General features: G+C 67.2%; 52 protein-coding genes, 1 tRNA gene and 1 other RNA gene. 26 read left to right on the top strand and 28 right to left on the bottom strand.

What is annotated here, in order from left to right; translation table 11 throughout:
• Window positions 1–42 precede the first annotated feature (42 nt).
• From AADH62_RS13895 to AADH62_RS13850, 10 genes are read left to right on the top strand one after another with little or no spacing between them, the layout of a single operon-like run.
• Window positions 43–1,347 carry an ABC transporter substrate-binding protein gene (locus AADH62_RS13895; protein ID WP_341580015.1) on the top strand — a complete coding sequence of 435 codons (1,305 nt, stop codon included), beginning with the start codon at window positions 43–45 and terminating at the stop codon, window positions 1,345–1,347.
• On the top strand, window positions 1,332–2,243 hold the full coding sequence (locus AADH62_RS13890) for a sugar ABC transporter permease (protein ID WP_341580014.1): 912 nt from the start codon (window positions 1,332–1,334) through the stop codon (window positions 2,241–2,243). The genes AADH62_RS13895 and AADH62_RS13890 overlap by 16 nt, the downstream gene beginning before the upstream one ends.
• 2 nt (window positions 2,244–2,245) lie before the next feature.
• Window positions 2,246–3,100 (top strand): carbohydrate ABC transporter permease, encoded by an 855-nt coding sequence (locus AADH62_RS13885; protein ID WP_341580013.1) that lies wholly within the window; start codon window positions 2,246–2,248, stop codon window positions 3,098–3,100.
• A gap of 43 nt (window positions 3,101–3,143) precedes the next feature.
• Complete coding sequence (locus tag AADH62_RS13880) at window positions 3,144–4,292, top strand: CocE/NonD family hydrolase (RefSeq protein ID WP_341580012.1); 1,149 nt, start codon at window positions 3,144–3,146, stop codon at window positions 4,290–4,292.
• Entirely contained in the window at window positions 4,228–4,749 is a 522-nt protein-coding gene (locus AADH62_RS13875; RefSeq protein ID WP_341580010.1) for a CocE/NonD family hydrolase C-terminal non-catalytic domain-containing protein, read from the top strand. The genes AADH62_RS13880 and AADH62_RS13875 overlap by 65 nt, the downstream gene beginning before the upstream one ends.
• A complete protein-coding gene (locus AADH62_RS13870) occupies window positions 4,749–5,864 on the top strand; it encodes a serine hydrolase domain-containing protein (protein WP_341580009.1) in 1,116 nt (371 codons plus the stop codon). The genes AADH62_RS13875 and AADH62_RS13870 overlap by 1 nt, the downstream gene beginning before the upstream one ends.
• Before the next feature lie 52 nt (window positions 5,865–5,916).
• Window positions 5,917–6,960 carry a zinc-dependent alcohol dehydrogenase family protein gene (locus tag AADH62_RS13865; RefSeq protein WP_341580008.1) on the top strand — a complete coding sequence of 348 codons (1,044 nt, stop codon included), beginning with the start codon at window positions 5,917–5,919 and terminating at the stop codon, window positions 6,958–6,960.
• A complete protein-coding gene (locus tag AADH62_RS13860; RefSeq protein WP_341580007.1) occupies window positions 6,957–8,726 on the top strand; it encodes a dihydroxyacetone kinase family protein in 1,770 nt (589 codons plus the stop codon). The genes AADH62_RS13865 and AADH62_RS13860 overlap by 4 nt, the downstream gene beginning before the upstream one ends.
• Complete coding sequence (locus tag AADH62_RS13855; RefSeq protein ID WP_341580006.1) at window positions 8,714–9,175, top strand: ribose-5-phosphate isomerase; 462 nt, start codon at window positions 8,714–8,716, stop codon at window positions 9,173–9,175. Before AADH62_RS13860 ends, AADH62_RS13855 begins: the two co-directional genes overlap by 13 nt.
• A 1-nt stretch (window position 9,176) precedes the next feature.
• Window positions 9,177–9,944: a triose-phosphate isomerase family protein gene (locus AADH62_RS13850; protein ID WP_341580005.1), complete on the top strand. Its 768-nt coding sequence runs from the start codon at window positions 9,177–9,179 to the stop codon at window positions 9,942–9,944.
• Between the two features lie 70 nt (window positions 9,945–10,014).
• Here AADH62_RS13850 and AADH62_RS13845 read toward each other — a convergent pair whose 3' ends face one another.
• The 5 genes from AADH62_RS13845 to ffs all read right to left on the bottom strand — a co-directional run bounded on the left by AADH62_RS13845 (window position 10,015) and on the right by ffs (window position 17,029).
• Complete coding sequence (locus AADH62_RS13845) at window positions 10,015–12,558, bottom strand: glycoside hydrolase family 65 protein (RefSeq protein WP_341580004.1); 2,544 nt, start codon at window positions 12,556–12,558, stop codon at window positions 10,015–10,017.
• Window positions 12,555–13,340 (bottom strand): HAD-IA family hydrolase, encoded by a 786-nt coding sequence (locus tag AADH62_RS13840; protein ID WP_341580003.1) that lies wholly within the window; start codon window positions 13,338–13,340, stop codon window positions 12,555–12,557. Before AADH62_RS13840 ends, AADH62_RS13845 begins: the two co-directional genes overlap by 4 nt.
• Window positions 13,341–13,467: 127 nt before the next feature.
• On the bottom strand, window positions 13,468–14,700 hold the full coding sequence (locus AADH62_RS13835) for an acetate kinase (protein WP_341580001.1): 1,233 nt from the start codon (window positions 14,698–14,700) through the stop codon (window positions 13,468–13,470).
• Entirely contained in the window at window positions 14,697–16,880 is a 2,184-nt protein-coding gene (gene pta, locus AADH62_RS13830; protein WP_341580000.1) for a phosphate acetyltransferase, read from the bottom strand. Before pta ends, AADH62_RS13835 begins: the two co-directional genes overlap by 4 nt.
• A gap of 52 nt (window positions 16,881–16,932) precedes the next feature.
• Window positions 16,933–17,029: signal recognition particle sRNA small type (gene ffs, locus AADH62_RS13825), an RNA gene on the bottom strand.
• 141 nt (window positions 17,030–17,170) lie between these two features.
• Here ffs and AADH62_RS13820 point away from each other — a divergent pair.
• Genes AADH62_RS13820 through AADH62_RS13810 form a run of 3 tightly spaced genes read left to right on the top strand, consistent with a single transcriptional unit; the run spans window position 17,171 to window position 21,691 of the window.
• Window positions 17,171–18,184 (top strand): MoxR family ATPase, encoded by a 1,014-nt coding sequence (locus AADH62_RS13820; protein ID WP_341579998.1) that lies wholly within the window; start codon window positions 17,171–17,173, stop codon window positions 18,182–18,184.
• Window position 18,185: 1 nt separating this feature from the next.
• A complete protein-coding gene (locus AADH62_RS13815; protein WP_341579997.1) occupies window positions 18,186–19,406 on the top strand; it encodes a DUF58 domain-containing protein in 1,221 nt (406 codons plus the stop codon).
• Window positions 19,403–21,691, top strand: a complete 2,289-nt coding sequence (locus AADH62_RS13810) for a DUF3488 and transglutaminase-like domain-containing protein (protein WP_341579996.1) — start codon at window positions 19,403–19,405, stop codon at window positions 21,689–21,691. The genes AADH62_RS13815 and AADH62_RS13810 overlap by 4 nt, the downstream gene beginning before the upstream one ends.
• Window positions 21,692–21,747: 56 nt before the next feature.
• Here AADH62_RS13810 and AADH62_RS13805 read toward each other — a convergent pair.
• The 6 genes from AADH62_RS13805 to AADH62_RS13780 all read right to left on the bottom strand — a co-directional run bounded on the left by AADH62_RS13805 (window position 21,748) and on the right by AADH62_RS13780 (window position 25,590).
• A tRNA-Ser gene (locus AADH62_RS13805) sits at window positions 21,748–21,837 on the bottom strand.
• Window positions 21,838–21,895: 58 nt separating this feature from the next.
• A complete protein-coding gene (locus tag AADH62_RS13800; RefSeq protein ID WP_341579995.1) occupies window positions 21,896–23,227 on the bottom strand; it encodes an HNH endonuclease signature motif containing protein in 1,332 nt (443 codons plus the stop codon).
• A gap of 178 nt (window positions 23,228–23,405) precedes the next feature.
• Window positions 23,406–23,510, bottom strand: coding sequence for a PLDc N-terminal domain-containing protein (locus AADH62_RS13795; protein WP_341579994.1), 105 nt, complete (start codon window positions 23,508–23,510; stop codon window positions 23,406–23,408).
• A gap of 210 nt (window positions 23,511–23,720) precedes the next feature.
• On the bottom strand, window positions 23,721–24,128 hold the full coding sequence (locus tag AADH62_RS13790) for a VOC family protein (RefSeq protein ID WP_341580027.1): 408 nt from the start codon (window positions 24,126–24,128) through the stop codon (window positions 23,721–23,723).
• 2 nt (window positions 24,129–24,130) lie between these two features.
• The gene (locus tag AADH62_RS13785; RefSeq protein ID WP_341579993.1) at window positions 24,131–24,478 is read right to left on the bottom strand and encodes a DUF2200 domain-containing protein; all 348 of its coding nucleotides are present in this window, start codon (window positions 24,476–24,478) and stop codon (window positions 24,131–24,133) included.
• Between the two features lie 23 nt (window positions 24,479–24,501).
• Window positions 24,502–25,590: a DNA glycosylase AlkZ-like family protein gene (locus AADH62_RS13780; RefSeq protein ID WP_341579992.1), complete on the bottom strand. Its 1,089-nt coding sequence runs from the start codon at window positions 25,588–25,590 to the stop codon at window positions 24,502–24,504.
• A 485-nt stretch (window positions 25,591–26,075) separates the two neighbouring features.
• On the opposite strand from AADH62_RS13780, the gene AADH62_RS13775 reads away from it, so the two are divergent.
• Both AADH62_RS13775 and AADH62_RS13770 read left to right on the top strand, forming a co-directional pair.
• On the top strand, window positions 26,076–26,993 hold the full coding sequence (locus tag AADH62_RS13775) for a UvrD-helicase domain-containing protein (RefSeq protein WP_341579991.1): 918 nt from the start codon (window positions 26,076–26,078) through the stop codon (window positions 26,991–26,993).
• Complete coding sequence (locus AADH62_RS13770) at window positions 26,945–27,709, top strand: hypothetical protein (RefSeq protein WP_341579990.1); 765 nt, start codon at window positions 26,945–26,947, stop codon at window positions 27,707–27,709. The genes AADH62_RS13775 and AADH62_RS13770 overlap by 49 nt, the downstream gene beginning before the upstream one ends.
• Before the next feature lie 126 nt (window positions 27,710–27,835).
• On the opposite strand, the gene AADH62_RS13765 is transcribed toward AADH62_RS13770, so the two are convergent.
• The 5 genes from AADH62_RS13765 to AADH62_RS13745 form a co-directional block, all read right to left on the bottom strand.
• Window positions 27,836–28,735: a multidrug DMT transporter permease gene (locus AADH62_RS13765; RefSeq protein ID WP_341579988.1), complete on the bottom strand. Its 900-nt coding sequence runs from the start codon at window positions 28,733–28,735 to the stop codon at window positions 27,836–27,838.
• A 74-nt stretch (window positions 28,736–28,809) separates the two neighbouring features.
• A complete protein-coding gene (locus tag AADH62_RS13760) occupies window positions 28,810–29,532 on the bottom strand; it encodes an ABC transporter ATP-binding protein (protein WP_341579987.1) in 723 nt (240 codons plus the stop codon).
• Window positions 29,525–30,463 (bottom strand): ABC transporter ATP-binding protein, encoded by a 939-nt coding sequence (locus tag AADH62_RS13755; RefSeq protein ID WP_341579986.1) that lies wholly within the window; start codon window positions 30,461–30,463, stop codon window positions 29,525–29,527. The genes AADH62_RS13760 and AADH62_RS13755 overlap by 8 nt, the downstream gene beginning before the upstream one ends.
• A gap of 1 nt (window position 30,464) precedes the next feature.
• Window positions 30,465–33,095, bottom strand: coding sequence for an FtsX-like permease family protein (locus AADH62_RS13750; protein ID WP_341579984.1), 2,631 nt, complete (start codon window positions 33,093–33,095; stop codon window positions 30,465–30,467).
• Between the two features lie 3 nt (window positions 33,096–33,098).
• The gene (locus AADH62_RS13745) at window positions 33,099–34,961 is read right to left on the bottom strand and encodes a hypothetical protein (protein WP_341579983.1); all 1,863 of its coding nucleotides are present in this window, start codon (window positions 34,959–34,961) and stop codon (window positions 33,099–33,101) included.
• Between the two features lie 129 nt (window positions 34,962–35,090).
• On the opposite strand from AADH62_RS13745, the gene AADH62_RS13740 reads away from it, so the two are divergent.
• From AADH62_RS13740 to AADH62_RS13720, 5 genes are all read left to right on the top strand, one after another.
• Window positions 35,091–35,708: a hypothetical protein gene (locus AADH62_RS13740; RefSeq protein ID WP_341579982.1), complete on the top strand. Its 618-nt coding sequence runs from the start codon at window positions 35,091–35,093 to the stop codon at window positions 35,706–35,708.
• A 94-nt stretch (window positions 35,709–35,802) separates the two neighbouring features.
• A complete protein-coding gene (locus tag AADH62_RS13735; protein ID WP_341579981.1) occupies window positions 35,803–38,562 on the top strand; it encodes an MMPL family transporter in 2,760 nt (919 codons plus the stop codon).
• A complete protein-coding gene (locus AADH62_RS13730; RefSeq protein ID WP_341579980.1) occupies window positions 38,559–40,466 on the top strand; it encodes a YhgE/Pip family protein in 1,908 nt (635 codons plus the stop codon). The genes AADH62_RS13735 and AADH62_RS13730 overlap by 4 nt, the downstream gene beginning before the upstream one ends.
• Before the next feature lie 4 nt (window positions 40,467–40,470).
• Window positions 40,471–41,166: a response regulator transcription factor gene (locus tag AADH62_RS13725; protein ID WP_341579979.1), complete on the top strand. Its 696-nt coding sequence runs from the start codon at window positions 40,471–40,473 to the stop codon at window positions 41,164–41,166.
• A 1-nt stretch (window position 41,167) separates the two neighbouring features.
• Window positions 41,168–42,544 (top strand): HAMP domain-containing sensor histidine kinase, encoded by a 1,377-nt coding sequence (locus tag AADH62_RS13720; RefSeq protein ID WP_341579977.1) that lies wholly within the window; start codon window positions 41,168–41,170, stop codon window positions 42,542–42,544.
• On the opposite strand, the gene gnd is transcribed toward AADH62_RS13720, so the two are convergent.
• Together gnd and AADH62_RS13710 are read right to left on the bottom strand one after the other, a co-directional pair.
• The gene (gene gnd / locus AADH62_RS13715) at window positions 42,532–43,590 is read right to left on the bottom strand and encodes a phosphogluconate dehydrogenase (NAD(+)-dependent, decarboxylating) (RefSeq protein ID WP_341579976.1); all 1,059 of its coding nucleotides are present in this window, start codon (window positions 43,588–43,590) and stop codon (window positions 42,532–42,534) included. The genes AADH62_RS13720 and gnd overlap by 13 nt on opposite strands.
• Window positions 43,591–43,679: 89 nt before the next feature.
• Window positions 43,680–43,802 (bottom strand): hypothetical protein, encoded by a 123-nt coding sequence (locus AADH62_RS13710; protein ID WP_341579974.1) that lies wholly within the window; start codon window positions 43,800–43,802, stop codon window positions 43,680–43,682.
• Here AADH62_RS13710 and AADH62_RS13705 point away from each other — a divergent pair.
• Window positions 43,795–43,986 carry a hypothetical protein gene (locus tag AADH62_RS13705; protein ID WP_341579973.1) on the top strand — a complete coding sequence of 64 codons (192 nt, stop codon included), beginning with the start codon at window positions 43,795–43,797 and terminating at the stop codon, window positions 43,984–43,986. The two genes, AADH62_RS13710 and AADH62_RS13705, sit on opposite strands and share 8 nt — an antisense overlap.
• An 82-nt stretch (window positions 43,987–44,068) precedes the next feature.
• On the opposite strand, the gene AADH62_RS13700 is transcribed toward AADH62_RS13705, so the two are convergent.
• The 6 genes from AADH62_RS13700 to AADH62_RS13675 form a co-directional block, all read right to left on the bottom strand.
• A complete protein-coding gene (locus AADH62_RS13700) occupies window positions 44,069–44,395 on the bottom strand; it encodes a DUF389 domain-containing protein (protein WP_341579972.1) in 327 nt (108 codons plus the stop codon).
• Between the two features lie 7 nt (window positions 44,396–44,402).
• Window positions 44,403–44,753 carry a hypothetical protein gene (locus AADH62_RS13695; RefSeq protein WP_341579971.1) on the bottom strand — a complete coding sequence of 117 codons (351 nt, stop codon included), beginning with the start codon at window positions 44,751–44,753 and terminating at the stop codon, window positions 44,403–44,405.
• A 71-nt stretch (window positions 44,754–44,824) separates the two neighbouring features.
• Window positions 44,825–46,054, bottom strand: coding sequence for a Dyp-type peroxidase (locus AADH62_RS13690; protein WP_341579970.1), 1,230 nt, complete (start codon window positions 46,052–46,054; stop codon window positions 44,825–44,827).
• A gap of 2 nt (window positions 46,055–46,056) precedes the next feature.
• A complete protein-coding gene (locus AADH62_RS13685; protein WP_341579969.1) occupies window positions 46,057–46,608 on the bottom strand; it encodes a copper chaperone PCu(A)C in 552 nt (183 codons plus the stop codon).
• Window positions 46,605–47,276, bottom strand: a complete 672-nt coding sequence (locus AADH62_RS13680; RefSeq protein ID WP_341579968.1) for a copper resistance CopC family protein — start codon at window positions 47,274–47,276, stop codon at window positions 46,605–46,607. The genes AADH62_RS13685 and AADH62_RS13680 overlap by 4 nt, the downstream gene beginning before the upstream one ends.
• 78 nt (window positions 47,277–47,354) lie before the next feature.
• Window positions 47,355–47,963 (bottom strand): hypothetical protein, encoded by a 609-nt coding sequence (locus tag AADH62_RS13675; protein WP_341579967.1) that lies wholly within the window; start codon window positions 47,961–47,963, stop codon window positions 47,355–47,357.
• 90 nt (window positions 47,964–48,053) lie between these two features.
• Here AADH62_RS13675 and AADH62_RS13670 point away from each other — a divergent pair, with 90 nt between their 5' ends.
• From AADH62_RS13670 to cydB, 3 genes are all read left to right on the top strand, one after another.
• A complete protein-coding gene (locus AADH62_RS13670) occupies window positions 48,054–48,698 on the top strand; it encodes a helix-turn-helix transcriptional regulator (RefSeq protein ID WP_341579966.1) in 645 nt (214 codons plus the stop codon).
• A 153-nt stretch (window positions 48,699–48,851) separates the two neighbouring features.
• A complete protein-coding gene (locus AADH62_RS13665) occupies window positions 48,852–50,294 on the top strand; it encodes a cytochrome ubiquinol oxidase subunit I (RefSeq protein WP_341579965.1) in 1,443 nt (480 codons plus the stop codon).
• Between the two features lie 12 nt (window positions 50,295–50,306).
• The gene (cydB, locus tag AADH62_RS13660; RefSeq protein ID WP_341579964.1) at window positions 50,307–51,338 is read left to right on the top strand and encodes a cytochrome d ubiquinol oxidase subunit II; all 1,032 of its coding nucleotides are present in this window, start codon (window positions 50,307–50,309) and stop codon (window positions 51,336–51,338) included.
• Between the two features lie 76 nt (window positions 51,339–51,414).
• On the opposite strand, the gene AADH62_RS13655 is transcribed toward cydB, so the two are convergent.
• Genes AADH62_RS13655 through AADH62_RS13640 form a run of 4 tightly spaced genes read right to left on the bottom strand, consistent with a single transcriptional unit; the run spans window position 51,415 to window position 54,178 of the window.
• On the bottom strand, window positions 51,415–52,185 hold the full coding sequence (locus AADH62_RS13655; protein WP_341579963.1) for an ABC transporter ATP-binding protein: 771 nt from the start codon (window positions 52,183–52,185) through the stop codon (window positions 51,415–51,417).
• Complete coding sequence (locus tag AADH62_RS13650) at window positions 52,182–53,000, bottom strand: ABC transporter permease (protein WP_341579962.1); 819 nt, start codon at window positions 52,998–53,000, stop codon at window positions 52,182–52,184. Before AADH62_RS13650 ends, AADH62_RS13655 begins: the two co-directional genes overlap by 4 nt.
• On the bottom strand, window positions 52,997–53,782 hold the full coding sequence (gene modA / locus AADH62_RS13645; RefSeq protein WP_341579961.1) for a molybdate ABC transporter substrate-binding protein: 786 nt from the start codon (window positions 53,780–53,782) through the stop codon (window positions 52,997–52,999). Before modA ends, AADH62_RS13650 begins: the two co-directional genes overlap by 4 nt.
• 3 nt (window positions 53,783–53,785) lie before the next feature.
• A complete protein-coding gene (locus AADH62_RS13640) occupies window positions 53,786–54,178 on the bottom strand; it encodes a TOBE domain-containing protein (protein WP_341579960.1) in 393 nt (130 codons plus the stop codon).
• A gap of 172 nt (window positions 54,179–54,350) precedes the next feature.
• Between AADH62_RS13640 and cydD the strand changes: the two genes are divergently transcribed.
• Window positions 54,351–56,012, top strand: a complete 1,662-nt coding sequence (cydD, locus tag AADH62_RS13635) for a thiol reductant ABC exporter subunit CydD (RefSeq protein WP_341579959.1) — start codon at window positions 54,351–54,353, stop codon at window positions 56,010–56,012.
• Entirely contained in the window at window positions 56,009–57,670 is a 1,662-nt protein-coding gene (gene cydC, locus AADH62_RS13630) for a thiol reductant ABC exporter subunit CydC (RefSeq protein WP_341579958.1), read from the top strand. Before cydD ends, cydC begins: the two co-directional genes overlap by 4 nt.
• Window position 57,671: the final 1 nt, after the last annotated feature.

Genomic DNA, 57,671 nt, shown 5'->3' with positions numbered 1-57,671 from the left:
CCTCCCAATCCGCTACTCGAAGATGAGAAAGGCAACACAACAATGACCGCTTCACACACCCGACGGATGCGTCGGAGCGCCCTCGCGGCAGGTACCGTTCTAGCTCTCACGCTCGCAGCGACTGCTTGCTCCACGGACGGCTCCGGCACGACGAACGAGGGCGGCACCATCACGACCCTCAGCCTCTACTCGGCCGATAGCCCGGCGGGCGAATGGCTCAACAAGATGGGCGCGGAGTTCAAGGAACAGACGGGCATTTCCGTCACTAACGAATTCGTCGTGCAGACGGACCTGCCTACAACGTATGGCAAGTCGGTAATAGCGGGCACTGAGCCAGACCTCGTTATGACGAATCTGGTCGGCGACCCAACTACGTGGCTCGCGAACGGAGCGACAGTCGACGTATCGTCCTATCTCGATGAGTGGGGCTTGGAGGATGTCTTCTCCGAGAACGCCCTCGCGGACTGGACCAACAGCGACGGCCAGCTACAAGCATTCCCCCTCGAGGGCTACAACTGGCCGATGTGGTACAACATGGACTTGCTCGCGCAGGCCGGTGTGAGTGCTCCGCCCACGACCTGGGACGAGCTCATTCAAGCCTCCGCAGCACTCCGGGCGATCGGCGTGCAGCCTTTCGTCGTGGGAGGTGCCGACTACCCGGCCCCGGCTGTCGTGACGCTCGTCGGCCTGTCCCTCGTAAGCGAAGAAGACCTGAGCGCACTGTATGAGTCTGGCGACTGGGCCGACGAGACGGGTCAGAAGGTCATCAACGGAATCCTCGAGCTGCAGCAAGCGGGCGTGTTTGCGGACGACTCGGCTGGACTGTCGTACCCCGATCAAGTGGCCGCGTTCGGCGCAGGCAAGGCTGCCATGCTGTTCGACGGATCATGGGGTTACGCGAACGCGCAGAGCACGTTCCCCGACCTCAACATCCAGCTGGGCGGCTTCCCCCTCGCGCCGTCGGCGCCGACGGAAAAGCCGGTCAGTTTCGCCGGCCAGTCGACGGGCGTCTGGGTGTCACCCAATGGTGCAGACAACATCGACGCCGTTCAGCAGTTCGTGTCGTTCCTCTACCAGCCTGAGAACCTCGCTCAGTTCGCGAACATCGGGTTCATCTCACCCGCGCAGCCCGGCTACCTCACGCTCGACGCGGCCGTACTCCCGCCCCTGAACATCGCATCGCAGGAGCAACTCCCCGAGACGACCACCGTCTACCGCCCGACGTACAACTCGCTTTCGCCCACCGTCACCAGCGCGTTCTTCCGGGCGAGCACACAGGCCTTTGTGCCCGGAACAACGGCAGAGCAGCTGACCCAGAGCATGGAGCAGGCGTGGCAAGCACAGTAACCAACGTCTCCCCGCGGCGCGTACGTCCGCGCCGCGGGGGGACGCCCGGCCAGGTGGCGGAGGTCGCTCCGGCGCTGGTCTGGTACGGGATGTTCATGGTGGTGCCGCTCATCGCCATGATCGTCCTCAGCTTCACCAGTTGGAACAGCTTGGTGGGCTCCCCCCGCCCCAACGGGCTGGAGAACTACGCCTACCTCTTCGAGGACCAGATCCTGCGGGTCGCGGTCGTCAACACGATCCTCTACGTCGGCATCGGGCTGTTGCTCATCATCCCCCTGGGGTTCCTGCTCGGGTTTTTCCTGTCGCGCAGACCGCGCGGTCACGCAGTGCTGGCGATCATCTTCTTCACCCCGTGGATCGTGTCCGCGTCAGCGCGGGCCATGATGTTCACGGGTCTTTATCAGCCGAACGGCGCGATCAACAGCATTCTCGATGCCATCGGACTGAGCGAACTCGGCCGGGTATGGCTCGCGGATCCGGCGACAGCGTTGGGCGCGGTCATCGCCACAGAGGCTTGGGCGGGCATCGGAGCCACCGGCGTCATCTTCGCCTCAGCCCTGGGGCGGATCCCGGACGAGGTCTTCGAGGCGGCACGACTCGATGGCGCCGGTATCTGGCGCGAGATCGTTGCGATCGCGGCGCCGCTATCGAAGGACTTCATCGGTCTGATGACCATGCTGCAGTTCCTCTGGCTCTTTCTCGGTTCGGCAGGAACCGTGCTTCTGCTCACGCGCGGGGGGCCGGGATCGACCACCATGACGCTCTCGTTCTACCTCTATGACCAGGCATTCGTCTCAGGTCGCCTCGGCTACAGCCAAGCGATCGGCGTTGTCGGCCTGTTGGTCGGCCTGATCGGTATGGGCATCATCCGCTACGCGTTCCGCTCGAAGGACTAAACATGCGATCGCTTCGTCTCCGCTCGGCCGCCGCAACGACCGCCGCCTATATTCCGATCCTGTTGTACGCGGCCGCGATCCTCGTTCCTCTCTATTACATCTTCGTCAGCGCATTCAAGACGAATGCCGAGATCTCGCTGAATCCCCTCGGGCTCCCGGCGGACTGGAGCTTCGCGAAGTTCCTCGACGCGAACAACGCCGTGAACCTCATCGCGGCCGAGGGCAACTCCCTGGTGGTGGCGGCCGGGTCCGTCGTTCTGACAATCCTGTTCGCCGCCCCCGCCGCCCACGGCATCGCGCGGCGCCTCAACGCGTTCTCCACAGGAGCGCAGGTCGCCTTCGGCCTCGCATTTCTCATTCCGCAGTTCGCGGTTCTCGTGCCCGTGTACCTCATCGCGGTGCGGTCGGGTCTCATCCAGGTTCCGCTGATCTTCCTGATCCTCTTCTACGCGGCGATGAACATCCCCCTCGCTGTGCTGCTTCTCGTACCGTTCTTCCGTGCGATCCCCAAAGAGATCGAAGAATCAGCTGAGCTGGACGGGGCGGGGGTCGTGTCGCGATTGCGGCATGTGCTCCTGCCGATTGTCGTGCCCGGATTGACGACGGTCGCGATCTTGTGTTTCCTCGCGGCATGGAACGAATACATCTTCGCCCAGGTCATCACGAACAGCTCCTCCTACACCGTCCAGGTCGCCCTGCCGCTGCTGCGCAGCGAGGGCGCTTTCCAGGGCGCGGATGTCGACCTGGGTCGTTTGGCGGCCGGTGTTGTCATCAGCGTGGTGCCGGTATTCATCGTCTACGCGATCTTGCGTCGCCGGCTGATCGACGCCTTCGCAGCCGGCGCGGTCAAGGGCTGATCGACGTGCTGATCCGCTGGCGTGACCGAGGGGGGAGGGACAGATGACTCTGCGAACTGCGCTGATCGCCGCGCTCGCGAAGCTGCCTCGTCGCGTCGCTCCTGCGCGAGTTGAGCGTGCGATCCCCCTGACCATGCGCGACGGGGCCGTCCTCGTGGGCGACCTGTGGCAACCGTCGCCCGATGACGGATCGAGCGCGATGATCGTCATCCGGACCCCGTACGAGCGCACCGGCCTGGATCTGCTCGCCCGATTGTTCGCCGAGCGCGGTCATCCCGTCTTCGTACAGAGCTGCCGCGGGACGTTCGGATCCGCGGGGACGTTCCGTCCCTTCGCCGACGAGGCCTATGACGGTGAGGACACTCTCGCTGCGCTCACGACGCATCCCTGGGCGGACCGACCGCTCGCCCTGATCGGCGCCAGTTATCTCGGATACACGGCCTACAGCCTTCTCCGCGCCGACCCCGAGCGGATCGTCGGAATGGGCATGGCCGTCACCGCCGCAGATTTCCATTCGGCGGTGCTGTATCCGCGGGGGCGGTTCTCCGCCGAAACGGCGCTGATGTGGATCGGTGGGCTGCTCACGCAGGAACTGCCGGTGCGGGCGCGACGTCACGCCGAGCGCGGGATCAAACGAAGGATGCGCGAAGCTCTGTTGACGACGCCGGACAGGGCCGATGAGGTGTTGCTCGGTTCCCCGTACCCGCCCTATCAAGAGTGGGTGTCGCATGACTCCAGCGACGACCCCTGGTGGGAGCGGATCGATCGCACACCCCAGCTCGCTCAGACTCCACCGTCGGTGCACGTCGCAGGCTGGTTCGATCCGTTCCTGATCGGCCAGCTTGCCGATCACGAAGCTCTCATTCGTCAGGGGAGAAGCACACGTCTGGTGGTTGGCTCGTGGAAACATGCGTCTCCGGGGATCGTCGGAGCGCTGGTGCGCGAGACGCTCAGGGTGGTGGATCACCCCGCAGAATCGCGCGGTGTCAGCGTTCACGATGGCGGTACGGGCGCCTGGATCGAACTACAGCAGTGGCCTCCGACGACGAGTGCGCTCGAATTGTTCCTGACGCGAGGCCGGCGACTCCTTGGATCGCCCTGGAGCATCGCTGGAGTGCGAATGGAGGGTGGATCCCGCCGATCCGCCGCCGCCGGCCGGGGGTCGGGGTCTGAACCCCGCCCATGCCGGTAGAGAGCGTCAGCGCGCGCGGGAGCGGCACCCGGGTGTGTTCAGCGTCACGTCCGGGTCGCTGGGACGACCCGTGACCCTCGCGGGCGCTGCACATGTGCGGCTGAACGTGGCGACCAGCGCCGAGGCGCAGGAGTGGTCTGTGCGGCTCTGCGATGTCGATCGTTTCGGCATCTCTCGAAATGTCAGCGACGGTTACCTCTGCGTTCCGGGCTCGCCGGCCGGTCCGAGCGAGCAGTCCGTGACAATCGAGCTCAACCCGATGGCCCACACTTTCCGCGCCGGACACCGCCTACGTCTGCAGATCTCGGGATCGGGATACCCGCGGCATCCGATGCCGCTCAACGCGTCTCGATCGCGGCGAGTGATATCCCGCCGCGACGCACCAAGCAGCATCGTTCTTCCCATCGTTCCGGGCGGGTGGCCCATCACCGGGACCGATACCGCGGCGGTGGGCTGATGTCGCCGTCGCCGACAGGAACGTGCGAGCCGCGATTCGCGGCCGTCGCCAGGGCGTTCGAGGACTTTCTTGCTGAGGATCCCGCTTTCAGCGCCCAGCTGTGCGCCTACGTGGGCGACACCTGTGTCGTGGACCTGACCGGCGGCAGCGGATTGGGTCCCGACGAGATCACCGGCGTGTTCTCGGTGACGAAGGGCGTCGCCGCGCTGACTCTCGCGACCATCGTTGATGACGGACTGCTCGATTTCGACGAGACCGTCGCGACGTACTGGCCCGACTTCGCTGAGAACGAGAAGGCGTCGATCACCGTCCGACAGCTCCTGTCGCACCAGGCCGGACTTCCGACGGCAGAGGGCGGCGTCACCGCGCAGGACGTCCTCGACTCGCGGCTCGGCGCAAGCCGTCTGGCCGTGCAGCGCCCGCTCTGGCGCCCGGGTTCGCTGTTCGGCTACCACGGCCTGACCATCGGCATCCTGATGGAGGAGCTCGCGCGCCGCACACGCGGGCGTGAGCTGCAAGACATCTACGAGCACACCATCCGTCGTGTGTACGACATCGACTTCTATCTCGGACTACCCGCGGAGCAGGATGCTCGTTATCACCCACTGGTGTCCCCGCCGGCCCCCGCGGCAACGGGGATGATGCCGGACACCCTTGGCGATGCGGCCTTCGGACGGCTCCGCGCGCCGGTTGATCACGCGCTGACAGCGTTTGGCCCGAACGCCCCCGATGTGCGACGCGGAGGACCTGTCGCGGCTGGCGGCACGGGATCCGCCCGCGGGCTCGCGCTGCTGTACGCCGCGGCGCTCGGAAACCTGGGCCAATCGTTCGTTCGACGAGACACCCTCGAGCGGATGTCTCAGCTGCAGGTAAGCGGTCACGATGTCGTGGTCAACGACGAGATGAGTTTCGGGCTGATCTTCATGAAACCTCAGCCGAGGATGCCCTTCGGTAGCTATCAGGCCTTCGGTCACGACGGCGCGGGCGGTGCGCTCGCGTTTGCCGACCCACTATACGACCTCGCCTTCGCATACATCCCCTCTCCGATGACGAGCCCGGGTGGAGCCGACTACCGGGCCGTCCACCTGTCCCAGATCCTGCGTGGCTGCCTGTAGCAGCCAGCGCCCCACCCCAGATGCAGATGGAACCACAGAAAGAAGGATGTTCGTGCGCGCAATAGTCTTCGACAAAGCCGGATCGGTATCGCACACCGACCTGCCCGATCCGACGCCCGGCCCCAAAGATGTGATCGTAGAGGTCGCCGCGGTCGGGATCTGCGGCACCGACACGCACGTACACGACGGCGAGTTCGAAGGCACCAACTATCCCCTTGTCCCGGGGCACGAAGCAAGCGGACGTGTTGTCGGTGTGGGCGCCGAGGTAGAGGATCTGCGTGTCGGCGATCCGGTGGTCATCAACCCCAGCACGACCTGCGGCGAGTGCGAATACTGCCGCGCCGGACGGACCAATCTCTGCCGGAACTGGAACGGGCTGGGTGTGGTCGCGAGCGATGGCGCCTGTGCCCGTTACCTGAAGGCCCCGGTAGCGAACGTCTATCGTCTGAAGGAAACGACAGATCTATATCAGGCGGCGCTGATCGAACCGCTGGCGTGCGCGCTGCGCGGGTACGACCTGCTACCGCGCACGCTCGGCACCCACTACCTGATCTACGGATCCGGCACGATGGGTCTGCTGATGGCGCAACTCGCCCCGCGCGCGGGCGCCGCGAGCGTCACGATCGTCGACACGAACCCGAATCGCCTCGAGGCGGCGCGGGAGTTGGGCTTCGAGCACGCGCTCACCTCCGCGGATGAGGCGCATCGCGCTACCTGGGATGTCGTCATCGACTGCACCGGGAATGTCCGCGCGATCGAGGACGGCCTGCGGCGCGTTAAGCCGGGCGGGCACTTTCAGCACTTCGGCGTCGCGCCGACCGAGGCGCGGGCCGAGTACTCGCCGTTCCGTGTTTATCGCGACGAGATCACCATCGTCGGAACCATGGCCGTGCTCAACACGTTCGAGCGTGCTGTCGAACTCTTCGAGGCAGGAGCAATCAACCCCGGGCCGATGATCAGCCATTCGTTCTCTCTCGGAGACTACGAGGAGGCGCTGCAGATGTTCCGGGATGGGACGGGCCGAAAGCTGCAGATCCGTCCGGGGGACGCAGAGTCCCGCACGCTGCTGCCACACGCGGAGCGCCCGATCGCATGACCTATCTGCTCAATGCGCCCGAGAACTTCCGCAGCGACATGATCACCGGCTTCGTCCGTGCGCATGCGAGCAGTGTGCGGGCGGTTTCCGGAGGAGTCGTTCGGGCTCAGGCGCCATCGACGGCCAAGGTTTCGGTTGTCATCGGCGGCGGCTCGGGACACTACCCCGCTTTCGCGGGTCTTGTCGGCGAGGGCCTTGCCGACGGTGCGGCGATGGGAGAGGTATTCGCCTCACCGTCCGCCGCTCAGATCGTGGATGTGGCGCGCGCGACCTCGCACGGCCGGGGCGTCCTGTTCTGCTACGGCAACTACACCGGCGACGTGCTTAATTTCTCTCTGGCCGAGCAGCGTCTCCGGCACGAGGGAATCGCGTGCACGAGCGTACGCGTGACGGATGACGTGATGAGCGGCGATGCGACCGAGAAGCACCGACGGCGGGGCGTCGCGGGGGACCTGGTCGTTGCGAAGATCGCGGGGGCCGCCGCCGAGCGCGGCGACGATCTCGCGACCGTGGCGACGGTGGCCGATCGCGCGAACGCGCGCACCGTGACTGTTGGCTTCGGATTCTCCGGATGCACGTTGCCGGGGGCCGCCGCGCCACTGTTCTCGATCCCACCCGGCCGGATGGCGGTCGGCATGGGCATCCACGGGGAGCCAGGGCTGGGTGAGGCTGATCTCGTCAGCGCTGATCGGCTCGCTCAGCTCATGGTCGAACGGTTGGCGCAGGAGGCGGACACACTCAAGGGAGCCCGCCTCGCCGTTGTCGTCAACGGTCTTGGATCCGTCAGCTTGGAGGAGCTCTTCGTCCTCTTCGGAGGCGTCGCTCGGCTGCTGGACGAAGCCGGGGCGATCATCGTCGCCCCCGAGGTGGGCGAGTTCGTCACCAGCTTCGAGATGGCGGGCGCATCGCTCACCCTCACCTGGCTGGATGACGAGCTCGAGGCTCTCTGGCGAGCACGCGTCATCTCCCCGGCGTTCACGCGTGCAGAGGACCGCTCGGATCGGTATTCGGAGAGTACGAACCCCGTTCCGGCCATGCGGGGTGAATCGCGGCTCAGAGAAACAGCGGAGCCCGCCCTCTCCGGTGAGCCTGGCCTGGTCACCATCATCCTCGAGGCGGTGCAGCGCGCGATCGATGTGAATGCGGAAGACCTCGGACGCCTCGACTCGGTCGCAGGCGATGGCGACCATGGAATCGGCATGCAGCGGGGAATCGCGGCGGCGGTCAGCGCAACGCAGAACGTCACCTCCGTGCGGACGGCACTCGGTCTCGCCTCCGAGGCGTGGTCCGACCGAGCCGGGGGGACCTCCGGCGCACTGTGGGGTCTGATCCTCGGGTCGCTCGCGAACGCGATGCCCGAGACCGGCGAACCCCCGACCCTTCGCGAGCTCGCGGACGGCTGGTCGGAGGCCGCTGCGGCCGTCGCCCGAGCGGGTGGCGCCGAACGGGGCGACAAGACCCTGTTGGACGCGCTCGGACCCTTCGCCGATCAGCTCGCGGCCGAGCTGTCCATCGAACCGGAACGATCTCTCGAATTGGCGTGGACGGACGCGGTCGAGGCAGCACACCGCGGCGCACAAATGACCTCTCGTCTTGCCGCGAGGCGAGGAAGAGCCCGCACTCACGGTGCCGCCGGGCTCGGGTCGCCCGATCCCGGTGCCGTGTCGTTTGCGCTCGTGGTCGCGGCGGTGACGCCTTACCTGTCTTCCGGTGACGGCGAGGGTGGCATCGGCGTATCGGAAGGAGCCCCCTCGTGCGGCCGTTGAGAGTAGTCGTCGGCTCGGATGACGCGGGCTTCCGGTACAAGTCTGTCCTCCGGGAGGACCTCGAAGCATCCGAGCTCGTCGAGTCAGTGCTGGATGTCGGAGTAGACGCGGATGGACACACCCCGTATCCCCGGGTGGCCATTGCCGCTGCCCGCGAGATCTCCGAAGGGCGTGCCGACCGCGCTCTTCTCATCTGCGGCACGGGCCTCGGTGTCGCCATCGCCGCGAACAAGGTAGAGGGTATCCGGGCTGTGACCGCGCACGACAGTTACTCGGTGGAGCGAGCGATCCTGAGCAACAATGCCCAGATCCTCACCATGGGAGAGAGGGTGGTTGGGCTCGAACTGGCCCGACGACTCGTGGGTGAGTGGCTGATGTATCGATTCGACGAGTCATCGGCGTCGGCAGCGAAGGTACAAGAGATCTCGGATTACGAAGCGGGGCGATGAGGTGTCGACGAAACTCGTCGCCGTCAGTCTCAAGATGTACTTCGACCACGTCAGAACGCTCGAATGGGCTCGTGAGGTGCGCACTCGCGCGGCATCCCATCCGAAATTGTCCGATGGCCTCATCGACCTGGTCCTTCTGCCTGATCACGCATCCCTTGCCGGGGTTATCCAGATATTCGAGGGCACGCCGGTGCGGGTAGGTGCACAAGATCTCTCCTGGGCAGACTCCGGTGCCTACACGGGGGACGTTAGCGGTGTAACGCTCCGGCAGGTCGGCTGCACGCTGGCCGAGATCGGCCACGCCGAGCGGGCTCTGCACCACGGCGAGGATTCCGTTGTGGCTGGCGCGAAACTCCACGCCGCACTGAGAAATGGCTTGCAGCCGCTAGTCTGCGTGGGGGAAGCCGAACAGGGCAATCCCGTCGATGCCGCTGACCAGTGTCTCTCACAATGGGACGCCATGTGGGAGCGAGTGCCCGAAGCCGAGCGGACTTCCCGTCCGGAAGCGGATCCCGTCCTCGCGTATGAGCCGGTATGGTCGATCGGTGCTGACGCTCCAGCACCCGCCGGGCACATCATCGGCGTCGTGAACTCCTTGCGATCGTCCGGGCGTCTCCAACCCGGAACTCGCATCATCTATGGCGGAAGCGCCGGGCCCAAGCTCGTCCCCAGCCTGGCCTCCGCGGTGGATGGCTTCTTCCTGGGCCGCCGCGCCCACGACCCGGATGCCCTGCTTGCCGTCGTCGACGCGTTATCGTCGTCCTCCTAACCGGTGCCGCGCGAGCTCGTTGCTGGGTCCGTCGCCCGACCGTTGACAACCACCCGCCTCTAGGGCGTGGTCACGACATCGGGTCAGCGGCCTGCGGCAGCTGATCCGGCACGCTCTCGAACGTCTCCGGCGACCCCACGATCGGGATCGAGGTCGTGACGACCGGCACGGATGCCGACAGCAGCGACCCGTCGTCGCGGGTGACATCCGCGAACTGACGAATCGAGGGTCGGCCGGGAATCACCGGACCCTGATCGGCAAGCGGAATCATCAGCTCTTGCTCGGGGTCGATGACGTACTGAGCGCCCCGCACCGAGAACGAGACGCTCTGCCCCGGCCCCGCCGCGAACCACATCCGGTCGCGGGCGATCGTCACCTGCAGCCGCGTGCCCTGCCAGTGCAGTGTGAACGAGAGCTCGGGCCAGTCGGCAGGCAGCCGCGGATCGAAGCTCAACTCCCCGAAGTGGTCGCGCATACCTCCGAATCCACTGACCAGCGCGGTCCAGACGCCACCGGCCGAGGCGACGTGCACGCCATCCGCGGCATTGTGATGCAGGTCGCCGAGATCGACATAGATCGAGTCGAGGAAGTACCTCAGGGCGAGCTCCTGGTAGCCGACCTCGGCAGCGAGGATCGCCTGCACGACTGCCGACAGCGTCGAGTCCCCCGTCGTCAGGGGGTCGTAGTACTCGAAGTCGGCCAGCTTCTCTTCGGCGGTGAAGTGGTTGCCCTGCAAGAACAGCGCCAGCACCACGTCGGCTTGCTTGAGCACCTGGTACCGGTAGATCACCAGCGGGTGGAAGTGCAGCAGCAGCGGCCGCTGGTCGGGCGATGTGTTCTCGAGGTCCCAGACTTCCTTTTCGAGGAAAACGGCGTCCTGGGGGTGGATGCCGAAGGCATCGCTGAACGGGATGTTCATCGCCTCAGCCGCGGCCTCCCACGCCTCGACCTCGTACTCCCCCAGGCCCAGGCGATCCACCATGAGGCGGTAATCCTCGGGAGCGTCCAGGGCCATGTCGCGCAACGTGTGGGCAGCGAAACGCAGGTTGAAGCGAGCCATGACGTTCGTGAAGAGGTTGTCGTTGACGACTGTCGTGTACTCGTCGGGCCCCGTCACACCGTGGATGTGGAACGACCGCTCGGAGTCGAGTTCCGTCTCACGCCAGAACCCGAGGCTCGCCCACATCCGGGCGGTCTCGACGGCGATATCGACGCCTTCGCGATAGAGGAACTCGGTGTCGCCCGTCGCCCGCACATACTTCGCGAGGGCAAAACTCACGTCGGCATTGATGTGGTACTGAGCGGTGCCAGCGGCGTAATAGGCCGAGGCCTCCTCACCGTTGATCGTGCGCCACGGGAAGAGCACCCCGGCCTCGTTGAGTTGACGCGCGCGCCGACGCGCGGCGGGAAGCATGAGGTACCGCATCCGCAGTGCGTTTCGCGCCCACTGCGGGGTCGTATAAGCCAAGAACGGCAGCACGTAGATCTCGGTGTCCCAAAAGTAGTGACCCGAGTAGCCCGACCCCGAGACACCCTTCGCGGGGACGCCGAGCCCATCGGCCCGCGCGGCAGCCTGGGCGAGCTGGAAGAGGCACCAGCGGGTCGCCTGCTGCAGATCGTCATGGCCGCCGATCCGAACGTCCGAACGCTCCCAGAACGCATCCAGCCATTCGCGCTGGCGCGTGAAGAACGTATCGACGCCCTCGGCCTCCGCGCGGTCAAGGGTCCTGCGGCACCGATCGACCAGTTCTCGCGCGGGGACACCGCGCGAGGTGTGATAGCTCACGAGTTTGGTGACGGTGACCGGCACACCGGCCTTCGCTCGCACCCGGAACACGTTCTTGGCGATGTCGGGTTCGATCAGGCGCCGCGGATCGTGCTCGTTGTCGGTGGTGATGATGTGGTCGGCGACGACCGCGATCGTCATCTCCGATTCGGTGGCCTTGTAAGCGAGGGCCGATCGCGCGCCGTCCTGCCAGTACTCCTGTGGTTGGAGTACGCGCTGGTGGATTCGCTCGGCCCGGCGAGGATCGAAGCCCGCCTTCTTGGGCGCGACGGGAGTGCCGCCGTAGACATCCTCGCCGTCTTGCCGGTTGATGATCTGACAGCTGATCGTGACCGGAGCATCGGCGTTCAGCACCGTGACGGTCTGCCGCAGGATCGCGAGGTGCTTCTCCTCGAACGACACCAGCCGTTCGTCCTCGATCAGGACCTCTTTACCCGACGGTGTCACCCAGAGAATCCGGCGACGCATGACGCCGTCACGCATGTCGAGAACGCGCTCATACTCGCGCACATCGGCGATGTCGAGCGACAGCGGCTCATCATCGACGTAGACCCGCATGATCTTGGCATCGGGGGCGTTGATGATCGTCTGGCCGACCTCGGCGAACCCGTACGCCTGCTCGGCGTGCCGGATCGGGAACACTTCGTGGAAGCCGTTGATGAAGGTGCCGTGCTCGTGTGCGAAGCGACCCTCCGGACTGTTGCCGCGCAAGCCCAGGTAGCCGTTGCCGACGGCGAACAGCGTCTCGGATACCCCGACCTCGTCATGCGAATAGCTCGTCTCGATGAGCCGCCATGGGTCGATGGGATAGCGATCACGATCGATCACGCGGACTCCTCCGGTTCGGGTGCGAGAGCAGCAGTCGGGATGCCGGCACCGTTGCCGTCGAGAAACTCGGCCAGGTCGGAGACCACCACGTGTGCGCCAGCGTCGCGCAGAACCTCGGCTCCGACGCCACGGTCGACGCCGACCACGAGCGCGAATCCGCCAGCAGCCGCGGAGCGGACACCTGACAGGGCGTCTTCGACAGCCGCGCTGGATGCCGGCTCGACGCCGAGCATGGCAGCTGCCTCGACGAACACGTCGGGGGCTGGCTTGGAGGCCAGCCCGTCCCGTTCGGCGATGACGCCGTCCATGATCACCTCGAAGCGATCGATGATCCCGGCGGCTGTGAGCACTTCCCGGGCGTTCTTGGAACTCGAGACCACCGCGATCCGGGTACCGGCATCCCGCAGCACCTCCAGTAGCGCGAGCGAGCCCGGATACGGCGCGATTCCTTCGCTTCGCAGCACGCTCTCGAAGACGGCGTTCTTGCGGTTGCCGATGCCGCAGACGGTGTCGAGCTCAGGGGAATCGCTCGGGTCGCCCCAGGGCACTTCGACATCACGGCTCCACAGGAGACTCGCGACTCCGTCGTAGCGCTTCTTGCCGTCGAGGTGCTCGAAGTAGTCGCGCTCGGTGTACTCGGGCGTGATGTTCCACGCCGCGAAGAGCTCCTGGAACATCGACTGCCACGCGTGCATGTGCACCTCGGCGGTCGGTGTCAGTACCCCGTCCAGATCGAAGAGCACCGCGTCGTAGGCGGTGAGATCGGGAAGAGCGTCGGCCACAGGAATCCTCCCGGCGGGTGGCGATGTCGAAAGCGTTGGCGCGAGCCATGGCAACAGGTCGGGTACGGCTGACGCCGTGGTGCAAGCGTAGTAGTTCGACCCTGCCGCAATGCTGGTTTGCGGGCGCTCAGCCCTGCGCGACGCCGAGAGTTTGCCGAGCGATCTCGAGTTCTTCATTGGTCGGTACGACCAGGACGCTCACCGCCGAGGCGTCGGTCGAGATACGACGGATGCCGCGCTCCCGCCGCTCGTTGCGCTCGGGGTCGATCTCCACTCCCGCAAAGCCGAGGGTTTCGAGGGCCGCCGCACGGATGATGGGCGAGTTCTCGCCGACGCCGGCGGTGAAGGAGATGACGTCCACGCCGCCCAGCTGCGCGAGATACGCGCCGGCGTAGGTGCGCAGGCGATGGATGTAGACGTCGAAGGCGAGAGTCGCCGCCTCATCGCCGTCCTCGCGTCGCTGTTCGATGTCGCGCATGTCGGAGGCCCCCGCCAGGCCGAGCAGTCCCGAGCGCTTGTTGAGCAGATCGTCGAGGTCGTCGATCGAGAGCCCCGCGCGTCGCGCAAGCTGGAACACGATGGCCGGGTCGACGTCGCCCGAACGGGTGCCCATGACAAGTCCCTCCAGCGGTGTGAGCCCCATGGACGTGTCGACCGAACGACCACCGTCGATCGCGGTGACCGAGGCTCCGTTTCCGAGGTGGAACACGATCTGCTTCAGGTCTCCCAGCGGCCGGTCGAGGAACGCCGCTGCGGCTTCGCTGACGAACTTGTGTGAGGTGCCGTGGAAGCCATACCGGCGCAGGCGGTGCTCCTGCGCGAGTTCGGTGTCGATCGCATACGTGTAGGCGGCGGGGGCGAGCGTCTGATGGAACGCGGTGTCGAAGACCGCGACGTGAGGAATCGTGTCGAACGCTTCCTGTGCGGCACGGATGCCCTGCACGGCCCCTGGGTTGTGGAGGGGCGCGAGTACCGACAGGTCTTCGATGTTGATGAGCACCAGCGGAGTCACCAGCGTCGGCTCGAAAAAGCGCGCCCCACCGTGCACGACGCGGTGACCAACGGCGACGGGCGGATTCGCCTGCAGTGAGGGGCCGTGCGCAGCGAAGGCATCGAGCATCACCTGGAAGCCTGCGGTGTGGTCGGGAATCGGCAGGTCTCGCTCGGAGGTCGCGCTCACGAATGTCGGTGCCGGCTCATCCGGGGCGAACTCCGCCGCGGTGACGGTGTGACGCGCGTGACCGTTCTCTTGCCCGATCCGTTCCACGAGGCCCGAGGCGAGCACCGCTTCGTTGTCCATGTCGATCAGCTGGTACTTGAATGACGACGAACCGCTGTTGACGACGAGGACGACACTCATGCGGTGGTCCCTTCCTTCTCGCTGGATGCCGGGGCCGCTGCGTCGGCGTCGGCCTGGGCCTGAATCGCGGTGATCGCGATGGTGTTCACGATGTCGTCGACGAGGGCACCGCGCGACAGATCGTTGATGGGCTTGTTGAGACCCTGCAGTACGGGCCCGATCGCGACGGCACCCGCCGAGCGCTGAACCGCCTTATAGGTGTTGTTTCCCGTATTGAGGTCGGGGAAGACGAACACCGTGGCTCGACCGGCGACTTGGGACCCGGGCATCTTCGCTGCGGCGACTGCCGCGTCAGCTGCCGCATCGTACTGAATGGGACCCTCCACCAGCAGCTCCGGCGCCCGGTCGCGGACGTAGGCGGTTGCTTCGCGCACCTTCTCGACATCAGCCCCCGAGCCCGACTCCCCCGTCGAGTACGACAACATGGCGACGCGGGGGTCGATCCCGAACTGCGCGGCGGTCGCTGCAGACGAGATCGCGATGTCGGCGAGTTGCTCGGCCGTGGGATCGGGAATCACGGCGCAGTCGCCGTAGACGAGCACCCTGTCAGCCAGAGCCATGAGGAAGACGCTCGAGACGACAGACACACCCGGCTTGGTCTTGATGATCTCGAACGCCGGACGGATCGTGTGCGCCGTCGTGTGCGCGGCCCCCGAGACCATGCCATCGGCCAGCCCCAGGTGGACCATCAGCGTCCCGAAGTAGGACACGTCGGTGACGGTGTCGGCTGCCTGATCGAGCGAGATCCCCTTGTGAGCCCGCAGGCGCGCGTACTCCTGCGCGAACTGCTCGACGTAGTGGGGATCGAAGGGGCTGATGATCTGCGCAGCTGAGAGGTCTACGCCGAGCTCCGCAGCCCGCGTGCGGATCTCGCCCTCGTCACCGAGGATGACGAGATCGGCGATCCCGCGCGCGAGGACTGTCGCGGCGGCACGGATGACGCGGTCGTCGCTTCCCTCGGGCAGCACGATCCGGCGCCGATCCGAGCGGGACCGCTCCACCAGCTGGTACTCGAACATGAGGGGTGTGACCACTGTCGAGCGGGCAAGACCCAGCGATCTGCTCAGAACCGCGGTGTCGACGTGCTGCTCGAACATCGACAGTGCCGTGTCATAGCGCCGCTGGGATGCCGCCGCGAAACGCCCGCGCGTGTTGATGACCTTGACGGCGGTCTCGAACGTGCCCTCGTCCGTTGCGATGACCGGGAGGTTCGAGGCGACGCCATCCATCAGCCTGTCGATCTGCTCCGGCAGGGGGAAGGGTCCGTTGAGCAGGATGCCTGAGATCGAGGGGAACGTGCCCGAGGAGTGAGCAAGCAGCGTCGCCAGCAGTACTTCGGTGCGGTCGGCCGGGATCATGACGATGGAGCTTTCACTCAGCCGCGGAAGCACATTGACCATCGACATCCCCGCGATCACGACACCGAGGACCTCGCGTGAGAGAAGTTCCGCGTCGCCCTTGATCAGGGTTCCATCGATCGCCGCCATGACTTCGCGCATCGTGGGGGCCACGAGGAACGTGTCCTCGGGGATCGCCCACACCGGCACGACACCGTCGGATGCCACGTGCTCGGGCTCGCGCGCGTGATCGACGAGCTCGCGCACCGCCCCGACGACATCGTCGATGCGATCCGGTTCGGCACGGTTGACGACCACCGCGAGCAGCCCTGCCCGGCCATGCGCGAGCTCCGCCAACGCGAGGGCGGTGATCTGCCCGATCTCCTCAGGAGTGCGCGCGGGCGACGACCCGAGCTTTTCCGCTTCGCCGGTCCGACCACTCATGACGAGCAGAACCGGCGCGCCGAGGTTCGCCGCGATGCGGGCGTTGTAGCCGAGCTCCGCGGGGGATCCGACATCCGTATAGTCGCTCCCCACGATCACGACAGCGTCACACTGCGCCTCGACTGCCTTGTAGCGCTCCACGATCTTGCCGAGGGCGGCGTCGGGGTCCGCGCGCACCTCGTCGTATGTCACCCCGATGCAGTCGTCGTAGGGAAGGTCGACACCGTCGTGGGCGAGAAGCATCTCGAGCACGTAGTCGGGTTCGACAGTCGACCGAGCGATGGCTCGGAACACACCAACGCGCGGTGTGGCATGACTCAGTGCATCGAGTACGCCCAGGGCGATGGTGGACTTTCCGGAGTGACCTTCTGCCGAGGTGATGAAGATGCTCTGCGCCACGTGTTCAGCCTAGGCGCGAGCCCGGGAACGGCGCAGGCGAGGTGCCGGATAAAAGTAAGACTCTCCGCGCACCCGGCAGAGCCTGGTTACCCTTGCTACGTTTCCGTCCTGGGGGAGTTGGCCTGGATGCCGCCGCGCGGAGAGCTTCCCCTAGTCTAACCATTCGCCCTGGCCGGGATTCGCGGCGTCCTCCCAGAGCCGCGCCCACCGGCCAAGGTTACGATTGTGCAACGACCGACGAGGCGCCGCGTATCCGACGAGGCGGCGCGCCCACAGGCGGAGGGGGCGGTATGACCGAGAGCGTCATCGGCGAGGATCAGGTCGCCCCGGGAAGCCCGCCGGTTGCCGTGGAGCGATTCGCCGAGGTCACCGACGCGATCCTCGGGGCTATCACGTCCGTGATCGACGGTAAGCCGGAGGCAGCTCGCAGTGCGCTCATCTGCCTGCTCGCCGAGGGGCACCTTCTTATTGAGGATGTGCCCGGCGTCGGCAAGACGATGCTCGCTCGAGCGCTGGCAGCATCCATCGATGCCGCCGTGCGACGCATCCAGTTCACTCCCGACTTGCTCCCGGGCGACGTCACCGGCGTCTCGGCCTTCAACCCCATCGATCGTGAGTTCGAGTTCAAGCCCGGAGCGGTGTTCGCCAACATCGTGATCGCCGACGAGATCAACCGCTCCTCCCCCAAGACCCAATCCGCACTGCTGGAGGCGATGGAGGAACGGCAGGTCACCGTCGACGGCCACACGCACCTCGTGCCGCATCCGTTCCTGGTCGTTGCCACCCAGAACCCGCTCGAGATGGAGGGGACCTACGCGCTTCCCGAGGCGCAGCGTGACAGGTTCACGATGCGGATCTCGATGGGGTACCCGGATGCGCGCGCCGAAGCGCTCATGCTGCGCCAGCGCGAGACCGTCAACCCGCTCGAATCCGTGCGACCGGTCGTCACGACCCACGAGGTGGCGGAGTTGATCGTGGCGGCGCGGCACATCCACGTGGCACCGGCCATCGAGGAGTACACCGTCGCTCTTGCTCAGGCGACCCGCGCTCACCCTGACCTGAAGCTCGGAGCGAGCCCGCGCGCGACGCTGCAACTGGTGCGAGCCGCCAAGGTGGCGGCGGCGCTGGAAGGGCGATCCTTTGTCATTCCCGATGACATCACCGGCCTGCTGCATGCCGTGTTCGCCCACCGCCTGATCGCCACCCGGGCAGCTGGCGGCGCCAACCACGGCGAGGCAGCGGTAGCAGGCGCTCTCGACCAGATCGCCGCCAGCGCCCGCGTGCCGCTTGCCTCTCGGCGGTGACATGCGCTGGTGGCCATTCACGCTTCGGGGCACCGGTGCTCTGACGCTTTCCATCGCCTCGTTCGTGATCGCGGGCGAGACCGGCGTGCTCGAACTCATGTTCTTCGGTGTCCTCATGGCGGTGCTGTGCGCGGGGAGCCTCGCATCGCTCTGGTTTCGCGCGGCTCCCACCGCAACACCCAGACGGATCGTCCCTGACGTCGCGACGGTCGGCAAACCCACGACGGTTACGGTGACGCTACGGCCGCCGACCCGCATGATGGGCAGATCGGGGCGGTGGCACGAGCACGCCGATCCGGTCTTCATCGGCCAACTCGAGGGCGATCTGATGTGGCGCGGCGCCGAGCGAGTCGCGACGGTGACCTACAGCGTGACGCCCACCACGCGTGGCACCTACGCTCTCGGCCCGCTGCGGGTGGTCACCGAAGACCCCTTCGGGCTGGCCCGCCGCGCGGTGCGGGTTGTCGCCGCCGAATCGGTCAGGGTCGCCCCCGCGCAGGTCGAGGTCACGGCGCTGCGTGCGATGACGGCGACAGCGGGTGGGGCGCTCCACGCCACCCACACCCAGCGGGGCCACGGCGTGGACAACCTGCTGGCCCGCCCCTATCAGCCGGGGGATTCGATGCGCCGCATCCACTGGCGTGCGTCAGCTCACTACGACGGCCTGATGGTGCGCCAGGAAGAGAACGAGGCTGCACCGGATGCCGTCGTCGTGATCGACCGGGACGATGCGCGCTGGGGCGCCGGGGCCGCCGCAGCCCCCGGGCAGGATCCCGCTTTCGAGGCGGCAGTTGCCACGACCGTCTCGGCTGTCGCGCAGCTCTCCCGCGACGGCTACACGGTCAGCGTCCTCGACAGCGACGGAACCGCGCTCCACGAGCCGATCGAGCCGGGCGAGAAGGCGCTGCTCGACGCGTTCGCCGCGGATTGCGCAACGATCGTCGCGGGCACCGGGCACAGCATCCACGACTTGCCGCGTGCCTTCGCTCGAGTCGGTAGTGGCCCGATCGTGATGATCACCGGAACCGTCTCTGAAGCCGACATCGCTGCCCTCGCCCCCATCGGCGCTCACACGACCCTGCCGATTCTGCTGGCCACGGGTGCCAGCGCCGACGCCTTCGACCGAGCAGCGGAGTTGGGGTGGCGCGTTCAGGCCATTCGGGTGGGACCCGAGATGCCCGGATGGTGGGACGACGCACGAGATCAGGGCCAGAAGCGATGAACTGGTCGACACGATGGCGAGCAGCCCGCAGCGCCCGCCGCCGAGGGATGCGAAGCGGACGCTCGGACGCCCTGCTGACCATCGGTGTGATGATCGGGGTGGTTGCCGCGCTCCTGCCGGTGACCCGGGTCATCGCGCCCGGCGCCTGGATCTGGGGAACCCTCGCACTGTCGGGGGCGATCATGGTCACGGGGTTTTTGCTTCGCCGCACCCGGATGTCGGCGATCGGCATCAGCGCCGTCGAGCTTGCGCTCACGATCGGCGTGGTCACCGTCGTGTTTCTGCGAGAGAGCGCTCTGTGGGGAATCATCCCGCTCTTTGCGAGCGTCGATCAGGCCGCGGGCCTCGTGGCCGCGGCATCCGAGGAGATCTTCTACAGCGCGGCCCCCATGGTCCCCACTCCGGCGTTGAGCTTCTTGGTCGTCGGGGCGGCCGGCCTGTTCACGATTGCCGTGGATCACATCGCGTTGACAGCGCGGATGCCACTCCTGGCTGGTGTCGCCCTGTTCACGGTGTCGTTGATTCCTGCGCTCGCGGTGCCGAGCACCGTGAACCTGTGGTCGTTCGCACTGCTTGCGGCGGCTGTGCTGCTGATGCTTCGCGCCGAGACGCGCGGCCGGGAGCCTCGAAGTGGACGCGCAAGCGGCGCCTCCGCTGTCGCAGCAGGCATCGGAGCGCTCGCGCTCGTCGCGACCCTCATCATCACCCCCTCACTCCCCCAGCCAGGGCCCCGGGTCGCGTCCGGAAGCGGAACCGCCGGGATCGATGCATCCCTCTCGCTTGGGCAGGATCTGCGTCGCCCGGATCAGATCGAGGTCCTGCGGATGCGCTCGACCGCCCCGTTGCCTCCTTACCTGCGCGTGGCCACCCTCAGCGAGTTCACCGGCGCAGTCTGGGAACCCGATCGGACGTGGTCGCTTCCGTTGGAAGGCGGAGCCGCGTTCGGCGATGTCGAAACCGGTCCCGGCATCGAGGTAGGCGACTATTCCACGACTGTCGAGATCACCGACCTCTCCACATCCTGGCTTCCGGTGCCCTTCCCCGCCGTGGGAGTCGAAGGCCTGTCGGGTTCGTGGAACGTGATGCCGCTGAACCGGACGGTCGTGGGCGACAACGGCGCAACGCAGGGACAGTCGTATGTCGTCGAGACCCGCGTCCCCGAGCCGACCCTCGACCAGATCCGAGCAGCGGATGCCAATCCTGACCGGGTTCGGGACACGGCATCCGCTCTGCCCGACAATCTTCCCGAGATCATCGCCCAGACCGCGCGAGAGATCACGGCCGGAACCACGAACGACTATGACGCTCTGATCGCGATGCAGTCCTGGTTCCGCGGCCCGGACTTCCGGTACTCGCTCGATGCCCCGGTCGAGCAGGGATTCGACGGGTCGGGAGCTGACGCCGTTGCGGCGTTCCTCGAGGTGAAGTCCGGGTATTGCGTGCACTACGCGTCGGCATTCGCGCTCATGGCGCGAACCCTCGATATGCCCTCGCGGATCGTGGTGGGCTATCTGCCCGGCGTCAACACGAGCACTGTCGTTGACGGGCAGAACGTGCGGTCGGTGCTCAGCGGACAGCTTCACGCGTGGCCAGAGGTGTACTTCGACGGGATCGGCTGGGTCGCGTTCGAGCCGACCAACAGCCTCGGGACGGCGACGCGGTTCGGTTCGGCCACGGATGTCGCACAGGATGACGCGGCCAACCCCACGCCGACCGCGTCATCCGCGCCGTCGGCGACGCCGCAGCCCACGCGATCGGCCCTCTCCGAGAACCTCGACACCCCGAACGCCTCGGTGCCCCTTCCTCTGCAGCGGAACCTTGCGGCCTTCGGGTGGGGAGCCTTCACCCTCGGGCTACTCGCTCTGCTAGCCGCGCCGGGCGTTGTTGCTGAGCTGCGCCGACGGCGACTGCTTGCTTCGGCCACGCGCGGTGACGCGGTGGCCGCGTGGGCAGTTGTTCGGGATACGGCGGTGGATCTCGGCATCCGGGTGGCAGGTAGCGACACCCCGCGGATGCTCGGGGACCGGCTCGTGCGGGAGCACGGCGTTGATGCGACCGCCATGTCTGTGCTCGTGTCGGCGATTGAACGAGAGTCCTATGCACTGGCCGGTGTTGGCACGGCGCCGAGGCCGCGGCCAGGCGATGGCGGAACCGAGCGGGGGACGCTCGCCCAGGCGGCTCGAGAGGTTCGCGGCCAGGTGATGCTGGCGGCCTCTCCTGCGCGACGATCGATCGCCCTGGTCGCGCCCCGGTCACTGGTGCTCGGCCTGTTTCCCCGCAGCTAGACGAAAAAGCCCTGAGCCGCGACCCGTTCGTAAACGATGACGCGGCTCAGGACATGTGGCGGTGACGGTGGGATTTGAACCCACGGTGCGCTTGCACGCACACACGACTTCCAATCGTGCTCCTTAGGCCGCTCAGACACGTCACCAGAACAGCCTGTCTATCGTACCCGATGCCCCTCTGCCGCCCCGACCAGCGCCCGGAGTTCAGGCTGTGAGGGCGTACCGGGAGTTGCCGGCGAGCCGGGGCGTCCGGGCGGGGTCGATCCATGCGGGAGGGATGATCCAGACCTTTCCAGCCGGGCCAGTGCTCTCGATCTCGATCTCCCATCCGTCGTCATGAACGCGATGGTGACAGCGGGTGCACAGGAGCACGCCGTTCTCGAGATCTGTTGGACCCGTGTCTCGTTCCCACCACTTCGCGTGATGAACAATGCACCACCCCGGCGGGGCGCCGCAGAAGATGCATCCGCCGTCTCTTCCAGCCAACGCAACCTTCTGGGCGGGCGTGAACAAACGCTTCAGCCTTCCCCAGTCGAGAATCTCGCTCTCGCCACCCAGCACGCACGGAATGACTTGCGCGTCGGCGGCGAGCCGGCGGACGGCTCCTGCCGAAACCGGCTGGTCAAGGCCGTCGATCGTGGCAGCCCCAATGCCGCTCTGCAATTCCTCAAGGCTCATACGCACGACAACGGTGGTTGCGGGACCAGTCGGGACACGGTCACAGCTCAATCCGTGCCGGCACAGGTCAGCCAACGCGTCTGCGGCAAGCTGCTTTACGGATCGCAAGTCGCGCTCGTCGGTGGTTGCATGCTCATTGCGGCGCAGTTCCTGGGTCACCATCGCTTCGATCGCCGTCTTAACGGGCGCCGCGGTCTCGGCATCCAACTTTGCAGTGAGTGTCACCATGCCGTCGCGTTCCTGGATGACGAGAGAGCGCTGCGCCCTAGCATCCTCGTGCCGCGGTTCCACACCATCGGGATCGAGGTGCGCCTCGACGCGCGCGAGGAGCTTCGAGAGTTCATCGGGCCGCAGCCCCGGCGCAAGCTGAACGAGCTGCCGTTCGGCCTCGTCGATGCGCGCGGCTTCTGCGCGGAGGGAAAGCCGGTCGAGAAGTGTCACGATCGCCGCCGCCGGCGTTACGCCGAGGTCTCCTCGGGCGACCGAGGCGGCCACGAACTGCCGTTTCGCGGGCAGCGGATCGCCCGTGAGCGTCATCCGTGGCGAGGTAGCCTCACCGACCTGGACGATGCGAAGCGCCTCGCCGATGCCGGTGCCGCTCGTGGTGGAAATCAGCGCGGCGGGCGATGCGAACCCGTGACGCTTGGCGAGAGACTCCTTACCGAGCTCCCTACGCGACTGGCGAGCGATCTCAGCGGCGACCGGCGCGAACGCTGCATCAACTCGCCGCCGCAACGCTCCGTAGGCGTTGTTTACGGCAACCAGCTCGGCCGCGGTCAGCGACTCCGGCGATCGTTCGGCGCCAGCAGCAGCAAGCGCTTCAAGCGCCTCCGCAATACCTGCCAGCGAGTTTGTCATGCCTCGACATTAGAACATAACTCCGACATTCATCCTGGCTAGGCGCACCCCAGAAAGCTCGAATCGCGAGGTGCCCCGACACTCCCGTTCAGTCGCGCCTTCGCGCGACTTTCGCGCTTTGCGACCAGCGTCAAGGCGCGACTGAACGGAGGCCCCGACCCGAAGATGCCGAGCTCCGCTACGGCCGATCGTGGCTCGTTGCGAGAGTCATCCGGCGCCCGGCCGTCAGCCAGAGCGCCGGGCCGACGACCGGGACGAAGAGGATCAGAAGCGTCCAGATCAATGCCAGCCTCCGGTGAGCTGTCGGGCGGAGCGGGCAAGCACAATCAGCGCCACGACAGTCAGGAGCAAGGCGAGGGTGACGATCGCCGACCACGCGATGTCATACACCGCAGGGAGGAGGGGGTTTGGCGCATGCATCCGTCGAACTACGCGACTATCCCCGCCAGCAACAGCACCTGACGACCAACGCGGACGGTGCAGGCGGCCGCGGTCAGTCCTTCACCTCGCGGGGCGGGTTGTGCATGAACTCGATACGGATGCCGTTCTCATCCTCGAGGAAGGATGCGTAGTACCGGGGCGTGAAGCGCGGATAGGGCTTCGGATCGCGTACCGCTACCCAGCCTGCAGCCACAGCCACCCCGTGAAGCCGATCGACCTCAGCACGCGAATCGATTGCGAAAGCCAGGTGCTGCCAGCCGATCCGGCCATGCTCATGCGGACCGCTCCCGACGTCGCGAGCGGGGTAGAAGATGAGTTCCGTCTCGCCCGGTCTCGTCCAGAACACGGTGGCCCCGGCATCCGTGCGAACGTAGCCGAGCTCGGTGAGCACCGGCTCGAATCGGTCAGCGGTCGCCGCGACGTCGGCGACCGAGATCCCCAGATGATCGACCAGCGGCATTCTCACGCCTCCCGGAGGATCTTCGGCATGGCCTTGCCCTTGGCCAGTTCGTCGATCAGCTTGTCGAGATAGCGGATCTTCTGCATCAGCGGGTCCTCGATTTCTTCCACCCGCACGCCGCACACCACGCCGGTGACGGCCGAGACGCGCGGGTTGAGGTCGGCATCCGCGAAGAACTCCTCGAACGTCGTCTCGTCATCGAGGTGCCGCGCCAGATCGCCGTCGTCAAAGCCCGTCAGCCAGGCGATAATCTCGTCAACTTCGGCCTTCGACCGCCCCTTGCGCTCTGCCTTGGCGACGTAGAGCGGGTAGACGGACGCGAAGCTCGTCGTGAAGATCCGGTGCGCCATGGTCTGAGCGTAGGGGTTCGGAGCTACCGGCGTCCCGAGGTAAACACCACGGGGACGCCGAGCCACTCCCCGAGGTCGCGGATCTCGGCATCCACCATCTCGCGCTCCTCGTCGTCGAACGGGATGAGTTCGTGCACCGCCGAGACGACGAGGTTCTCTTTCTTCTTGTCGAGTTCGGCATCCAGCAGCGCCGAGAAGCGGTCGCCGATGAGGATCGGATGCACGAAATAGCCGTACACGCGCTGGGCTTTGGGCTTGAACTGCTCGAGGATGAAGTCGAAATCGAACAGCTCGGCAAGACGCGGGCGGTCGAAGAGCATCCGGTCGTAGGGGTTGAGGATCGCGACGCGGCCACCGGGGTCGTCATCGAGGGCGGCGATCGCCTCGGGGTCAACGCGCCACTTCCACGCACTCCCCTCGACCTCCGCGGGCTCGCCGACCATGCCGACGTCGCTCCAGTGTGACTTCTGGCGCGCGATCCCGGCGGCCTGAAGGCGCCGCTGCTGCATCCGCTCCTCGGCTTCCTGGGGCGTGATGGATCCGTCATCCGGGCCGTACAGCCGCTCTGCCAGGTCCCACACGCGCTGGCGGTTTTCGCGTCGAACCACTGCAACCTCGCCGATGACCGAGAGCAGTTCGAGCATCCGCGGCACCTGATTCGATCCGTACCAGCCGCTCTCGTTGCTGCGCTGCACAACGCTGGTGTCAGGAATCTCGGATGCCAGCAGCGGCCCCTCAGCGCGTAGGCGAGCCAGCACATCCTTGCGAAAGGCGGCGTTCGCCTCGAGGTACTCACGGGAGGCAGCACGCAACTGCCGGGCACGCATCAGCGGCACCATGTAGGGCATCAGGCTGGAGGAGAAGAACCGCCCGTCGAATTCGAACAGCAGACGATCGTCTTCAACGGCCTTCTTCAGCTGACCTGGCTCATAGCCCCACCCGATTCGGCTCCAGAATGCGGTCTGTTCCGCGGGAGCAATGGTTGCGGTCGGGTCGATCTTGATGCTCCCGAGTTGCTCGGCGACCTCGACGACGTCGCCGGGACGGTCGGCATCCAGCAACTGCGCACGCACGGCGATCCGGCGCGCTTCATCCCGCGTGAGGCGATGCATTCCGCGAGCGTACCGCTCGGCGCCGACACCCTCTTCCCTTTCCATTATCCCAGGGGGACGGGGGCTTGCGGCAAGGGCCCCTCGCTGCGGCAGAATCGCAGGTCGCGCTGCGATTTCACGTGTGGTGATCGCTCGCGCGAGACCGGAGATGACCACATGAGCACGACGCCGACATCCGCCTTTGCCCTCCCGCAAGCCCTCGCACACAAGGCGGTAACCGCCAAGATCCATCTCGACGACGCCTGACGGATGCCGATGGGGCGCCGCTTCTTCTGGACTGGCGCGCTCTCGCCGCACGCCCGTTCTTTGCGGCCACCCCCGCGCGCTCCGAGGGTGTCGCGAGCCGTCGCCGCTACCGGTGGAATAGCGGACGCATCGTCGACTATTGGGATGAGGCCCTCCTGCCGGATGCCGACACCACGGCCCTCTCACTTGATGACGATTCGGCGTTCCTCACCTCGCTCGGAGCGTCGCGGTCGCCGCGCATGCGTGACGTGCTCGGCGCGATCCAGGCAGATCAGGATGCGATCATCCGCGCCTCGTCTGCCGGCACGCTCGTCGTCGAGGGCGGGCCCGGTACGGGAAAGACCGTGGTCGCACTCCACCGTGCCGCGTACCTTCTAGCGACCGACCAGCGGTTGGCGGCCGGCCGCGGCGGCATCCTCTTCGTCGGCCCCCACGAGCCGTACCTCGACTATGTCGCCGACGTGCTCCCGAGCCTTGGCGAAGACAGCGTGCTCACGTGTACGGTCCGAGACTTCGTTCCGGATGCTGCGGCTAGCGCCGACGAAACCGACACGCGTGTTGCCGCGCTTATGGGCGATCCGCGAATGGTGGCCGCGATCGAGCCCGCGGTGCGGCTGTATGAGGAACCCCCGAAGCAGGCCCTTGCCATCGACACGCCCTGGGGCGAGCTGACGCTCACCTCGTCGGATTGGGAGGAGGCCTTTGGCGCTGCAGAACCGGGCACACCCCACAATGAAGCGCGTTCACAGGTCTGGGAAGCGCTGCTGGAGATCCTCGACGACCAGACGGACCCGGAAGAAGTACCACCGCATCTGCTGCGTCGCGCACTCATCCAGCATGAGGGGTTGCAGCGCACGTTCCAGCGCGCGTGGCCGGCGGTTGCGGCATCCGTCCCTGTCGCGGACCTGTGGTCGGTGCCGGCGTATCTACGTCGATGTGCCCCCTGGCTCACGGATGCCGAGATCACGCTCCTGCAGCGGGATCCTGCCGACGCCTGGACGACGTCGGACCTGCCGCTCCTGGATGCGGCCCGTCATCGGCTGGGCGAGCCGTCAGCACATCGCGAAGCGCGGAGCGAGAGATCCGTCTCACGGCGCAGCGCGAGGAGATGTCGCGCGTTATCGAACGGCTCATCGAGGGCGGTGATGAACTTCTGAGCTGGATGGACGGCGAAGATCTGCGCAATAGCCTGGTGGACGAATCGGCGGTGACCTCTCCCGTTCGGGAAGCGCTGGCCGGCCCGTTCGCGCACATCGTGGTCGACGAGGCTCAAGAGTTGACGGATGCCGAGTGGCTCATGCTCGTGCGGCGTTGTCCCTCTCGCAGCTTCACGATTGTCGGCGACCGCGCGCAGGCGCGGGCCGGTTTCGGGGAATCGTGGCGAGGACGGCTGGAGCGGGTCGGGCTGCTGCGGATCGAGATCGCGACGCTCACGGTCAACTACCGCACGCCGGCAGAGATCATGAGCGAAGCCGCTTCTGTCATCCGTGCAGTACTGCCTGATGCGAACGTGCCGCGCTCGATCCGGTCGGGCGGGGCACCGGTGCGCCGAGTGCCGCAGTCGGAACTGTGGGAGGTCGTTGATGCGTGGTCGGAAGCCAACGCTGACTCGACCGTCGCGATGATCACCGCGACGGGACATGCCGGTGGCGACGCGCTGTCGGCGCGCGCGCACGGTCGGGTTAAGGTGCTGTCCCCGATCACAGCGAAGGGTCTCGAGTTCGACCTCGTGGTGCTCGTGCACAGCCAGGCGAAGGTCGCGCCATCCGTCACGATCCGCGCGTACCGGTTTCGGAGTCATAGATCCCGTAATTGCGAGAGTGTCGATCGCGGCATCCTGCTGCTCGCGACTGCGCCCGCGTGCCCAATATGACAGTTCACTCAGCCAACGGTGAACCGTGACCCGATCGACACGGCGCGGGTCGGCGGAAAACTCGTATGCAGGCATAGAGATATTTTCCCCGAGCCGATTCACCGGTCACGTCGCTGGTCGAGATGGTCACCGCGACGGCTGAGTGATCGAAGCGAGTCGCCAGACAGCCCACATGGCACCGGCGCCGGCAACCGCAAACACGCCGAAGCTCCACAGCGGCGCTCCGACTGCCTCGCCGAGCACCGTGATACCGAGGATGACAGCAATGAAAGGGTCGACGATCGTGAGTCCCGCAACGACTGTCTGCGGGTTGCTCACCGTGTGGGCTGTCTGCACGAAGTAAATCGACAGCGCGCCGGCCACCGCGATCCCGATCAGGCACGCGATCGTCAGCAGGTTGGTGTCGTCGATACCGAAGTCCTGAGAGGCCCACGCGGTCTGGACACGCAGAATGACGGTCTTGCCGAGGGTTGCGACGAATCCCGCGAACAGCCCGCCGAGCACGACATAGACGACGGGCGGGATGCCTCGCCGCCGCATCAGCGCAAGAGTCGCGAAGGTCGCGGCGAGAACAACGAGCAGGATGATGAGGATCAGGATGAGCTCACGGTCGGTGATCGTCGTCTGCACGCTGACGGCGGCCGCGACGCCAACGAACGCCGCGAGGCTCGCGACCGCGACCAGGATCGCGACGATCTCGGCACTGCTGGGCCTGCGTCGAGTGACTACCGCGGTCAGCGCTGATGCAAAAACCAACGCGATGACACCGACGGGCTGCACCACGATCAGGGGAGCGAACGCGAGAGCGATCAGCTGCGCGAGGATCGCCAGCCCGAACAGCACGGAGCCGAGAAGCCAGACGGGGGTCTTCGCAAGAGCCCAGAATCCGGCGGCACCGAGCCCCGACGTGCTGGCGCCCTTCGCTCGCTCGACTCCGACCGACTGGAGATGGTTTCCGACAGTGAGCAGCGCCGCCGACAGCACCGCAAGCGCGATACCGATGATCGGAAACGAACTCAGCTCCATGTGGATCCCCCGGTGTCTTGCCCTGTCACCTGGCGCTCAGGCTATCCGACAGCCCCCGATGTGCGAGGCGTTGATCACTCGGATGCCGCCGCCTGAGCCAGCAGGCTTCGCTCGGTGAGCACGCCGTCGTGGATCTCGAGCACCCGATCCGCGCGCGCCACGATCGATGGATCATGGGTGGAGAGCAGCACAGCGACGCCGTCGTCATGCGCGACCGAGGCGATGAGGTCGATCATCGCCTCGGCAGTATGTGAATCGAGTTGCCCTGTCGGCTCATCGGCCAGCAGCACGCGCGGCGACGCTGCCAGTGCCCGCGCGATCGCGACGCGCTGACGCTGCCCCCCAGACAGTTCCGCCGGACGCTGCCCGGCGTGGCCAGCCAGACCGACCCGCTCCAGGAGTGCGCTGACGCGCTCATCGCGCGCGCGGGGTTCAGCCCGGGCGATCCGAAGGGGAATCTCGACGTTCTCCGCGGCAGTGAGCGCATCGAGCAACCCGAACGACTGGAAGATGAACGCGATATCGTCGCGCCTGGCCCTGTCAAGGTCGCGCTCCGGGGCATCCGTGACCACCGTCTGTCCGACACGAACTGACCCGCTCGAGGCCGCCTCGATACCACCGAGGACGTGCAGGAGGGTCGTCTTTCCTGCCCCCGAGGGTCCGATGAGTACGACAAGCTCCCCCGGGTAGAGCTCGAGGGAGGCGCGCACGAGCGCATGAACCTCGCCAGCCGGTGTGACGTGGGTCACCGAGATGTCGGATGCCGTGACCACCGGCTCCACCGAACGCTCACTCATCCGCCGCCTCGTCTCGTCTCGCCGCCGCTGCACCCGAGTCCGGCACCGCGGAACCCTCGTGACCTGGTCGGACAGCTACATGGTCGGCCTGAAGCTGCAAACGCACCCGGTCTCGCAGGCCGAGGTTCGTCAAGTAGTCCGCCGGTAGCTGCATCCGGCCCACCCGGTCGAGCACGACAAACTCTTCCGCCATGGCGTGCTCACGTCCTTCATCGTCGGTATGCGTCCAGCGCAGCACCTCCGTCGCGGTGCGGCCGTCCCGGATCTGCACCGTGCGCTGAACGTGCTCCGAGACCGCGGGGTCATGCGTCACGATCAGGGCGGTCGTGCCTAACTCGGCGTTGACGCGCTCGAAGGTCCGCAGCACCTCCACCGACGCCTCCTCGTCGAGATCCCCGGTCGGCTCGTCGGCCAGGAGCACACGCGGCTCGTTCACCAACGCAACCGCGATCGCGACGCGCTGCTGCTGTCCACCGGAAAGCTCCGCGGGGTATCGATCTGCCAGGTGTGTCACCCCGACAAGATCCAGCATCTGCAGTGCCCGCTCCTTCGCCCGGGGCCGGCGTCCGATGGCGGCGGCCAGCTCGACGTTCTCGAGGGCAGAAAGGTACGGAAGAAGGTTTCGGGCTGTCTGTTGCCACACAAAGCCGACCACATCACGCCGGTACGTGACGCGATCGCGGCTCGTCAACGACGGCAGGTCACGACCGGCGACCACAGCCTTGCCTGCCGTCGGCGTATCGAGTCCCGACAGAATCGCCAGCAGTGTCGACTTGCCCGATCCCGAGGCCCCAACCAACGCGACCAGCTCACCGCGGCCCACGAGCAGGTCGAGTCCCTGCAGGGCCTGCACCTCGATGTCGGCGACGGTGAAGATCCGCACGAGTCCTTCGCAGTGGATGTCGGCTTCAGCCGAGCGTACTGGTGTCATCTCAGTCCTCCCCCGCTCGCAGCACTGTCGCCGTCGACGTCGCGCGGGCGCTCAACACACCGCCGAGAACGGCGAGTGCGAGAGCTGCCAGCACGATCGCGACGAGCGTAGCGCTCAAGACGGGATCGATGAAGAGCGAGGGTTGGACGCCCCCGCCGGTGAACGGACGTAGGTCGATTGAGAACACGATCAGGAGCGGCAGCAGGATGCCGAGAACTCCGCCAGCCACGAGCGCGGTGACTCCCAGCGGAACGAACTCCCACGCCACGATGCCGCGCGTCGCGCGCCGCCCCATTCCCATCGTGCGTAGCAGCGCAATGACGCGGGAACGAGCATCGCGAGTCACGCCTGCCACAACGAGGACGGCGACAGCCGAAAGCCCAATCGCGATACCTACTGCGCTGAGCAACGCGATCCGCAGCGCCGTGACCGCTGGGGAACTGCGGATCTCATCGGTCGAGGCATCCAACAGACTCACCGAGAATGTCCCGCCGAGGATCTGGCCGACCTGATCGACCACGGGAGCGGCGTCGTACCCGGGCGCGAGGTCGAGCAGTATCGTCCGGGGGAAGAAGCCCTTGCCGGTAAGGGCCGTGTAGTCCTCGGATCCAACGACCACGAACTCCGAAGACGCAGTGAGGCCCAGGATCTCGTTGATCGATTCGGCTCCCACAGCAGAAGCTCCCGAGACATCGGTGACGGCTCCACCCAGTTCGGCAGCCAGCGCTGTCGAGGGCACGACCTGCATCGGAACCTCCGCATCTGCGACGCCCGCGGGGACGGCTCCCACCATCCCGCTCTGCACCGCGGCGAGCGCCGTCGGATCCGTGGCGATGACCTCGGCAGTGAGGCGTCCTCCGGGTCCGGCTACCGGCAGGTAGTCGCCCCGCAGCAAACCCGCGACGGCTGCGACGCCGTCGATCCCCCGGATCACGGCGAGCTGGTCGCTGTCAACGTAGGGTCCCGAGATCTGGATGTCCGCACCGACCGTGCGTTGAGCCGCAACGACGGCTCCTCTGTCGACCGTGGCCAGCACAACAGAGGAAAAGACGGCGATCGCGACCGCCACGAGCATCGCGAGCACGGCCGCGGTGCCGGCGACCGGCTCACGAACGGCTCGTGCGGCCCCAACGAGGCCCGTTACTCCCCGGCGACGCCGTTGCACGCGCAACGCCAGAGCAAGGGGGATCGGATGCAGCCGCACTACGACCAGCGCGAGCGCTACCGTCAGAAGCAGCGGCGCAGCCACCGCGAGCGGGTCGAGGGCTCCGGCGCCCGCCCCGCGTACGAGCAAGACGGTGACGGATGCCGCGGCGAGCACCACGACGAGGACCTGCGCAACCACCATGGTCAGCGTGCGACGCCGACGATCCAGGTCTTCACGGCCCACGATCAGAAGATCTCGAGGAAGGGCAAGAGCGAGCGCCGCGGCCGGAACTGCACCCGCAACGACAGCAAGCACCATAGGCATCCAGCCGGCATCCGCGGGAGCGAGAACGACACCGAGCCCCGCGGCGATGATGCTCACGGGAACGCCGAGGAGCACACCCTCGAGAGCGAGCAGGCGCCGCAGTTGCGACGACGCGGCACCTCGCGCAGCCAGCAGCGCCAGCTGCTGTCTTCGCCTACGAACCATGAGCGCCGCCGCGAGGACCTCGAGCGAGAAGGCCACGACGACCGGACCGACCGCTGCGACCATGAGGATCGCGCGCGTGGCTTCGGTGCGCCCCACTGCGGTGCCGAGCGCGGTGACCAATCCGGACTCCAGCGAGACGCGAAGATCACCGGCTGGGCCGACAGTCAGGGGCGAGGCGACGATCGCGCGAATCGCTGGAAGCAGCTGTGCGACGTCGACCTCGGCGGCGCCGTCGGCGTTGACGGGGTACCACACGACCACCGTTCCGGGCGGGTCCAACGCGTCCCAGGTCCCGGGATCGATCCACGCGGCGGAGGTTGCCACGGGTCGCCGATTCCCGTCATCGAAGACGGTTGCCGTGAGTGCCGTTGGCAGGTGGAGCCAGCGCGGGTCGTCCGGATCCGTTGCTCGAACGGTTGCCGTCAATATCACCTCGAGCGGTGCGGTCGCGGTGAGAATTGTGCGCCGCTCTCCGATCTGCCAGTCCATGGTGCCGGCAGCGTCTTCGCTGAGCGCGATCTGCAGCGGCCCGCTCCCCAACCACTCCTGCGGCCACGAGCCGTTGACAACCTGCAGGCGTGCGAGGGCATCCGGCTCAGCCATGAACTGGACGTCGGCTAAGGGCGAGGTCGGCGCCAGAATGTCGGGTGTTGCCCGCAGGGGATCCGCGTAGACAGCGACCTGACCGTCACCCACGAGGCCCTGAACGATCGACGGCCACTGATCGCGCGCGCTCGACAGTGACGATTCCAGCCCCAGGATGCCGCCCTCGGGCACGACTGCCGATACCGTCCCTGTCAAGTCCCGGGTTGTCGGGGCAAGCTGACCGACCTGATGAGCGACCTCGTCCCGGGTGACCTGAACCAGCAAGCGTGGCGCTGCCGAGATGAGCAGGGCCGTCATCGCAGCAAGAACGACGATGACCGTTGCAGCCCCACGGGGCACACCGAAGCGCCGCCGCAGCAGGCGAAGAACCGAGACACGATCCGGCGGCATCCGTCACTCGTCCTCTCGGACCAGTCGCGCGAGCGCTCTCGGAAGACGCACCCACCAGGCAATGGCGAGTCCACCGACCAGCAGGACCGCCAGCAGCACAAGCAGGGTATGAACATCGACCTGGATGCCGACGGGGTAGGCAGCGGGAAGATCACCGGAGGCCCACCTGACAGCCGGAGGCACCGCCACCGCTGCCGTCACCACTCCCCCGATGATCCCGGCCACGAAACCGACGACGAGCGCTGTCGTGTTCTGCACTGCCACCGCCTTGGTCGCACCTCGCTTGCCCGCCCCCAGGATGGCCAGCAGCGCCGCTTCACGGGCCTCGGCCCCGCTGACTCCCCCGCGCAAGACCAGCAGAATGAGGGCGATGAGGACGGACCCTATCGCCGACACCTGAAGGATTGATCCCTGCCCGACGCGATCTGCCGCGACCGCCGGATCGGGGGCGAGCACGACCACCTGCGGGTAATCCCGTTCGATCAGAACGGCAGAGGCACCGGGATCGTCCGAGGTGAGCCAGAGCTGATTGGCCTCGACTGGCTCCCCCGACACAGCGGCCAGCCGCGCGAGGTCTACCACGAAACCTCGCGAGCCGGGGGTTCCCGGGATAGCGGGGACCACGCCGGCGATCACCAGGTCAGCCGTGAGCGAGGGCGAGGAGGCCTCGAGGGCGAGCGTTTCGCCCTCGATGAGCCCCAGGTCATCGGCGACGTCTTGCGACACCAGGGCGGGGATCTGGCCCGGATCGGAAGGTCGGCTCAGGAGCTCGGACCAGTCGCCGGGGGCGACGACGCCCGGGATCGCCGTCATCACCTCAGGCAATCTCGCTGACTCCAGCGCCAGGATGGGGACGCGGTCACGATCCGAGCGCATCGAGGGCATGCTCGCAACCAGCTGGCGGGCTCCCATCGCCGCGTCCGCCCCCGCCGCCGTAGCAATTGCGGCGGGCGGGACATCGGCGGGAATAGTCACGACTCGGAGATCTGCACCCACCCGCAACGACTCTGGGCCCGAGCCGAGCCCGTCAGCACTTGAGGTGTATGAGGCAGCCACGACGCTCATTCCCACGGCAATGGCGACAGCGATCATCGATGCTGCGGAGCGCCCGGGCCTGCGTGAAAGCCGCCGCAGTGCCGTGACGATCACGACACCCCGGCTCCGGGCAGCGGCACTGCTCAGCATCCGGAGCGCGGCAAGTGCGAGGACGGTCGATGCTGCGGCGACCACGAGCAGGAGCAGGGCAGGGGCCAGGAACGAGATCGGATCCACACCGAAAGTCAGAAGGCGCCAGGTCGCCACCCCGGTGACGATAGCGACGACAACGATCGCAGCGATGGCGACCGCGACACCCCTGGCCGGCCGACTCTCGCGCCCGGCGAGCAGACCGGCGGCACCGGTGGTGCCGACGACGATCACCGCAACACCCGTAGCCGTCAGCCCGACCTGCGCAGCGGCAGCAGTTAGCGCCCACAGGAGCACAGCCGCTCCGAGAGCACCGGCAACGCCCGACACCGTCGCGACGACGGCGGTCTCGACAACCGCGATCGTCACTAGCCGGCGGGGCGCCATACCGCGGGCCAGAAGCAATCTCGTCTCGCCGGTGCGCGACCGCGTCACCTCCGCTGCCGACAGCACCGCTGCCAGGGCGACGGGCAGTGCGAGCATTCCGACCGCGACCGCGGCGACACCGGCCGACCCGTCGCTCGTCAGCCCTTCGGCTGCCGAGCGTGCCACCCGAGCGGCATCCACCGAGGCCGCCGCGCTGACCAGGGCACCCGAGACGGCAGCGAAGACGGCCATCGCGAGAAGCGACGCACGTGCTGCGGTCGCGCGGCGGAGCGCGAAGCGGATGCCGCCGCTCACAGGCGCTTGCTCCGCATCCTGGCACTCTAGCTGAGCGCGTGCCGGCGTGGGGATGGCTGGCAGCGCGATGTCAGCGACCCGTCAGCGCACGGTTCGCGACTCGGAAGGTCGCGGGGCTGCGATGGGGGAGTGAACAAACGAGCATGGGTGTGGACTGCCGTCGGCGCCACCGTCGTCGTCGGCGCCGTGGTCGGTGCTGAGCTGGTTGTGCGTGCGAACCTGGACGCACGACTCGAATCGGCCACAGCAGATCTCGCCGTCGAGGGAGTGTCAGTGTCCTCCGGCGCGACGCCGGCGATCGTGCAGGTGCTCACCGGTCGCGTGGACCTTCGCGTCGGAATCGACGGCGCCGCGGTCGCAACGTTGGCCGCCTGCCGGTTCGATACCCCGGTCGAGGCACGAATCGACTCGACGGCAGTGTCGATAGCGGTAGAGATACCCTACCGGGGCACGACCTTCCCCGCCACGATCAGCTTCCAGCCCGAGCAGACACCCGACGGCTGGCGGCTCGTTCCCGCCGCGGTCACCGTCGGAGGGTTCGAGGTTCCTCCGGCACTGCTCTCGCGCGCTGGCGAGGCCGCCCCTGCCGCTCTGATCGACGGGATCGCGCTGCCCAGTACTCCGGACGCGATCGCCGTGACCTCCGTGTCGCTGGCCGAGGACGAGCTGGTTCTCTCAGCGACGGCGCCTGCTTCGGCATCCGGCGCGCGTGGTCTTGCCGGACCCCTGAACGGCTGTATCGGCTGAACCGTCAGCTTCCCGTCAGGTTCGGCGAGCTCGGGCGGTCAGGTCGACCAGATCGACTAGTGACCATCGCATCCGCTCACCCCGGAAGGCCCCCATGTCACTCGCCCTTCACCGGCTCGGCCACCTGGTCGCCCGCCACCGCCTGCTTGTCATCATCGACTGGCTGGTCGTCATTCTCGCCCTCCTCGGGGCCAGCCGCGTCGCCGGAACCGCCTACGCCGACAACTTCTCCGTTCCCGGCACCGAATCGGAGGTCGGGCAGAGCGTCCTGGAGGAGCGCTTTGGCTCATCGGCGGCGGGCGCGAGTGCGCAGCTGCTCTTCCGCACCGACTCCGGGTCCATTGAGGATGCCGGTGCCACGGCGGTCATCGAAGACACCCTGGCCGAGATCGAGACGATTCCCGGCGTCGCGAACGTCAGCAGCATGGACCGTCTGCAGATCGACGAGAACGGCGATGCGGCGCTTGCGACCGTGCAGTTCGAGGACGAGAAGCCCAGCGACGACGCACTGGATGCCGTGTACGAGGCAGCCATTGTCGATGAAGCCGGCGTGACCTCGACCATCGGAGGCTCTGCCTACGGTGAAGGTAACCCCGAGATGTCGCACCTGTCGGAGGTCATCGGCATCGCCGTCGCGCTTCTGGTCCTGTTCGTGACGTTCGGGTCGTTCCTGGCTGCAGGGATGCCGATCGTGGCTGCCATCGCAGGCGTGGGAGCGACGATCAGCATCCTGGGCCTGGCGTCCCACGTCGCCGATATATCGACGGCGACCCCGTCGTTTTCGACGATGCTGGGGCTGGCCGTCGCGATCGACTACTCCCTGTTCATCCTGTCCAGGCATCGGCAGGAGCTGGCAGCCGGACTCGAGCCGCGCGAGGCGATGTCGCGCGCGCTGGGGACCGCGGGCGGTGCCGTGGTGTTCGCGGGACTCACGGTGATCGTCTCGCTCCTGGGGCTCTCGGTGGTCGGGATCCCTGTGCTCACCGTTATGGCCTTCGGCGGATCGCTCGCGGTAGCAACAGCCGTGCTCGTCGCCCTGACGCTGCTACCGGCACTCGCGCTGCTCGCCGGCACTCGACTCACACCCCGCCCTCGGCGCGCTCGCCGGCGTTCGGCCTCCCCGGCACCGAGCGGGCGCACCGGGTTCTCGAGCCGATGGGTGCGGATCGTGACTCGGGTTCCCGCGCTGACCATCGTGCTCGTCGTTGTCGGCGTCGGCGCGCTTGCCCTGCCCGCGACGCAGATGGCGCTCGCGCTGCCGGATGCCAGCACCAAGCCGGTCGGTACGGACAGCCGCGATCACTTCGATGCTGTGGCCGAGACCTTCGGCCCCGGCTGGAACGCCCCCCTGCTCGTGACCGTCGACATCCTCGAGTCCACCAACCCCGTCGAGACGATGGATGATCTGTCAGCAGCGATCGCGCAGATCCCTGGGGTATCGGCGGTCCCGGTCGCATCGCCGAATGCCGGCGCCGACACGGGACTGCTGCGCGTCATTCCCGAGGGTGGGCAGAACGATCCGGCCACGACGGATCTGGTCCATGAGCTGCGCGAGCGAGCTCCCGACCTGGAGGAGCAGTACGGAGTCAGCGACATTCGGGTGACCGGAACCACCGCCATCAACATCGACACCTCAGAACGGCTGGCTGCCGCGCTGCTGCCGTTCGCGCTGACGGTCGCAGGTCTTTCCATCGTTCTGCTGATGATCGTCTTCCGTTCCATCTGGGTGCCGATCAAGGCCACCGTCGGCTTCCTCTTGTCGGTGGGGGCAGCGTTCGGCGCGATCGTCGCGGTCTTCCAGTGGGGCTGGTTCCCCGCCGTGCTCGGCGACTCTCTTCCGGGCCCGCTCGTGAGCTTCCTGCCGATCCTGGTGATGGGCGTCCTGTTCGGCCTCGCGATGGACTACGAGATGTTCCTGGTGAGCCGGATGCGCGAGGACTACAGCCACACGCGTGACGCCCGTGGCGCCGTCATGAGCGGATTCAGACACTCCTCCCCCGTGGTCACGGCAGCTGCGCTGATCATGATCGCGGTGTTCGTCGCGTTCATCCCCGCCGGGAGCGCGACGATCAAGCCCATCGCGTTCGGCCTCGCCGTCGGCGTGTTCGTCGACGCGTTCCTGGTCCGGATGACGCTCGTGCCGGCCGTGATGACCCTGCTCGGTGATCGGGCGTGGTGGCTCCCCGCGTGGCTGGAGCGCATCCTCCCCGCCGTCGACATCGAGGGTGACGCGCTCGCGCGTCAGGTGGCGCTGGATGAGAGCGGGCGCAGCGCCCTAGCGATCAGCGCGCACGACCTCGTCGTCGATCCTGGCGCGGCGCCTCTCACCCTCGCGATCGGCAACGGCGAGGTGGCGAGCATCCCCGTGCCCGGCGGCGTCGATGAGGTGACTGTCGCGCATGTTCTCGCCGGCAGAACCCGGCCGGTCTCGGGGACACTCGCTGTGAATGGTCAGGTATTGCCCGAGCGGGCGGAGACCGTTCGTCGCGCAACGGCGATCGTCACGGCCGATGATGTGAGCCCCAGCGATGGGACGGTCGCCGACTACATCGCCGCGACCGTCGACACCGTCGGCGGACGACGACGAGACCGCGCTGAGCGCCTGGCGCGCGCCACGACCCTCGCCCCCGCCGGGGACGCCCCGATCGCGCGCCTCGAGTTGTCCGCTCGGCGACAGCTCGCCGCCGCCGTCGCCGTGGCCTGCGGAGCACAGATCATCTTCCTTCCCGGATGCGATGACCGAGGCCTCGCCGAGAGCCTCCGGGACGCCGGCGCCACGGTCGTCATGTTCACCGCCGCACCCGCTGCCCTGACAGCATCCGCCCCTCTCGCCTCGATCGGAGCCCCCGCATGAGCGCGTCGCGCCCCCGCGCCCTCACCCTGTTTCTCATCGCCGCACTGGTGATTCCACTGGGAGCTGCAGCGCTCCTGAGCTGGAGCGTCACCGATCGCGCGGATCGCGTGGGAGATGTCCCGGTGGCGATCGTCAACGACGATGAGATCGTCACCGGCGACACGCCGATGGCTGCCGGGCGAGCACTCTCGAGCGCGCTCGTGCATCCGGAGGATGACACGTTCGGCCTCGGGTGGACTCTCACCAGCGCCGAGGATGCAGCCGACGGCCTCGCCGCTGGCGAGTACTACGCCGTGTTGACCATGCCCGAGGACTTCTCGCAGTCGGTCCTGTCGGTGGGAACTGACGCGCCCGTCAGCGCCGAAGTGACGCTCCAGACCAATCCGGCGGCATCGGCCGTCGGAGCGCTGGCAGCCCAGGCCGTCACGGAGGCGGCGACGCAGGAGCTCGGCGACCAGGTCACTGACGCGTTCGTCACCCAGACCATCACCGGCATGAACAGCGTCGCTCAGGCGCTGACCGATGCCGCAGACGGCGCCGAGCAACTCGCGTCCGGGGCTGACCAGCTCGCCGGCGGCACCGCGACCCTCGCCGATTCGAGCGCGCAACTGGCTAGCGGTCTCTCGCAGGCTGCCACCGGCACCCTGAGTCTTGCCACGGGAACACAGCAAACGGCGTCGGCATCCTCGACTCTGGCATCCTCCGCAGGTCAGCTAGCAGGCGGAGCCTCGCAGTTGGCATCCGGCTCGAGCAGCGTCAGCGCAGCAGCATCGGGAGTCGCCAGCGGCGCTCAGCAGCTCGCGTCGAGCCTCGCCTCACTTGCCGCAACGTGCCCAGCCGTGTCGAGTTCGCCCCAGTTCTGCGCCTCGCTGTCGGCGAGCGCCCAGGCCTCGGCGACCCTCGCGAGCTCTGCCACGCAGACAGCGGGCGCAGCCGCGGGCACTGCGAGCGCAGCCGCATCGGTCGCGTCGGGGGCCTCGCAGCTGGCAGCGGGCGCGACCCAGCTTGCAAGCGGTGCCGCGCAGGTCGCGGACGGGGCAGTCCAAGCGGCGGACGGCGTCTCATCCGCCGCGTCGGGGGCTTCAGAGCTGGCAGCCGGGGCCGACACTCTGGCGGGCGGCGCGACAGAGCTGGCAGACGGCACCGAGAGCCTGGCCGATGGCCTCGCCGAGGGCGCAGCCCAGGTGCCGGTGACCTCCGACGAGGATGCCGACACCCTGGCTGAGGTCGTGACCACGCCCGTCACCGTCGCGACGGACCCGACGAGTTCAGCGGACGGATGGCTCGCTGCGAGCGTCGCTGCGCTCGTCCTGTGGCTCGGCTCGCTTGCCACCCTCGTTGCCGGCAGACGCGTGTACTCGCGCGCATCACTGGATTCCCCGGCCTCCACCGGCCGGCTGTCGGGGCTGCTGCTTCGCCCCCGGCTGGCGATCGCGGGCATCCAGGCCCTTGTGACCGTGGGCGTGATCGGGATGTTCGGGCTTCCGCTCAATGCCGCGGTCGGCTTCACGAGCGTCGCCCTTCTGGCAGCCGTGTGCTTCACCCTGCTGCTCTCGGCGCTCGAAGCAGCCTGGGGTCGCTGGGGACTCCTCGGATTCGGCATCCTCACTGCCGCGCAGGCTGCCAGCTCCGCCGTCCTGCCACTGCAGACTGCACCGCCGGTGTTCGGCACGCTCAACGCGCTGCTCCCGGGCACGGCGTTCACATCCCTGGCCGCGAGTCTGGCAGGCGATCCTGACGGGTCCTCCGCGCTCGGCGCCATCACCGTGCTGCTGGTCTGGAGCCTCGCGGGAGTCCTCGGCGTCAGGTGGGGCATCCGGCGGCGGCGCGCCCTCACCGGGAGTCATCGGACGGCTGTCGCCGTTGCGGCCGGGGCTGCTGCACCGCAGCCCGTGGCAGGATGACGGCATGAGCGCCCGCATCCTCGTGGTCGATGACGACGACGAGATCCGTGCGATGTTGGATTCGACGCTGCGATTCAGCGGCTTCGAGGTCGCGCAGGCATCCACCGGGGCTGATGCGATTGCGGCTCTCGCTGCGACACCACCCGATGTCGTCGTTCTGGATGTCATGATGCCGGGGGTCGACGGATTCGAAGTCGTGCAGCTGATCCGTCGCCGCGACGCCACGCTCCCTGTTCTCTTCCTCTCGGCTCGCGATGCCGTCGAGGACCGTGTCCGCGGGCTGCGACTGGGCGGTGATGACTACGTCACAAAACCCTTCAGCGCCGTCGAGGTCATCGCCCGCATCGAGACGCTCCTGCGCCGCTCCGCGCCGACAGAGGAACCCGGTGAGGATGCCGCCATCCGTGTCGCGGACCTCATGCTTGACGAGCAGCGTCACCTGGTCGAGCGTGGCGGGACACGCATCGACCTCTCGCCGACGGAGTTCCGGCTGCTGCAGATACTCATGGCCAATCCCGACCAGGTCCTGTCTAAGAGTCAGATCCTGAGAGAAGTGTGGCTCTACGACTTCGGCGGCGAGGCGAACGTCGTCGAGCGCTTCATCTCGAGCCTGCGACGCAAGCTCGATGCGCATGGAGATCCGCTGATCGAAACGGTGCGCGGCTTCGGTTACGTCCTACGCACGGATGCCGGTCGCTGACGTGCGATCGATCAGGGCACGGCTGACGGTGACCCTCGCTGTCGTGATGGTAGCCGTCGTCCTCGGCGGCGCGGTCATCGCCTCCTTCGCGATCTTTCCGCTGCTGAGCCAACGCGACCTCACCCAGCTCGAGAACACGGCGCAGCGGATGACCGCGGGGCTGGATGCGACCGGGGGCGCTGTCATCTCGAGCGAGACCGTGCAGCGCATCGCGGCTGACTCGCTCGGCATCGTCCTTCTCGGCGATGAGGGCGTGCTGACGGCTGCCGGCATCCCGGAAGCAGACGTTCCCGCGATCGTGACTCGCGCGGCTCACGAGCCGACCGATATCGATGGCCGGTACCTCGCCGAGACGATCGACACGACGGGGCTCGCCCTCTCGTTCAGCGAGAACGCGAGCGACGTTCCGGTGACCTCGGCAGTCCTCGTCGTGCGCACGACCGATCGCGAGGCCAATGGCGTTCTTCTGATCTCGGCGCTCTCGGTGACAGCGGTCGTGACGACCATCATCCTGATCATCGCTGCAGCACTGGTCGTCGGACGCGGGCTCCGGCCACTGACAGCCATGGCCGAGCACGCCGAACGCATCGCTGAGGGCGACCGCACGCTACGCCTTCCGGTCGAGACCAGCGGAGATCCGGCTATCGCGCGGATGGCGAGCACCGTGAACCTCGCCTTCGACGTGCAAGAGGATGCCGAGAACCGCATGCGCTCGTTCGTTGCGGATGCCTCGCACGAGTTGCGTACGCCGTTGACGACGGCCAGCGGATGGGTCGAGCTCTACCTCCGCGGTGGCCTGACCGACCCCGAGGCTCTCACTGAAGCCATGGCGCGAGTCGAACGACAGCTCGGGCGCATGAGGCTGCTCACCGACGAGTTGTCTCTGCTCGCGCGGACCGACTCCGGGCGTCCGCTCGAGAACGCGGCGGTCGATCTTGCCGCCGTGGCCGCGGAGGTCGTCTCGGACGCTCGCGTGCTGCATCCTGAACGCCGTCTCATCGTCGACACCGATGGTCCCGCGTGGGTTCTCGGCGACGAACCTCGCCTGACCCAGGTCGCGCGCAACCTCGTGGGGAATGCGTTGCAGCACACCCCTCCGGATGCCGAGGTCACCGTCAGCACGCGGACGAACGCCGACCGCGTCATCCTGCGGGTGCAGGACACCGGACCAGGCATCCCCGCCGATCAACTTCCCCACGTGTTCGAACGGTTCTGGCGCGGCGACTCGTCGCGCCACTCCGCGGGATCTGGCCTCGGACTTGCAATCGCCCATGCCCTGGTGAGCGCGCACGGCGGCATCCTGCGCGTCACGAGCGCGCCGGGCCAGGGCACGACGTTCGAAGCGAGCCTTCCCGCGCTCGATGTTCAGCCGGCCTGATCGGACTTCCGAGAACCGGCCTCCAACACATCGCCGGTGGGGAGTTCGTGGTGGCCACCGAACTGCAGGCGCATCGCCGACAGCAGTTGGTTGGCGTAGTGATCCTCGTCACGGGACGCGAACCGCTCGAACAGCGCTGCCGAGAGCACGGGAGCGGGAACCCCGGTGTCTACGGCAGCCTTGACGGTCCAGCGACCTTCGCCCGAGTCGGAGACCCGGCCTGCAAGTCCATCGAGCGTGGGGTTCTCTTCGAGAGCCGCGGCGGTGAGGTCCAGCAGCCACGACGAGATCACCGATCCGCGACGCCACAGCTCGGCGACCTTCGGCGTGTCGATCGTGAACTGGTAGAACTCGGGTTCTTCCAGCGGGGCGATCTCAGCCGAGTGCTCGGCTTCGCGAACTCCCGCGTCGGCGTTCTTGAGGATGTTCATTCCCTCGGCGAGCGCGGCCATGATCCCGTACTCGATGCCGTTGTGGACCATCTTCACGAAGTGGCCGGCCCCCGATGGGCCGCAGTGCAGGTAGCCGAGTTCTTCGGGGGCGTAGTCGCCGGCGCGTCCCGGCGTGCGCTCGATGTCGCCCTTGCCAGGCGCGATGGTCTTGAGGATCGGCTCGATGCGGTCGAACGCCTCGTTCGGACCGCCGACCATGAGGCAGTAGCCACGCTCGAGGCCGAACACGCCACCGCTGGTGCCGGCATCCACGTAATGGATGCCCTTCGGCTTGAGCTTGGCGGCCCGGCGCACATCGTCGCGGTAGTTGGAGTTGCCGCCGTCAATGATGATGTCGCCCGGCTCGAGCACCTCGGCTACCTGGTCGACGACGTCGCCCGTGAGACCCGCGGGGATCATGAGCCAGATCGCGCGCGGCGCCTCGAGCTTGCTCGCCATGTCGGCAAACGACTCCGCGCCTGTCGCACCCTCGCCCGCGAGCGCGGTAACGGCATCCGCATTCACGTCGTAAACGACGCACTCGTGCCCATCGTTCATGAGGCGGCGCACGATGTTCGCGCCCATTCGTCCGAGTCCGACCATTCCCAGTTGCATTGCGGTTCCTTACGTTGTCGATGTCGACTGACGCGGCTACCCGATCCGGAAGCTCATTCGCAGTCTAGAGAGCCCGCTGATGTGAATCGTCAGCGGATCGCGTACTCAGCTTCGGTCTGCACGCGCACCGTTACGCCCACGAACTCAGGAAGGCCATCGAGCGCTGCCGTGAGGTCGTCAGTGGCCGGGATCTCACCGTCATCCGTGACCACATCGATCGTTGCGTTCAGCCCGACCCAGTGGACATCCGAGATGGATGCCGTGGGATCGGCGCTTATCCACTCCTGGGAGGCATTGCGAATCGTGAGGCCCCACGACGTGAGCAACAATGACGCGACGGTGTTCAGCGCCAGCGGGATGACGACGATGACTGCCGCGATTCCGACGATGGCGTAGGCCCGCCTCCGCCGAGCTGTCGGGAGCGAGCTGGGCTCGCGGGCATATCCGGCGAGCGTGAAGACGACGCTCCCCGCGATGATCAGCGCGACGGCGTTCGAGAGGAACAGCCACAGTGCACCGACCGCAGTAGCGAGCTGACAACAAGGCGCAACTGCCCGACGACGATCCCGAGCGCGATGCCGAGGATCGGAGTGGCAAGCGGCGCGATGATCATGGCCCCGATGACCGTCGCCGTCGAGTCGCCGAGAACGCCTGCCGCGGCGATGATCGCCGAGAGCACGAGCATGATCAGGAAGGCCGAGCGCTTACGCCCCACCTCCCCGGCGCCGAGGTTCAGCGCATCGTGGAGCTCATCGACCGACAGGCGCTGCGATGGCGGGATGAGCGCCTCCGTGAGCCGAGACACGGTGACCTCAGCGGAAGAAGCTGTTGGCGCGCGACGTGAACAACAGCAGCAGGCCGACCAGCGGCAGCACCGCCGATCCCACAGCTGACCACAGCTGGGCAGGCTCGGTGATCATGAGATACACCGAGCCGGCAATGTTCAGCACGAAGACCGCGGCGGTGAGGATGCGGGCGCCGTTGCTGCCGCCAAACAGACCCAGGCTCACGAGAATCGTGACGAAGCCGATGAGCATCGCGAGAATGCCGAGGGTTATCTCGCCGCCGATCATCAGCAGCACTCCCGCGATGATCTGCAGCGCACCCGTGAGCCAGGCGATGATCGCCACCAGGGTGACTCCGAAAGGTCGCCTACCCGCCATGTTCCCCTCCCAGCGGGGCGCCCGCCCGGCGCGGCATCCGTCCCGTGGGCATCACTGTAGCGGGAGCGGCGCTACGCGAGGAGGGTCTCTCCCACGAAGCCGCCCTCCGCACACCCCGGTGGCACAGCGAACACCGCCGAGCCGATCGGGATCGTCCACTCGTTGAGCAGGTCGAGGTCGGCAAGACGCTGCTGCATCGGCACGAACTGCGCGTCGATGTCGGCCTGGAACGACGCGAAGATCAGCCCCGAGTCCGAGAGCGCACCCCCTGTCGGAGCATCGTCGTAGTTGTACGGACGGCGCAGGATGCGTTCCCGAGGGTTATCGCTACGGGCACGCCGCATGTGCGAGAACTCCGGGATCACGGGGAAGCCGAGCGCGGTGCGCGCCTCGAAGTCCGGGGCGTCGGTCTCGGCAGTCCCGGTCAGCGGCGCCCCGGTGTCGAGGGTGCGGCCGATGGACTGTTCTCGTCCCGACCGATCGAGCTTGTCCCACGTGTCAAGCGTCATCCGGATGCGGCGCACAACCATCCCGGTGCCGCCGGCGAGCCATCCGTCCGAGCTCCAGACGACCTCGTCGAAGTCCGCCGTCCCCGCCACCAGGTTGACGGTGCCGTCAACCTGGCCGAAGAGGTTCCGCATGCTCCGCTCGGGGTAGGCGCCGGCCGAGCGGCGGAAACCCTGCTGCACCCACCGCACGGTGGTGAACGAACGCGAGTCCTTCAGCAGCATCCGCGTCGCGTGTGCGACCACGAGGGGGTCGTCGGCCGCGATCTGGATGAGCAGATCACCGCCCGTGTACGCGGGCTCGAGCCTGTCGATCGAGAACGCAGGAAGAGGCTTCAGCCACGCCGGCCCGACACCTCCCGCCCGCGCGACGAACTCCGGACCGAACCCGAAGGTGACAGTAAGCCTGGCCCTGGCGATCGCCAGCTCGGGCTCCGAGTCAGCCAGCGCCGGCTCGCCGCGGGTCAGGCGCGCAGCATCGTCGGTCAAGACCTTCATCATGCGTCGTTGCCCCTCGCGCTGCACCTCTGGCAGCAAGTCGAGCGCGACGAAGGTCCCGTAGGTCTGAGCGGAGGTGTCGATCCCCGCCTGGTGGGCACCGTAGAAGGGAACGATCTCGACGCCGTCTTGCGGGGTCGAGCCGGATGCCGCGGGTACAGCAGCGTCCGTGCCGGAGTTCAGGGCGAGGTCGATGCCGATCGCCGCGGCCGCGCCGACGCCGGCGACAGCTCCCCCCACGAGGAACTGTCGCCGGGTCGACCCGGGGCGACCGGAGTGAGTCCGATCGGCGGTCATCGTTACTGGTCGCCGCCCATGTCCATGCCGGAGTGGTCGTCGCCCATATCCATGCCGCCGCCGTTGTAGTTCTCGTCAGCACCCGTGAAGTCCTTCACCGGTGCGGTGAAGTCCATCGTCGAGCCGTCCTCGAACGTGACGGTGAATGTCGCTTCGTCCCCGGCGACGAGCGGGGCGGTGAGATCCATGAGCATGAAGTGGAAACCCCCGGGCTCGAGCGTCAGGCTGCCGCCGGCCGGAACGACAAATCCGCCGTCCTTCTGCTGCATGACCATGCTGCCGCTGCCGTCGTCGACGACCTCGTGCAGTTCCATCATCGAGGATGCATCCGAGGTGATCGAGACGATCACGGCATCGCTATCGCCGGTGTTTTCGAGCTCACCGAACGCGGCGGACATGCCGCTGTCAGCGGCCTTGACCCACGCATCCGTGATCGTGACGGAGTCGGCTTCGGTGGCAGCTGTCGTACCGGTGTCCGTGGACGCACAGCCGGCGAGGCCGAGGGCCGCCGCAACCAGAAGGATGCCGAATCGGGTGGAAATGCGGGTGTTCACAGGTTTCCCTTTCGGGGCTTCGGGGGCTCCTCATCGGAGCCCCGGCGGGCGCGCCTGGCGCGGCCGCGAAGGAAGAAGAGAACCAGCCCGAGCAGGGCGAGCGCGGATGCCGCCCCGATCGCGCCGATCAGGACGACGCGCGGAATGCCGCCGTCCTCTGCCGCGGAGTCCAGCGGCGCGGTGGTCGCGTCATCGGAAGGACCACCGGTGGCCTGATCTGCTGTCGGCGTGGGTGAACTCACGGGGGTCGGCGTAGCCGTCGGCGCCGGGGAGGCCGCCGCCGGGTCATCCACCGTGAAGGGAATGAGACCGGAAATCGGATGCCCGTCCGACGAGACGACCCGCCAACGTACTTCGTATGCCCCGTTCGGCATCCCCTCGTCGAGGGCCACCGTCAGGGTGTCGAAGTCGATCTGGATGTCGCCAGCGACCCAGTCGTTCTCCTGAGCATCCGCGACGATCACGGCTGCTCCCATCTGCATGATCTCGGCTGAGAACGTCAGTTCCACGCTGGTCGGGGCCGCCGCCAGCTGCCCGTTTTGCTGAGGAGAGCTTGCGACGAGTTCGTCGTGCGCCCAGGCTGGCGCGGCAACGAGAGACAGTGCGACGGTGGCCGCGACGACCGAAGCCGCAAAGGCCCCGGCGCGCGCGCGAAGAGACAACGACATAAAAACGCCTTTCGTGAGTGAACGTCGATGCGCCTCCCCCGGCGCCGAGCCGGCAGCCGCAGGAGTCGAAACAGAGAGTCAGACCACGAAAGACAGAGGCGGACCGCGTCGGCGCACGAGCGAGACAACGCGCGCCGAACGCAGGGGTTCCGCAGGGGTACACACGATCCCGGGTCGCTCAGCAACCGCGGGAAGTTGAACCTCGCCGAGGAGAATGCGTCGGCGCGCCCATGCGAGCAGCTCGCGCGCCAGGTCGCCAAGACGGATGACGAGCTTCTCGCCGCGGTACAACGCTGCGACAGTGAGCGCGGCGGCAACGAGGTGGGCAAGCCACATCGACAGGTCTGCAGCGACCGCCGTCGTTCCCGTCGTCAGGTCGAGGGTGGGGAGGCCATGAACGTGACCGGTGGCGGCCCCATCCGTCGCAGCTCCACTGTCGGCACCGAGGACGAAGAGCACGTGGAACAGAAGCTGGCTGAGCACGACCGCAACACTCAGCCGCGGCAGCGAGAGAGCGCGGCCAACCAACACCGTGCACACAGCGAGTGAAAGCACCCACGGCACGGCGATTCCAAGCCAGTGGGGCATCGTCCCACCCGCCGCCACGTGCGAGAACAGCGCGACGAAGGTCGCGATCGACGCGGCGACTGAGGCGCGGATGACGCGCGTCGCTCGCGATCGGGACATGAAACCCATTGTCGCAAAGATCGACTCGGTACCCGCGCACGGGACCTTATTCCCGGTTGGCCGGCCCGATTCCCGACCCATAATCCTGCTATGCCCCGCGTCACCTACAGTGCGATCTCCAGCTTCTCCCGCGTCCGCATCCTGTTTCTGCTGCAGGAGCGACCCGAACGGACCGTCACCGAACTCTGCGAAGCTACCGGCCTGCACGCCAACACCGTGCGCGAACACCTCCAGCGCCTCGTTGACGGCGGCTACGTAGTAGCCGAAACCGAGCACCGCACGACACGCGGCAGGCCCCGCGTGCTGTATTCGGCCGCTACCGGACAGGACCGAGACTCAACCAGTGCCGTTGCACGCCACAAGGCCCGGGCTGCCGCGCAACGCGGCGATCTCATGCGCCGCGTCATGCCGTGGACCGATGTCGATGACCTGCCGACGGATGCCGTTCATCAGCTCGACGCGCTGGTGGAAGATCTTGGGGATGCCGGATTCGAGCCGATCGTCGACGAGTCGGCCCTCACCGTCGACCTCTCCCCGTGCCCGCACGCCTCCGCGAGCCCGCGCGATCGGGAGACCCTGTGCGCGGTTCACCTCGGCCTGATGGATAGCGTGCTTTCCCAGGCAGGGGGGCCGCTGCGCGTCGAGTGCATGACCGCGTCTGTGCACCCGGAGCGGTGCGTGGTCAAGCTTCTCGCCGCGCGCGCCTCGCGCCAGGCGGAACTCGTCGCGAGCTGACCGGACCAAGGTCCTCCTGTGCGCCACGGCCATCGCGCTACCGTGATGAGGTCAGACGTGGGGCTTATTCACGGCCCCAACTTTCACCCCGACTGATGGAGCCGGGAGTAGCGTGACCACCAGTACACAACCTCGATCTGGGGGGAAATGATCATGGATCTGCTCGATCCGCTGCTGCTAGCCCGATGGCAGTTCGGCCTCACGACGCTGTACCACTTCCTGTTCGTGCCGCTGACCCTCGGCATGTCGGTCACCGTCGCGATCTTCCAAACCGTCTGGTATCGCACCGGCGACGTGAAGTGGCTGCACCTGACCCGGTTCTTCGGAAAGATCTTCCTGATCAACTTCGCGATGGGCGTGGTAACCGGCATCGTGCAGGAGTTCCAGTTCGGCATGAACTGGTCGTCCTACTCGCGGTTCGTCGGTGATGTCTTCGGCGCCCCGCTCGCGTTCGAAGGCCTCATGGCGTTCTTCTTCGAAGCGACCTTCATCGGCCTCTGGATCTTCGGGTGGGACAAACTCCCGAAGGGGCTGCACCTGGCATCCATCTGGATCGCCTCGATCGGCGCGATGCTCTCGGCCTACATCATCATCGCGGCCAACGCCTTCATGCAGAACCCGGTCGGCTACCAGATGGCAGAAGACGGCAGCCGCGCGGAGATGAACAACTTCCTCGAGGTCGTGTTCAACCCGATCGCCCTGGCTGCCTTCCCGCACACGATCTTCGCCGCGTTCATGTTCTCGTCGGGCGTCGTGATCGCAGCCGCTGCCTGGCACATGGCACGCAAGCGCAACATCGAGATGATGCGCCCCGCCCTGAAGTTCGGCCTGTGGGGCATGATCGTCGCTTTCGCCGGCACCTTCCTTGCCGGCGACCAGCTGGGCCTCGTGATGGTCTCCACCCAGCCGATGAAGATGGCCGCAGCCGAGGCGCTGTTCAACACCGCCTGCGGGGCCGACGCATCCTTCTCGATCTTCTCGATCGGGACTCCCGACGGCACCGGCGAGATCTGGTCGATCCGTGTGCCGTACCTGCTCTCGCTCCTGTCCACGCACACGCTCGACGGATGCGTCGAAGGCATCAACGACCTGAACGCGCAGTACGCCGCGCAGTGGCCGGATCTTGCCGCGCAGGTCGATGGCGTCTTCAACCCGGTGCTGTGGATCACCTACTGGGCGTTCCGCTGGATGATGGGCCTCGGCTTCCTCGCGACCTTCATCGCGATCGTGGGCCTGTGGCTGACCCGCAAGAACGCAAAGCGCGAGGTTCCCCGCTGGGCCTGGAGCGTCGCGATCTGGAGCGCCCCGATCGCGCTGCTGGGGTCGCTCGTCGGCTGGGTCTTCACCGAGATGGGTCGCCAACCGTGGATCGTGTTCAGCCTCATGCTGACCGAGGACGGCGTGTCCCCCAGTGTTCCCGGCTGGTCGGTGCTGATCTCGCTCGTCGCTTTCACCGCGATCTACGCCTCGCTTGCGGTGGTCGAGTTCGGCCTCATCCTCAAGACGGTGCACAAGGGACCAGACCCGCTTCCTGAGCCCGGCAGCACGGACGCCGAACCGCCTGCCCTCGAAGACACCCCGACGACGGTCTACTAGGAGCTGATCATCATGGATCTTGCATACCTCTGGTTCTGGATCGTCGGAGTCCTGTTCGTCGGCTACTTCGTTCTCGACGGCTTCGACTTCGGCGTGGGCATGTCGCTCCCCTTCCTCGGTAAAGACGAGGTCGGCAAGCGTCAGATCATCAACACGATCGGTCCCGTCTGGGACTTCAACGAGACCTGGCTCATCGTCGCCGGTGCCTGCCTGTTCGCGGCCTACCCCGAGTGGTACGCCTCCCTGTTCAGCGGGTTCTACCTGGCGCTGCTGCTGATCCTCCTCGCCCTCATCCTGCGCGGTGTCTCGTTCGAGTACCGCCACCAGCGCGAGGGGCTGCGCTGGAAGAAGGGCTTCGACACGATGATCGTCATCGGGTCGGTGCTGCCGGCGCTGCTGTGGGGGGTCGCTGTCGCCAACCTCGTGCAAGGTGTTCCGCTGGATGAGAACCACGAGTACACCGGGTCGCTGCTCACGCTGCTCAACCCGTACGGGCTCCTCGGTGGTATCACCCTCGTGCTGGTGCTGTTCCTGCACGGCCTGTACTTCATCGGTCTCAAGACCGACGGTCAGGTGCATCAGGATGCCAAGCGCCTCGCAACCCGGGTCGGTTTCATCACCGTCGTGGTGGCTGCAGCGTTCCTGATCTGGACGATCTTCATCGCCGCGGCCCACGAAGCGCCCCTGCTGCCGCTGGTGATCGCCGCTGCGGCTCTGGCAGCCGTCGCCCTGCTCTTGTCGATGTTCTTCCACACGAAAGAACGCGAGGGCTGGGCATTCACGGCGGGAATCTTCACTGTCGCATTCGCGGTACTCACGCTGTGGATGTCGATGTTCCCGAACGTGATGCGCTCGTCGACGGATGTGGCGTTCAGCCTCACGATCGAGAACGCCTCGAGCACCGATTACACCCTCACGATCATGTCGTGGGCGGCGCTGATCTTCCTTCCGCTGGTCCTCGCCTACCAGGGCTGGACCTACTGGGTGTTCCGCAAGCGCGTCACCCGGTCGCGGATCGAGAAGGCAGAGCTCGTCAGCCACTGAGCCCGCCGAACACGGAGTCGGCCAAACACCGAGATTGTCGAGGACCGCCTGGCGCCACGCCAGGCGGTCCTCGCCTTCAGTCGTCGTCGCCGATACGCCCAGCGATGCGCACGTGGCTTGAGAGGGCCTGGGCAAACGGCGTAGCAGGATGCCGCAACACCTCCCGAACCGCCCCGTCCTGTGTCACCCTCCCCCGCTCGATCACGACGAGTCGATCGGCGATGGCCAGGGCATCGACCGGGTCGTGGGTGATCACCACTGCCGTGCTGCGCAGCTGATCTGCCAGCAGCATCCGGATCTCTGCCGCCGTCTGAATATCGAGCGAGGTTAGAGGCTCATCGAGCAGCACGAGCCGCGGTTCCACGGCGAGTGCCCGGGCCACAGCCACGCGCTGCTGCTGCCCGCCCGAGAGCTGGGCCGGCATTCGGTCGCCGAACCCGGCAAGACCAACGCGGTCGAGCCACTCATCGGCGGCACGCCCAGCGTCGGTGCGCGAGTGGCCACGCGCTCGAGGGCCGAACGCGACGTTCTCACGAGCACTGAGGTGCGGGAAGAGGCGGGCGTCTTGGCCGAGGAGCACGACCCCGCGATCCATCGGAGCGACGTGGATGCCGCGGCGGGCCGTGCTGCCGCGCACGGATGCGTCGGCGATCACCTCCCCGTCGAGTTCGATGCGACCGGCATCCAGGCGTACGAAGCCGGCGAGCGCAGCCACCAACGTCGACTTGCCCGCGCCACTCGGACCCATCACCGCAACGCACTCGCCCGGTGCGAGTTCGAGGTCCAGGTCGAGCGCGAACACCGAGGAACGGACGACGCGCATCCGTGCCGAGAGCGCGGCCGTCATCCGGGAACTCCGCGTCTCGGTGCCTCGCCTCGCCATCCGCGCACGAGCAGCAGCACCGCCAGCGCCGCCACCAGCAGGAGCAGCGAGAGCGCCACGGCAGTCCCTTGCGTGACACCGGCACCGTTGAAGGCTGTGTAGATCGCCAAAGGCATCGTCTGGGTCACCCCTGGCGCATTGCCGGCGAACAGCGCCGTCGCACCGAACTCACCGATCGCACGCGCGAAGCTCAGCACGACGCCGGCGATCAGCCCGGGCACTGCAAGGGGAAGTGTCACGCGGCGCAGGATCATCCACCGCCCGGCCCCGAGCCCGGCAGCGACCTGTTCGAGATCGGTGCCCGTGGCTCGAAGAGATCCCTCCACAGCAAGGACCAGGAACGGCAGCGCCACAAAGGTCTGGGCCATGACGACGGCTGTCGTGGTGAAGGGCAGCGCGATGCCGGCCTCGGCGAGCAGACCTCCCACCCAGCCGCGACGCCCGAACAGAAAGAGCAGGGCCACTCCCCCGACCATCGGCGGAAGCACCAGCGGCACCGTGACAAGGGCCCGAAGCACCGCGGCGATGCGCGGCGACGACCGTGCGATCAGGAGCGCCAGGGGAACACCCAGCAGCACACAGAACCCCGTCGCAGCAAACGCCGTTCCGAGGGACAGCCTAAGAGCTTGGACAGCCTCGGTGGAGGTGATGTCACCCCAGAAGGTTTCCCACTGCACCCGGGCGATGAGCGCGATGAGCGGCACGACCAGAAACGCGAGCCCGAGCAGCGCCGGAACGATCAGCGAGCGCGGCAGGAGCGTTCCGGTGCCAGGCCTCACGGCGCTCCGAATCCGAACGAAGCAAGGACGCTCTGTCCGTCGGGTCCGAGCACATAGGCGACAAAGGCTGCAGCAGCCTCGGGCGAGGCTGCTGCATCGAGCGTCACGATGGGATAAAGGTTAACCACGGCCTCCGCGCCGGCCGGAACGATCGACTCGATATCGGTGCGACCTGCGACATCCGTCCGGTACACCAGGCCCGCATCAGCCTCCCCGGCAGCGACCTTCGTGAGCACGGCGGTCACGTTCTGCTCAAGACTTGCGGGCGTCACTGCCACGTCAGCGCCAGCAAGGAGCTTCTGTGACGCAGACCCGCACGGCACTTCGGGGGCACACAGCACAAGTGACAGGTTTGGATCGGCGAGGTCGGCAAGGTCCGAGACATCCGCCGGGTTCCCCGCCGGCACGACGATCACGAGGGTGTTCGAGGCGAACAGTTCGGGCGCCTCGGCAAGCCCGGCATCCACGACAGTCCCCATGGTCGATTCGTTCGCGGCTGCGAAGACGTCAGCGGGGGCACCCTCGACGATCTGTGTGGCCAGGGTCGACGAGCCGTCGTAGGTGATCGGCCGAATGTCCACGTCCGGATAGGCGTCTTCGAACCCCGCCGCTATCTCGTCGAAGGCCGCCTGGAGTGAGGCAGCAGCGAAGATCGTGACCTCGCCAGAAGCGGCGGGCGTCGAGGCCGTCGGCGACGGGTCCGGGGCCGACGCCGAGCATCCGGCGAGGATGAGCACGGAAGCGGCGACAAGGGTAGCGCGGGCAACGGCGCGAAGAGGCACTGATCAGTCCTTCGGGGCTTCGACAATGACGGTGGTAGCTTTCACGACCGCAGCTGCGAGCGATCCGACCTGCAGCTCGAGCTCGTGGACGGCCTCGGCCGACATGAGCGAGACGACCCGATGCGGGCCGGACTGGATGTCGACCTGTGCCATGACCCCGTCGACCTGCACGCGCGTCACCAGACCCACGAACCGATTGCGGGCGCTCGAAAGCACGTCGGAACTGTCGGCTGCCTGCTGCGCGCGCTCCACCGCCCGCTGGGCGAGCGCATCACCGGGGATCTCTACCGGACTTGCTCCGGTCGTGGCGAGACTGCCTGCCTCGATCCACCGCCGGACGGTGTCATCACTGACGCCGAGCAGTCGGGCGGCGTCGGCAATGCGATATGTGCGCATGTTCGCACCCTAGCATCCGCGAATGCGGGTCCATTTCATCCATTGTTCCGCCCCAGCGGACAATACCTCGGATTCTTCCCGCTGCTACGGCAGATACATCCTGGCGTAGCAGCGGGACCTTTGGCACGGCCGATCTGGACGCCGGCCCGAGGAAATGAGGCAGACTCGATTCATGCCCGCCGAGCAGGACCGACCCACGCGTCGGGGACCTGTCGACCCGCGACTCCTGCGGTACGCGCGAAGCTCCCGAGGCTTCTTCGCCCTGATCGCGGCCATCGGGCTTGCCCAGACCCTGACGATCGTCGCCTTCGCCTGGTTCCTCACGACGGCGATCGTCGACGCGATCGGCGGGGTACCGCTGAACGAGCTCGCCCCGACGCTGACGATGCTCGGCGGCACGATTGCCGTGCGCGCGGTCTTGATCTGGGCACGCGAAGCGGCCTCGTCGCGAGCCGCTGCTCGCGTGGAGAGCGAACTGCGAGAACATCTCGTGGGCGCCGTCAGCACGCTCGGCCCGGAGTGGCTCGCGAACCGGAACACCGCACAGCTGGCAGTGACCGCGGGCCGGGGCCTCGAAGCCCTGGATGCCTACTTCGGCCGCTACCTGCCGCAACTGGTGCTCACCGCGATCGCCACGCCGATCCTCCTGGGCGTGATGTGGTGGCAGGACTGGCTGAGCGGCCTGATCGTGCTGCTGACCCTTCCTCTCATTCCGATCTTCATGGTGCTGATCGGACTGGCCACCCGCGCCGTTCAGCAGCGCCAATGGCGAACCCTCGGCCAGCTCGCCGCGCGCTTCAGCGACACCGTGCAGGGACTGTCGACCCTGAAGGTCTTCGGCCGACAGCACCGGGCAGCCGACTCGATCGAGAGTGTCACGACGCAGTACCGGCGAGAGACGATGAAGGTTCTGCGGGTCTCGTTCCTGTCGGGCTTCATGCTCGAGTTTCTCGCCTCGATCGCGGTCGCGATCGTCGCCGTGACGATTGGCTTCCGCCTCCTCGACGGTTCGCTGGCCCTCACGGTGGGCCTGTTCGTCCTGCTCCTGGCACCCGAGGCCTACCTCCCCCTTCGGCAGGTCGGCGTTCAGTTCCACGCGGCAGCGGAGGGCGTCGCCGCAACCGACGACATCTTCGCGGTGCTGGATGCCTACTCCGCCACGGTCGGCGGAGGTGGACGATCCCTCGACGCCCCCGATGGAGCCGAACTCGTGCTCGATGAACTCACCGTCCATCGCGGTGAGCGTGTTCTACCCGCCATCAGCCTTCGGGCCCGGCCCGGCCTCGTGACCCTCATCGAGGGCCCCAGCGGCGCGGGCAAGTCGAGCATCCTCGCCGCTCTGCGCCGTGCAGCGGGCTATTCCGGCGCAGCCAGCTACGGTGGCATCGAGATCGCCGCCCTCGATCCGGCCGGATGGCTCGCCTGGGCGGGGCAGCAGCCTGGACTCATCTCCGGCACTGTCGCTGCGAACGTCGCCCTGGGCGATACCCGCCCCGATGCCGCGCTCGTCGCACGGGCGCTTCGCTTGGCGTGCGCCGACGAGATCCACCCCGAGAAAGAACTCGGCGTCCAGGGAGCAGGGCTCTCCGGCGGGCAGGCGCAGCGCGTCGCGGTGGCGCGGGCGCTCTATCGACACCTCCGGAAAGCGGCGAGCGTCATCGCGCTCGACGAACCCAGCGCGGCACTGGATGCCGAGACCGAGGCGCGACTGTGGGCATCCGTTCGCGAGCTCGCCGACGCCGGCGCGACAGTTCTCTTGGTTTCCCATCGCGAGAGCGCGCGCGCGATCGCCGATCAGATCGTCACGGTGACCGTGAGCGAGGTGATGGCATGACCACGGCCCGCGACATTCTCCGGGGTGCGATGCCGCCGCTGCGTCGGTTCTGGCCCGGAGCGGCATCCGCCTTCATCTCGGAGGCGTCAGCGGTGGGGCTGCTGGCGACCAGCGCCTGGCTGATCGTTCGCTCCAGCGAAATGGTGCCGGTGCTCTATATCTCCGTCGCGGTCGTGGGAGTCCGTTTCTTCGCGCTGACCCGGTCGGTCTTCCGGTATGTCGACCGGCTCGCCGGCCACGACGCTGCCCTCCGTCAACTCGCCACCACACGCACCGACATGGTGCGCCGCCTCATCCCCCTCGCCCCCGACGGATTGACCCGTACCAAGCGCGGATCCGTCCTCGGCGCCCTCGTGGACGACGTCGACGATCTGCAGAACCTTCCGCTGCGGGTGGTGCAACCCCTGGTCGCGTCGGCGACAGTGGCGCTGGCGGCTGTCGTGCTGGTGACGATCATCTCGTGGCCCGCAGGACTGACCCTCCTCGCCTGCCTGGCGGTGGCCGCGCTCGTCGCTATCGGCTGGGGGTGGGTAGCCGGTGCCCGTGCGGAGCGGGCGATCGCGCCGCTGCGCTCCCGACTCGCGGATGCCCTTCTCGACCATCTCGGCAGCCTCGATGTGCTGCTGGCTTATGGCGCGGAGGAGCACAGCCGCGCCCGGATCCGGGATGCCGACCGCAAGCTCCGACGGGCGGTAGTCCGACGCGCCGGTGCGCAGGCGGGAGCCGCGGGGATCATCTCGCTGCTCGCCGGAGCAGCCTCGCTCGCCGCGATCCTGGTGACGATGCCTGCCGTCGCAACCGGAACCCTCACCGGCCCGGATCTCGCGGTGGCGGTCCTCGTCCCGATGGCGGTCTTCGAGGTCTTCGCCGCGGTCCCGCTTGCCGCCGCCGCCTGGCGCCAGGTGCACGCGTCGGCCGAGCGCATCGCTGCCACGATTCCAGCTGAGCCGCCCGCGGGGATCGTTCGCGACGAACCCGTCGCGAACGGAGTCGCCCCTGCGCTGGGCGACGGTGTGGTGCTGCGCAACCTCTCCGCGACCTGGCCGTACACCGACGACGCGGCGTTGCGAGGCGTTGACCTCGAGATCCGCCCCGGTGAGAGGCTCTTGGTCGTCGGGTCTTCGGGTGCTGGCAAGTCGACCCTCGCGCACGCCCTCGTGCGCTTCCTCGACAGCACCGGCGAGTATCGCATCGGCAACACCGACGCGCACGCGATCGCTTCGGACGACCTGCGCAGGACCGTCGGACTGTGCGAGCAAAATCCCATGCTGTTCGATGAAGACATCCGACAGAACCTGCTCTTTGCGCGCGACGACGCCACGGATGCCGACCTCGAGGCGGTTCTCGAACGCGTCGGGCTCGGACCGTGGCTGCGCGAGCGCGGCGGACTGGATGCCCGGGTCGGCGAGCGGGGCCAGCTGGTCTCGGGCGGCCAGGCACAGCGGATAGCCCTGGCCCGAGCACTGCTGCACGGGTTCCCCGTCCTGGTTCTTGACGAACCGACCGCCGGCGTCGACCCCGCAGCATCCGATGCGCTGCTCATCGACCTGCTGTCGGCCGTCGAGCCACACCAGTGCGTCGTGCTGATCTCGCACGTCACCGTGCCGGAGGGCCTGGTCGATCGCGTCGTGCGCCTTGAGCGCGGCGCTCTGGTCTAGA

Source organism: Microbacterium schleiferi (genome assembly GCF_038150145.1).
Taxonomy (GTDB): Bacteria; Actinomycetota; Actinomycetes; order Actinomycetales; family Microbacteriaceae; genus Microbacterium; species Microbacterium schleiferi_B.
This window is presented reverse-complemented; position numbering and strand designations above follow the sequence as displayed.

Bases quoted from the DNA above. Each gene is read 5' to 3' on its own strand.
- AADH62_RS13895 (WP_341580015.1), top strand. From the start codon at position 43: ATGACCGCTTCACACACCCGACGGATGCGTCGGAGCGCCCTCGCGGCA.
- AADH62_RS13885 (WP_341580013.1), top strand. From the start codon at position 2,246: ATGCGATCGCTTCGTCTCCGCTCGGCCGCCGCAACGACCGCCGCCTAT.
- AADH62_RS13880 (WP_341580012.1), top strand. From the start codon at position 3,144: ATGACTCTGCGAACTGCGCTGATCGCCGCGCTCGCGAAGCTGCCTCGT.
- AADH62_RS13870 (WP_341580009.1), top strand. From the start codon at position 4,749: ATGTCGCCGTCGCCGACAGGAACGTGCGAGCCGCGATTCGCGGCCGTC.
- AADH62_RS13860 (WP_341580007.1), top strand. From the start codon at position 6,957: ATGACCTATCTGCTCAATGCGCCCGAGAACTTCCGCAGCGACATGATC.
- AADH62_RS13835 (WP_341580001.1), bottom strand. From the start codon at position 14,700: ATGAGTGTCGTCCTCGTCGTCAACAGCGGTTCGTCGTCATTCAAGTAC.
- AADH62_RS13820 (WP_341579998.1), top strand. From the start codon at position 17,171: ATGACCGAGAGCGTCATCGGCGAGGATCAGGTCGCCCCGGGAAGCCCG.
- AADH62_RS13815 (WP_341579997.1), top strand. From the start codon at position 18,186: ATGCGCTGGTGGCCATTCACGCTTCGGGGCACCGGTGCTCTGACGCTT.
- AADH62_RS13810 (WP_341579996.1), top strand. From the start codon at position 19,403: ATGAACTGGTCGACACGATGGCGAGCAGCCCGCAGCGCCCGCCGCCGA.
- AADH62_RS13800 (WP_341579995.1), bottom strand. From the start codon at position 23,227: ATGACAAACTCGCTGGCAGGTATTGCGGAGGCGCTTGAAGCGCTTGCT.
- AADH62_RS13790 (WP_341580027.1), bottom strand. From the start codon at position 24,128: ATGCCGCTGGTCGATCATCTGGGGATCTCGGTCGCCGACGTCGCGGCG.
- AADH62_RS13785 (WP_341579993.1), bottom strand. From the start codon at position 24,478: ATGGCGCACCGGATCTTCACGACGAGCTTCGCGTCCGTCTACCCGCTC.
- AADH62_RS13780 (WP_341579992.1), bottom strand. From the start codon at position 25,590: ATGCATCGCCTCACGCGGGATGAAGCGCGCCGGATCGCCGTGCGTGCG.
- AADH62_RS13775 (WP_341579991.1), top strand. From the start codon at position 26,076: ATGCGTGACGTGCTCGGCGCGATCCAGGCAGATCAGGATGCGATCATC.
- AADH62_RS13770 (WP_341579990.1), top strand. From the start codon at position 26,945: ATGTCGCGCGTTATCGAACGGCTCATCGAGGGCGGTGATGAACTTCTG.
- AADH62_RS13765 (WP_341579988.1), bottom strand. From the start codon at position 28,735: ATGGAGCTGAGTTCGTTTCCGATCATCGGTATCGCGCTTGCGGTGCTG.
- AADH62_RS13760 (WP_341579987.1), bottom strand. From the start codon at position 29,532: ATGAGTGAGCGTTCGGTGGAGCCGGTGGTCACGGCATCCGACATCTCG.
- AADH62_RS13755 (WP_341579986.1), bottom strand. From the start codon at position 30,463: ATGACACCAGTACGCTCGGCTGAAGCCGACATCCACTGCGAAGGACTC.
- AADH62_RS13750 (WP_341579984.1), bottom strand. From the start codon at position 33,095: ATGCCGCCGGATCGTGTCTCGGTTCTTCGCCTGCTGCGGCGGCGCTTC.
- AADH62_RS13735 (WP_341579981.1), top strand. From the start codon at position 35,803: ATGTCACTCGCCCTTCACCGGCTCGGCCACCTGGTCGCCCGCCACCGC.
- AADH62_RS13730 (WP_341579980.1), top strand. From the start codon at position 38,559: ATGAGCGCGTCGCGCCCCCGCGCCCTCACCCTGTTTCTCATCGCCGCA.
- AADH62_RS13725 (WP_341579979.1), top strand. From the start codon at position 40,471: ATGAGCGCCCGCATCCTCGTGGTCGATGACGACGACGAGATCCGTGCG.
- gnd (WP_341579976.1), bottom strand. From the start codon at position 43,590: ATGCAACTGGGAATGGTCGGACTCGGACGAATGGGCGCGAACATCGTG.
- AADH62_RS13695 (WP_341579971.1), bottom strand. From the start codon at position 44,753: ATGGCGGGTAGGCGACCTTTCGGAGTCACCCTGGTGGCGATCATCGCC.
- AADH62_RS13690 (WP_341579970.1), bottom strand. From the start codon at position 46,054: ATGACCGCCGATCGGACTCACTCCGGTCGCCCCGGGTCGACCCGGCGA.
- AADH62_RS13680 (WP_341579968.1), bottom strand. From the start codon at position 47,276: ATGTCGTTGTCTCTTCGCGCGCGCGCCGGGGCCTTTGCGGCTTCGGTC.
- AADH62_RS13675 (WP_341579967.1), bottom strand. From the start codon at position 47,963: ATGTCCCGATCGCGAGCGACGCGCGTCATCCGCGCCTCAGTCGCCGCG.
- AADH62_RS13670 (WP_341579966.1), top strand. From the start codon at position 48,054: ATGCCCCGCGTCACCTACAGTGCGATCTCCAGCTTCTCCCGCGTCCGC.
- AADH62_RS13665 (WP_341579965.1), top strand. From the start codon at position 48,852: ATGGATCTGCTCGATCCGCTGCTGCTAGCCCGATGGCAGTTCGGCCTC.
- cydB (WP_341579964.1), top strand. From the start codon at position 50,307: ATGGATCTTGCATACCTCTGGTTCTGGATCGTCGGAGTCCTGTTCGTC.
- AADH62_RS13655 (WP_341579963.1), bottom strand. From the start codon at position 52,185: ATGACGGCCGCGCTCTCGGCACGGATGCGCGTCGTCCGTTCCTCGGTG.
- AADH62_RS13640 (WP_341579960.1), bottom strand. From the start codon at position 54,178: ATGCGCACATATCGCATTGCCGACGCCGCCCGACTGCTCGGCGTCAGT.
- cydD (WP_341579959.1), top strand. From the start codon at position 54,351: ATGCCCGCCGAGCAGGACCGACCCACGCGTCGGGGACCTGTCGACCCG.
- cydC (WP_341579958.1), top strand. From the start codon at position 56,009: ATGACCACGGCCCGCGACATTCTCCGGGGTGCGATGCCGCCGCTGCGT.